This is a genomic window from Gemmatimonadota bacterium (assembly GCA_040388625.1).
Taxonomy (GTDB): domain Bacteria; phylum Gemmatimonadota; class Gemmatimonadetes; order Gemmatimonadales; family Gemmatimonadaceae; genus Fen-1247.
The window spans coordinates 115344-173014 of the sequence record JAZKBK010000003.1 but is presented as its reverse complement, the minus strand read 5'-3'; the positions used below and the strand labels follow the sequence as shown (position 1 = coordinate 173014).

General features: G+C 62.0%; 53 protein-coding genes (2 of these 53 cut by a window edge). 32 read left to right on the top strand and 21 right to left on the bottom strand.

Annotated elements, in window-relative coordinates; all coding sequences use genetic code 11:
• From V4529_06415 to V4529_06360, 12 genes are all read left to right on the top strand, one after another.
• Positions 1 to 2112 carry the 3' portion of a prolyl oligopeptidase family serine peptidase gene (locus tag V4529_06415; protein MES2357962.1) on the top strand. Its footprint begins 60 nt before the window's first position, so the window shows 2112 of its 2172 coding nt (coding positions 61-2172); its start codon lies beyond the left edge, outside the window; its stop codon occupies positions 2110 to 2112.
• Between the two features lie 205 nt (positions 2113 to 2317).
• Complete coding sequence (locus V4529_06410) at positions 2318 to 4522, top strand: hypothetical protein (protein MES2357961.1); 2205 nt, start codon at positions 2318 to 2320, stop codon at positions 4520 to 4522.
• 407 nt (positions 4523 to 4929) lie between these two features.
• Positions 4930 to 6390 (top strand): glycoside hydrolase, encoded by a 1461-nt coding sequence (locus V4529_06405; GenBank protein MES2357960.1) that lies wholly within the window; start codon positions 4930 to 4932, stop codon positions 6388 to 6390.
• Positions 6387 to 6761, top strand: coding sequence for a glyoxalase superfamily protein (locus V4529_06400; GenBank protein ID MES2357959.1), 375 nt, complete (start codon positions 6387 to 6389; stop codon positions 6759 to 6761). Before V4529_06405 ends, V4529_06400 begins: the two co-directional genes overlap by 4 nt.
• Positions 6762 to 6819: 58 nt before the next feature.
• Entirely contained in the window at positions 6820 to 6969 is a 150-nt protein-coding gene (locus V4529_06395) for a hypothetical protein (protein ID MES2357958.1), read from the top strand.
• 58 nt (positions 6970 to 7027) lie between these two features.
• Positions 7028 to 8176, top strand: a complete 1149-nt coding sequence (locus tag V4529_06390) for an acetamidase/formamidase family protein (protein ID MES2357957.1) — start codon at positions 7028 to 7030, stop codon at positions 8174 to 8176.
• 111 nt (positions 8177 to 8287) lie between these two features.
• A complete protein-coding gene (locus tag V4529_06385; protein ID MES2357956.1) occupies positions 8288 to 9076 on the top strand; it encodes a carbon-nitrogen hydrolase family protein in 789 nt (262 codons plus the stop codon).
• Between the two features lie 77 nt (positions 9077 to 9153).
• Positions 9154 to 9474 (top strand): hypothetical protein, encoded by a 321-nt coding sequence (locus V4529_06380; protein ID MES2357955.1) that lies wholly within the window; start codon positions 9154 to 9156, stop codon positions 9472 to 9474.
• Positions 9475 to 9551: 77 nt separating this feature from the next.
• Positions 9552 to 10013, top strand: a complete 462-nt coding sequence (locus tag V4529_06375) for an isoprenylcysteine carboxylmethyltransferase family protein (protein ID MES2357954.1) — start codon at positions 9552 to 9554, stop codon at positions 10011 to 10013.
• Between the two features lie 39 nt (positions 10014 to 10052).
• Entirely contained in the window at positions 10053 to 10913 is an 861-nt protein-coding gene (locus V4529_06370) for a class I SAM-dependent methyltransferase (GenBank protein ID MES2357953.1), read from the top strand.
• Positions 10914 to 10979: 66 nt separating this feature from the next.
• Positions 10980 to 12515 (top strand): serine/threonine-protein kinase, encoded by a 1536-nt coding sequence (locus V4529_06365; GenBank protein ID MES2357952.1) that lies wholly within the window; start codon positions 10980 to 10982, stop codon positions 12513 to 12515.
• Positions 12516 to 12572: 57 nt separating this feature from the next.
• Complete coding sequence (locus V4529_06360; protein ID MES2357951.1) at positions 12573 to 12995, top strand: hypothetical protein; 423 nt, start codon at positions 12573 to 12575, stop codon at positions 12993 to 12995.
• 94 nt (positions 12996 to 13089) lie between these two features.
• Here V4529_06360 and V4529_06355 read toward each other — a convergent pair whose 3' ends face one another.
• Entirely contained in the window at positions 13090 to 13566 is a 477-nt protein-coding gene (locus V4529_06355; protein ID MES2357950.1) for an SRPBCC family protein, read from the bottom strand.
• A 27-nt stretch (positions 13567 to 13593) separates the two neighbouring features.
• Positions 13594 to 14028 (bottom strand): VOC family protein, encoded by a 435-nt coding sequence (locus V4529_06350; protein MES2357949.1) that lies wholly within the window; start codon positions 14026 to 14028, stop codon positions 13594 to 13596.
• 277 nt (positions 14029 to 14305) lie between these two features.
• On the opposite strand from V4529_06350, the gene V4529_06345 reads away from it, so the two are divergent.
• The 4 genes from V4529_06345 (at position 14306) to V4529_06330 (ending at position 17054) form a co-directional block, all read left to right on the top strand.
• Positions 14306 to 14563, top strand: coding sequence for a hypothetical protein (locus tag V4529_06345; protein ID MES2357948.1), 258 nt, complete (start codon positions 14306 to 14308; stop codon positions 14561 to 14563).
• Complete coding sequence (locus V4529_06340) at positions 14563 to 15465, top strand: ABC transporter ATP-binding protein (GenBank protein MES2357947.1); 903 nt, start codon at positions 14563 to 14565, stop codon at positions 15463 to 15465. Before V4529_06345 ends, V4529_06340 begins: the two co-directional genes overlap by 1 nt.
• A gap of 2 nt (positions 15466 to 15467) precedes the next feature.
• On the top strand, positions 15468 to 16223 hold the full coding sequence (locus V4529_06335; GenBank protein MES2357946.1) for an ABC transporter permease: 756 nt from the start codon (positions 15468 to 15470) through the stop codon (positions 16221 to 16223).
• A gap of 81 nt (positions 16224 to 16304) precedes the next feature.
• Entirely contained in the window at positions 16305 to 17054 is a 750-nt protein-coding gene (locus tag V4529_06330; GenBank protein MES2357945.1) for a glutaminyl-peptide cyclotransferase, read from the top strand.
• A 15-nt stretch (positions 17055 to 17069) separates the two neighbouring features.
• On the opposite strand, the gene V4529_06325 is transcribed toward V4529_06330, so the two are convergent.
• The gene (locus tag V4529_06325; protein ID MES2357944.1) at positions 17070 to 17942 is read right to left on the bottom strand and encodes a DoxX family protein; all 873 of its coding nucleotides are present in this window, start codon (positions 17940 to 17942) and stop codon (positions 17070 to 17072) included.
• A gap of 85 nt (positions 17943 to 18027) precedes the next feature.
• Between V4529_06325 and V4529_06320 the strand changes: the two genes are divergently transcribed.
• From V4529_06320 to V4529_06305, 4 genes are all read left to right on the top strand, one after another.
• Complete coding sequence (locus V4529_06320) at positions 18028 to 20382, top strand: DPP IV N-terminal domain-containing protein (GenBank protein MES2357943.1); 2355 nt, start codon at positions 18028 to 18030, stop codon at positions 20380 to 20382.
• A gap of 132 nt (positions 20383 to 20514) precedes the next feature.
• Positions 20515 to 21177, top strand: a complete 663-nt coding sequence (locus V4529_06315; protein MES2357942.1) for a dihydrofolate reductase family protein — start codon at positions 20515 to 20517, stop codon at positions 21175 to 21177.
• Between the two features lie 71 nt (positions 21178 to 21248).
• Positions 21249 to 23201 carry an oligopeptide transporter, OPT family gene (locus tag V4529_06310; protein MES2357941.1) on the top strand — a complete coding sequence of 651 codons (1953 nt, stop codon included), beginning with the start codon at positions 21249 to 21251 and terminating at the stop codon, positions 23199 to 23201.
• A 60-nt stretch (positions 23202 to 23261) separates the two neighbouring features.
• Complete coding sequence (locus tag V4529_06305; GenBank protein ID MES2357940.1) at positions 23262 to 23666, top strand: VOC family protein; 405 nt, start codon at positions 23262 to 23264, stop codon at positions 23664 to 23666.
• 60 nt (positions 23667 to 23726) lie between these two features.
• On the opposite strand, the gene V4529_06300 is transcribed toward V4529_06305, so the two are convergent.
• The gene (locus tag V4529_06300; GenBank protein ID MES2357939.1) at positions 23727 to 26144 is read right to left on the bottom strand and encodes a DUF5916 domain-containing protein; all 2418 of its coding nucleotides are present in this window, start codon (positions 26142 to 26144) and stop codon (positions 23727 to 23729) included.
• A 198-nt stretch (positions 26145 to 26342) separates the two neighbouring features.
• Between V4529_06300 and V4529_06295 the strand changes: the two genes are divergently transcribed.
• Entirely contained in the window at positions 26343 to 27038 is a 696-nt protein-coding gene (locus V4529_06295) for a hypothetical protein (protein ID MES2357938.1), read from the top strand.
• A 16-nt stretch (positions 27039 to 27054) separates the two neighbouring features.
• Here V4529_06295 and V4529_06290 read toward each other — a convergent pair whose 3' ends face one another.
• The gene (locus tag V4529_06290) at positions 27055 to 27495 is read right to left on the bottom strand and encodes a type II toxin-antitoxin system VapC family toxin (GenBank protein MES2357937.1); all 441 of its coding nucleotides are present in this window, start codon (positions 27493 to 27495) and stop codon (positions 27055 to 27057) included.
• Entirely contained in the window at positions 27488 to 27811 is a 324-nt protein-coding gene (locus V4529_06285) for a type II toxin-antitoxin system Phd/YefM family antitoxin (protein ID MES2357936.1), read from the bottom strand. Before V4529_06285 ends, V4529_06290 begins: the two co-directional genes overlap by 8 nt.
• A gap of 55 nt (positions 27812 to 27866) precedes the next feature.
• On the opposite strand from V4529_06285, the gene V4529_06280 reads away from it, so the two are divergent.
• The 4 genes from V4529_06280 to V4529_06265 are packed head-to-tail and all read left to right on the top strand — an operon-like array spanning position 27867 to position 34266.
• The gene (locus V4529_06280) at positions 27867 to 29171 is read left to right on the top strand and encodes a hypothetical protein (protein MES2357935.1); all 1305 of its coding nucleotides are present in this window, start codon (positions 27867 to 27869) and stop codon (positions 29169 to 29171) included.
• Positions 29171 to 32359, top strand: coding sequence for an error-prone DNA polymerase (locus V4529_06275; protein ID MES2357934.1), 3189 nt, complete (start codon positions 29171 to 29173; stop codon positions 32357 to 32359). The genes V4529_06280 and V4529_06275 overlap by 1 nt, the downstream gene beginning before the upstream one ends.
• 55 nt (positions 32360 to 32414) lie before the next feature.
• Positions 32415 to 33473, top strand: coding sequence for a beta-eliminating lyase-related protein (locus V4529_06270; GenBank protein ID MES2357933.1), 1059 nt, complete (start codon positions 32415 to 32417; stop codon positions 33471 to 33473).
• A 31-nt stretch (positions 33474 to 33504) separates the two neighbouring features.
• On the top strand, positions 33505 to 34266 hold the full coding sequence (locus V4529_06265) for a creatininase family protein (GenBank protein MES2357932.1): 762 nt from the start codon (positions 33505 to 33507) through the stop codon (positions 34264 to 34266).
• A 12-nt stretch (positions 34267 to 34278) separates the two neighbouring features.
• Here the strand turns inward: V4529_06265 and V4529_06260 are convergent, their stop codons facing one another.
• Both V4529_06260 and V4529_06255 read right to left on the bottom strand, forming a co-directional pair.
• The gene (locus V4529_06260; protein MES2357931.1) at positions 34279 to 34908 is read right to left on the bottom strand and encodes a cytidylate kinase-like family protein; all 630 of its coding nucleotides are present in this window, start codon (positions 34906 to 34908) and stop codon (positions 34279 to 34281) included.
• A 56-nt stretch (positions 34909 to 34964) separates the two neighbouring features.
• On the bottom strand, positions 34965 to 36434 hold the full coding sequence (locus V4529_06255; GenBank protein MES2357930.1) for a sigma 54-interacting transcriptional regulator: 1470 nt from the start codon (positions 36432 to 36434) through the stop codon (positions 34965 to 34967).
• 242 nt (positions 36435 to 36676) lie between these two features.
• Here V4529_06255 and V4529_06250 point away from each other — a divergent pair, with 242 nt between their 5' ends.
• A complete protein-coding gene (locus tag V4529_06250) occupies positions 36677 to 36910 on the top strand; it encodes a hypothetical protein (GenBank protein ID MES2357929.1) in 234 nt (77 codons plus the stop codon).
• Between the two features lie 30 nt (positions 36911 to 36940).
• Here the strand turns inward: V4529_06250 and V4529_06245 are convergent, their stop codons facing one another.
• The 10 genes from V4529_06245 to V4529_06200 all read right to left on the bottom strand — a co-directional run bounded on the left by V4529_06245 (position 36941) and on the right by V4529_06200 (position 45647).
• Positions 36941 to 37924 carry a hypothetical protein gene (locus V4529_06245; GenBank protein ID MES2357928.1) on the bottom strand — a complete coding sequence of 328 codons (984 nt, stop codon included), beginning with the start codon at positions 37922 to 37924 and terminating at the stop codon, positions 36941 to 36943.
• A complete protein-coding gene (locus V4529_06240; GenBank protein MES2357927.1) occupies positions 37902 to 39167 on the bottom strand; it encodes a heterodisulfide reductase-related iron-sulfur binding cluster in 1266 nt (421 codons plus the stop codon). Before V4529_06240 ends, V4529_06245 begins: the two co-directional genes overlap by 23 nt.
• A complete protein-coding gene (locus tag V4529_06235; protein ID MES2357926.1) occupies positions 39164 to 39832 on the bottom strand; it encodes an FAD-binding protein in 669 nt (222 codons plus the stop codon). The genes V4529_06240 and V4529_06235 overlap by 4 nt, the downstream gene beginning before the upstream one ends.
• Positions 39822 to 41288 (bottom strand): FAD-linked oxidase C-terminal domain-containing protein, encoded by a 1467-nt coding sequence (locus tag V4529_06230; protein ID MES2357925.1) that lies wholly within the window; start codon positions 41286 to 41288, stop codon positions 39822 to 39824. Before V4529_06230 ends, V4529_06235 begins: the two co-directional genes overlap by 11 nt.
• Positions 41285 to 42169, bottom strand: a complete 885-nt coding sequence (locus V4529_06225; GenBank protein MES2357924.1) for a diacylglycerol kinase family protein — start codon at positions 42167 to 42169, stop codon at positions 41285 to 41287. The genes V4529_06230 and V4529_06225 overlap by 4 nt, the downstream gene beginning before the upstream one ends.
• A gap of 67 nt (positions 42170 to 42236) precedes the next feature.
• Positions 42237 to 43133: an RNA polymerase sigma factor RpoD/SigA gene (locus V4529_06220; protein MES2357923.1), complete on the bottom strand. Its 897-nt coding sequence runs from the start codon at positions 43131 to 43133 to the stop codon at positions 42237 to 42239.
• Between the two features lie 162 nt (positions 43134 to 43295).
• Positions 43296 to 43475 carry a hypothetical protein gene (locus tag V4529_06215; GenBank protein ID MES2357922.1) on the bottom strand — a complete coding sequence of 60 codons (180 nt, stop codon included), beginning with the start codon at positions 43473 to 43475 and terminating at the stop codon, positions 43296 to 43298.
• Positions 43475 to 43984 carry a 3D domain-containing protein gene (locus tag V4529_06210; GenBank protein MES2357921.1) on the bottom strand — a complete coding sequence of 170 codons (510 nt, stop codon included), beginning with the start codon at positions 43982 to 43984 and terminating at the stop codon, positions 43475 to 43477. Before V4529_06210 ends, V4529_06215 begins: the two co-directional genes overlap by 1 nt.
• A complete protein-coding gene (aroB, locus tag V4529_06205; protein MES2357920.1) occupies positions 43981 to 45108 on the bottom strand; it encodes a 3-dehydroquinate synthase in 1128 nt (375 codons plus the stop codon). Before aroB ends, V4529_06210 begins: the two co-directional genes overlap by 4 nt.
• Positions 45102 to 45647, bottom strand: coding sequence for a cob(I)yrinic acid a,c-diamide adenosyltransferase (locus V4529_06200; GenBank protein ID MES2357919.1), 546 nt, complete (start codon positions 45645 to 45647; stop codon positions 45102 to 45104). Before V4529_06200 ends, aroB begins: the two co-directional genes overlap by 7 nt.
• Before the next feature lie 27 nt (positions 45648 to 45674).
• Between V4529_06200 and V4529_06195 the strand changes: the two genes are divergently transcribed.
• The 3 genes from V4529_06195 to V4529_06185 all read left to right on the top strand — a co-directional run bounded on the left by V4529_06195 (position 45675) and on the right by V4529_06185 (position 47389).
• Positions 45675 to 46691: an NAD(P)/FAD-dependent oxidoreductase gene (locus tag V4529_06195; protein MES2357918.1), complete on the top strand. Its 1017-nt coding sequence runs from the start codon at positions 45675 to 45677 to the stop codon at positions 46689 to 46691.
• Positions 46692 to 46766: 75 nt separating this feature from the next.
• On the top strand, positions 46767 to 47060 hold the full coding sequence (locus tag V4529_06190) for a hypothetical protein (GenBank protein MES2357917.1): 294 nt from the start codon (positions 46767 to 46769) through the stop codon (positions 47058 to 47060).
• Positions 47057 to 47389: a type II toxin-antitoxin system PemK/MazF family toxin gene (locus tag V4529_06185; GenBank protein ID MES2357916.1), complete on the top strand. Its 333-nt coding sequence runs from the start codon at positions 47057 to 47059 to the stop codon at positions 47387 to 47389. Before V4529_06190 ends, V4529_06185 begins: the two co-directional genes overlap by 4 nt.
• A gap of 50 nt (positions 47390 to 47439) precedes the next feature.
• On the opposite strand, the gene V4529_06180 is transcribed toward V4529_06185, so the two are convergent.
• Genes V4529_06180 through V4529_06170 form a run of 3 tightly spaced genes read right to left on the bottom strand, consistent with a single transcriptional unit; the run spans position 47440 to position 50380 of the window.
• Positions 47440 to 47838 (bottom strand): RidA family protein, encoded by a 399-nt coding sequence (locus V4529_06180; protein ID MES2357915.1) that lies wholly within the window; start codon positions 47836 to 47838, stop codon positions 47440 to 47442.
• On the bottom strand, positions 47835 to 48752 hold the full coding sequence (locus tag V4529_06175; protein MES2357914.1) for an ABC transporter permease: 918 nt from the start codon (positions 48750 to 48752) through the stop codon (positions 47835 to 47837). The genes V4529_06180 and V4529_06175 overlap by 4 nt, the downstream gene beginning before the upstream one ends.
• Positions 48749 to 50380 carry an ABC transporter substrate-binding protein gene (locus tag V4529_06170; GenBank protein ID MES2357913.1) on the bottom strand — a complete coding sequence of 544 codons (1632 nt, stop codon included), beginning with the start codon at positions 50378 to 50380 and terminating at the stop codon, positions 48749 to 48751. The genes V4529_06175 and V4529_06170 overlap by 4 nt, the downstream gene beginning before the upstream one ends.
• A gap of 49 nt (positions 50381 to 50429) precedes the next feature.
• Here V4529_06170 and V4529_06165 point away from each other — a divergent pair, with 49 nt between their 5' ends.
• The 3 genes in view from V4529_06165 to V4529_06155 are tightly spaced (at most 3 nt apart) and all read left to right on the top strand, a layout consistent with a single transcriptional unit that may run on beyond the window.
• Positions 50430 to 52697, top strand: a complete 2268-nt coding sequence (locus V4529_06165; GenBank protein ID MES2357912.1) for a BamA/TamA family outer membrane protein — start codon at positions 50430 to 50432, stop codon at positions 52695 to 52697.
• Between the two features lie 3 nt (positions 52698 to 52700).
• Positions 52701 to 56897, top strand: coding sequence for a translocation/assembly module TamB domain-containing protein (locus V4529_06160; GenBank protein ID MES2357911.1), 4197 nt, complete (start codon positions 52701 to 52703; stop codon positions 56895 to 56897).
• Positions 56897 to 57671: the 5' portion of a diacylglycerol kinase family protein gene (locus tag V4529_06155; GenBank protein ID MES2357910.1), read on the top strand. It continues 155 nt past the right edge of the window; only the first 775 of its 930 coding nucleotides appear in the window; it begins with the start codon at positions 56897 to 56899; the stop codon falls past the right edge of the window. The genes V4529_06160 and V4529_06155 overlap by 1 nt, the downstream gene beginning before the upstream one ends.

Here is a 57671-nt window from a genome sequence, read left to right as displayed (position 1 = left end):
ACGCTCGCGTGCATCACGCCGTCCGTAACCCATGCGCAAGCCGGCGAGTCAGGCCAGTCCGTGCAGCCGCCCGCATGCACGGCGGCGGGGGACGCGAAGTCCGGGCTTACGGTAGACGGCGTCCTGCATCTGCATGGTCAGGGGCTGGGCCGAACGAATCCATTCGGCGCGTACGATGTGAGCCACGACGGTAAGCGTGTGGCAGTACAAATCGGCCGACGGCTGGGCGATCTGCGCGCGCATGCCACTTTTACGTTTTTCTGGCTGCACGCGGATCTTGGCGTGTACGACATCGCGACGTCGCGACAGGTGGCCTTTCTCGATGACGCCGCCCGGGGCGACAGCTGGGCGAGTCCGTTCTGGTCGCCATCGGATCGATACCTCGCCCTCACGCACGTCGGACCCAACTCGCTCGACCGGGAGCTGTACACCTGGGAAGTTGGGCGAAGCGCTCCGAAGCAGATCGTTCCGGGCGCGCTCGCAGCATCCCTTCGTTTCGCCATCGGTGATCCCAACGGACGCGCTGGTGCGTACGCATGGCTCGATTCGGTCACGCTCGTCACCGCAATGCTTCCGCCCGGCACGGGGACGCTGGATCAGGACGACGCGATTGCGGAGTGGCCGAAGCTGTGGAAGGCAGCTTCGTCGGGGCTGCGTGCTTCTGCGTCAATCACCGATGCGCACCTTCCTTCGTTCATCCAGCCGGCGCATCCCACGCTCGGCGATTCACTCACGCTCTGGCGCATCGACGTGCGCACTGGCCAGCGACGTGCGCTCCTCAGAACCGCGTCGCTGCGTGGACGCACACCTCGCGACATTCTGATTTCCCGCGATGCACAGTGGATCGCGTTCACGCCCGATGTTCGGCCGATAGACGCATCTGCTGCTTCGATACCGCCGCTCAATCGCGCGGAAACCGAGCTGATTCTCGTCAACCTGCGTGACGGACGAATCCTGCATCCACTACCGGGAAGACACGTCACGCTCACGCGCTGGTCCGACGACGATTCGACCGTGGGCGCGCGTCTGATCGGTGACACGGTCGTTCAGGTTCGGCGTGACGGATCGGTGTTCCGCCCCGATCCGCCAGTGATCGAGCCGATCACCAGGCGCGCCCCGACACCACGCTCGCTTGCAAATGCTCAGGATGTACCGCATGTCGAGACGCGAGTCGATGATGCCGGTGAGCATCTGCTGGTGCGTCGCGGCAAGACGGTGCGCACGATAATATCGCTCGACCAGGACATCGCGAAGCTCAATGTGTGTCGCCCGTGGTACGTGCGTTACACGACCGACGCCGGAGATACTGTATTCGCGCGCATAACAATGCCACCGGGATACAGCAAGGGCACGCGATATCCGCTGATCGTGCAGATGTATCCGGGCACGGTTCATACGAAGGCGGAGCAGAGCAGCGACACATCCACGTATCCGCAGCCCGGCGACAACTGGTTGCCCGCGCTGTTGGCGGCGCGCGGCTACGTGGTGCTCGAGCCGAGTATGCCACTGTCCGGCGGCGGCGCCGACCGCGCGAGCCAGTTCCCGGGTGACATCCTTCCCGCGGTGGATTCGCTCATAAAGTTCGGGATCGCCGATCCGGATCGGCTCGGAATCGACGGGATCAGTTTCGGCGGTTACGGCACGGCGATGGTGATCGAGCAGACTCACCGATTCAAGGCAGCGGTTCTGCGTAACGGACTGTACGATCTCATCAGCATGTACGGCCAGTTCAATCCGACGCGCCGGCTTGCGGACGATGCCAATGAACAACTATGGGCTCCAGGCTGGGCCGAAGGCGGGCAGGGACATCTCGGTGTTCCACCTTACGGGCACTGGGATACATATCTCGAAGCCAGTCCGCTGATGCATGTAGAGTCGATTTCCACTCCGGTGCTGATCATCGGCGGAGACATGGACTACGCAGCGCCTCTTTCCCAGAGCGAGGAGCTGTTCACTGCGCTCAACCGACTCGGCAAGCCGGTGCGCTTCATCCGGTATGCCGGAGAAGCGCACGGCAACGCGTCGCCTGCCGGCATCAAGCACATGCTGAACCAGATGACTGACTGGTTCGATGGATGGCTCAAGCGCGACGAACCGGCCACACGCCATTGAGATAAATCACGCGTCAGCGCCGCTAGGCGCAGGAGCCGGGGTCCGGCATCAAAGCCAGGACCGCACAGGGGTGGTGAACTGAGCTCGGAGCACTACAGCGCTCTCGCTGCGCAGGCGATCCGCTCGGGTCGTGTCGATGAATTGCACTAGAATTACTGCGCGCTGAATATTGTATCCAATACCGCGCCTTCATTGGACCGCCACGATGACCCGTATCCGTTACATCCAGCTTCGCCTCGCACTTGCCGCCCTCCCCTCATTGGGCGTGGCCCAGCGCGAGCCTGGTCACCCGATCGGCAAGGTAACCACCATAGGGAACCTGATACATCTCGAGCTCGATAGCGCAGCAGTCGACTCCGCGCGTCTCTTCGACCTGGACCACCGAACCCTGCGATTCACTCCGCAAGGGAAGGGATTTCGCGTCGAAAATGTCGCACTGAGATGGGATGCGGACTTCGGGCCCCAACTCAAAGGAAATTCGGCGACGCTCAAGGGGTTCACCTTTCCTTTCTCGGGAAAGCAGTGGAGCTCCTTCGATGTCGCGATCGGAGCAATCACCTTCGGCACCATGCAGCAGGCGGCCGATCGCGCAAGATTCGGTGGTCCGCCCGCTGGCAACCGTACTGGCGCCGGCGGATCGACCCGCAACGGGTTCCTGATGGATCGCTACGCGTCCCTGCAGACTGTCGGAGAGACGTTCATCAACACGATTCCCGGCATCGCAGCATTCATAAAATCCGGATTGAACGGTCCGCATTTCGTGAAGGAACTGCCGGATCGCGCAGTTGTGACATGGACACTCAGCGAGGGAGCTGGCGGAATCCAGTCGTTCACCTGGGTACCGACGGTGAACCGCATTCAGGCGACACTCTACAAGACCGGCGTGATCGAGCTCTCGTACAACGACGTGTCAGCGCGCGACGCGGTGGTCGGTGTTTTCCCGATGGTCACCGATGGCATCGAGAAGGCGCTCGCGTCGATTCAGGATGCCCCCGATCCAGCGGTCGCACCGAACCTCGACATCACGCACGTCCGGCTTTCCAGCATCGATGGTCTCTTCGTCAGAGCGACCATCGAGACTCGCGGTGCCGTGCTCCCGAACGGCGATCCGGCGATCGATGGCGTGACGTATCGCGTCGCGTTCGACACGCACAAACCAACGTCGGCCGATCTCAGGAAGGCAACGGCAGTATGGACCATCCGCGGGTTTGCAGACAAACGTGCAGGCGGTGGAGGCGGAAGCCGTCCTCCACGTTACATCGTTTCCGGTGCCGGCGCGGAACCGGAAGTTACCGTGAACGGAAATACAATTTCGATCGAGGGCGTGCTTCCGGCTCCGCTCGCCGGCGCGACTCGGGTGTCCGTGTCTGCCGATGCAGAGAGTGGCACGCCGTCGTCGATCGTCGATCGGGTGACGGCGCGCTCGGTTGCACTCGGTGGCATTCGCTCCCCGGAGATAGATCTCTCGTTGGCGAGCAGGAGGAGCGGAACGTTTCCCGTTGCGTACGAAGGCTTCCACTGGCCCGAGATTCCGCGCGCGCAGGATGTTGCCTGCTCGATCATCACGACACTCGGCGACAACTTCGATTTCATCGCGACCTATTCGGATTTCCGCGTCGACAACCCCGAAGGTGGGACGCCGAGTAACGGACCACGCGGCGGCAACGTAACTGGTATCGGGACAGTTACGAATGGATTGGAGAACTATTGCAGCAAGGGCGAGCTGCAGTGGATGTACGTCGAACCGGTCTCGACGTCGGCAGTACAGATCCAGGAGAAGTCACCCGACGGCCGCATGCCCGACTACAACTACGCGATGTCGCAGATCGGACACGAGCTCGGTCATCGCTGGGCCGCCGATGCGCGCGCGGTAGCGAATGGCGACACGATCACGCTCGGTCCCGTACACTGGGCGACCGGCGTGCATCTTCCAGCTGCGTTCCCATACTCGAATCCCATCGAGGCCGACGCGATGGGCGGCAGTACGTGGAAGGACAACGGGGACGGCACGTACACTCAGCTCGACAGAGACTACTACTCGCCCGCGAAGGGCTACTCGTGGCTCGGCCTCTACCTGATGGGCCTCGCCAGGCCGGATGAGGTGCCGCCCTTCTTCATCCTTCGCAACCTGAAGCGCACCGGCCACCAGGATGCCAACGGTCATCCCATTTACACGGGTGACAGAACCAACATCACGATTCAGGACGTGATCGCAGCGATGGGTCCGCGCGAGCCGGACTTCGCGCATTCACAGAAGAAGTTCAACACCGCGATCGTCGTGATGACGATGCACGGCAAGCAGCCGACGAAGGAGCTGATCGCAGCGGCGAACAACATCGGCGAGCACTGGATCAGGTACTGGGCGAAGACGACCGATGGAAGGTCTGTGATGACGGTGAATCCGAGATAGGGACTCACCGTGCACTTCCGATCACAGCACGCGACATATTCGTCGGCGAGCTCGCGGCGGTTTCCGCGCGTCATTCTCTCAATTAACGCGGCAACTTCACATCGGGTTGCCGGTGGCAGAAGGCCATAGGTCGCGTGATGTAAAGCAACTATATGTCAATGTCAACATTATGTCAGCGTTGACGATATGTCTTGCGGCAGTGTTCGACGCAAGCATCTTCTGCCGCATATGTGCAGTGTCACTGTGTCCGACAGTGATCAGTTGTTTGGTGCGGGAAATGTCACGCGGAGAGGAGCGGCGGTTCCCTGAACTCTGGTCGGAACCTCGAGCGCCACGCACGATCAAATGGCCCGCTTGTGAGGCTGAAATCAAGTTGCGGAGGTTTGGTGAAGACATGTTTCCTCAGCATGATCGTCCTGATTTCCGTTGCAAAATTGCCCATCGAATCGGCCGCGGCGGAAGCGCCAGGTGGGCACGCGTTCGCATCGCGAAATCAAGCACCGGCGGAACCCGTCGCCGTTGACGTCGTCGAACACGACCAATCGGGGGCAGGTGCAGTCCCCACCTCTGGTGAAAAGGCCGGAACGACACCGGCAATGCAGATTCGCATCGGTCAGTCCTCCCGCTTATTGACGGGCCCGTGGCGCTTCCGTCCTGGCGACGACCAACGCTGGGCCGCGCCGGGCCTTGACGATTCGCGTTGGGAGGCCGTGGACCTTACCCCCGCTCCCGGCGCGCACGACGGCGATGTCGGTCTTACGGATTACGTGCCCGGTTGGTGGGCACGCGGTCACAATGGCTATTCGGGATACGCGTGGTACCGCATGCGTGTCGCCGTCGACGCCACCGCCGACACCCGCATCGCCCTCCTCGCGCCGGCGTATGTCGAAGACGCCTACCAGTTGTTCTGGAACGGAACCTTGATCGGCGGGACGGGCGACTTTTCCGGCACGAAGCCGGTTATCTACAGCACCAGGCCACAGATCTTTCGTTTGCCGCCAGAGTCTGCGAACGCGCACGACGCCGTCATAGCGATAAGGGTGTGGATGCGTCCCGGACTCGGACGCGGGCAGGACGCGGGCGGCATCCACATCGCCCCCATGCTCGGCACGATTGACGCCATCAGCGCCCAGTACCAACTCGATTGGCTGGAAACGTTCAAGGGTTATGTGGTCGAAGTTGTCGAGCCTCTGGCATTCGTGCTACTGGCGCTGCTGGCCTGGTGCTTCCGCGCGCAGCTTGCGCACGGGCATTTCGTGCAGTGGTTGTGCTCGGCGCTTCTGCTGACTGCCGCATACAGGCTGAATCAGGCGGTCTACACCTGGATGCCGTATGAAGACCTCACCACGTACCTCGTCGTGCATCAGACTCTCGTACCGCTCGGGTTGGCAGCATGGATCATGACATGGCGACATTGGTATCAGCTCGAACTCTGGCAATGGCTGACATACGCCATTGCCATCATCACCGCGCTGAGCGTGGTGACCGTGCTGAGTGCTGTGCTGGGGTTGACACTGCCTCACGGCATGTATGCCATGCTGAATCAGATATGGCGCGTCCCGCTGGCCGTCGTGCTGCTGGCGACCGCCATCGTCGGACTGCGCAGACGGCAGCCGGATCGTCTGCTCACGTTCATCGTCGTGCTGTTTGTCGCCGCCAGCCAATTCAGCGGTGCACTGACGGCGTTGGGCGTGCCAGGTATCTGGTTTCCCTTCGGTACCGGCGTCTCGCTGACACAGTACCTGTACGTTGGTATCATCGTGGGCCTGGCGGCATTGTTGATCCGAAGCGTGCAGCGGGGAGAAAACCGGGGTCAGAGTACATTTCCGCTACGGAAAACGTACTCTGACCCCGGTTTTTCCCAATGACAATCATTGCGACGCTACGCTGCAGCAACATGCGACGGTCAGTCGATTTCTACACACGCATTCTCGATTTCGAACGCGTCGATGGCGACGACGCGCTGGACGATCCGTCGTTCAGCGTTCTCGCCCGCGATGGCGCCCACCTGTTCCTCTCGAGCCACAGCGGCGATGGAGTCTTCGGTGCCGTAGTCGTCGTCACGACCACTGACATCGACGCACTGTTTCGGACGTTCCGCGAACGGGGACTCGAGACGCCCGGCAACCCTGAGGCGCCGCACGAAGTGCACGAAGGTCCACTCGAGCAGACCTGGGGCACGCGCGAGTTTTACGTCAATGATCCCGACGGCAACACGTTACGCTTTACTCAGGCATAGCGTCCCGCGCGCCTGCAGCCGCGCCAGCGCGTCATACCGCAAACACACGGGAGCTCGAATGAAGATACATTTCCCCGAGATCGTCGCCTCGGATGCTGTGACGAGGCACCGTGCCTTCGTTGCGCATCCCGCGATGGAGATTCCGGGAAAGGGTACGTTCGCCATCTACATCCAGGGAGACGCCGATCACGGATTGTGGCAACTATGATTCCCGGTTCCGGCGGACGCATTACCCCTCACGATCGCAAACCCAATGGCAAGCTAGCATGAACACACGCAGACAGTTCCTCATCAGTGCACCGCTCGGCGTCCTTGGCGTAATGGCAGCGTGCAAGGACGGCACACGCGAGTCGTCGGGCGGTGATTCTGTTGCTTCGAGCGACGTAGCGCCAGCGGCCGGGACCGCGATGGCGACCGCGGCAGCGCCAACCAGTGTCGCGAATATTCCCGCCGACGCACCGACGCTCGACTGGATCCCTCAGCACGCCGATCTCGTGTACACGTTCGGCGGCGCGCCCCCGAAACAGCACATCAAGTCGGGCACGCGCATCGCTACGTGGACGGAAGACTGCTTCGACGGCGCAGTGAAGACTGCGGCGGATCTCCCGTCCCGAAAGATGGCCGCCGGCCACGACAATCCGCAGACGGGCCCGTTCTACGTGGATGGCGCCGAGCCGGGTGATACGGTCGCGATTCACATCGTGAAACTCGAGCCTGCGCGCTCATATGCGGTATCGTCTTTCAGTCCGGGGTTTGGTGCACTCGTCGGCAACGATCAGACCGCGATGCTCGGACCGGATTTCCCGGAGACGACGTGGCGATACGACGTGGACGCGAAGCGCACTGCGGCTCGAGCCACGTCGGCCGACGGCAAGTATTCGTGGTCGGTACCGCTGGCGCCGTTCCTTGGCTGCATCGGCGTCGCGCCGGCGGGTGGCGAAGTTCGTACCACGATCGTGCCCGGCAACTTCGGCGGCAATATGGACTGTCCCGAGGTGCGTGCAGGAAATACGGTTTATCTGGGCGTTAACGTACCCGGCGCTCTCTTGTCCTTCGGCGATGGCCACTACGCGATGGGCGAAGGCGAGATCATGGGTGCTGCGATCGAAGGTGCACTGAACGTCGAGGTGTACGTCGAGCTGATCAGGAAGAGTGCGACGCCAATCCCGCGAATCGAGAACGCCGACGAGATAATCTTTGTCGGTTCGGGTCGTCCGCTCGAGGACGCCGCGCGCGTCGCATTCAAGGCGATGATCGGATGGGTGCGCGCGCAGTCCGGGATGTCGGTCATGGACGCATATCAATTCGTCGCGCAGAACGCGAAGGCGCCGATCATCCAGCTGGTTGATCCGGAGTATACCGTGATGGTGAAGATCGAGAAGAGTACAGTGCCGGGTGCGCGGCATACATCGTAGGATTCACATCTGAATCCGCATGCTGTCACCAAACAGGACGTTGGTGCTGCGTTTTGCCGTGACAGCCACGAGTCCATAGTGTACTAATTGATCATTCGACCCAGCCCCGAAATGAGTACAGTCAGAATTGCACTCGCCAACTTACGGTACGCGGCCACGCCCGATGAGTCGGTCGCGCTGGCCCATGCTGCTATCCAGCAGGCGTCGGTCGAGGGGGCGCTCATCGTGTGCTTTCCGGAGTGCTACGTCCCGGGCTATCGTGCGACGGGCAGGATGGTGCCACCGATCGATGCCGCCTTCCTCGAGCGCGCGTGGTCATCGATTGCCAAAGTAGCGGCAGATACTGGCGTCGCGGTGGTGCTTGGAACCGAGCGCGTGGTCGACGGCGCGCCGCGGCTGACTGCGCTGGTCATCGATCGAGACGGAACGATCGCCGGTTTCCAGGACAAGGTGCAGCTGGACCCGTCAGAGGAGAGTTTCTACTCGCCGGGTACGCAGCGCGAGTGCTTCCAGGTTGGTCCGCTGAAGTTCGGCGTGGCTATCTGCCACGAGGGGTGGCGCTACCCGGAGACGGTGCGTTGGCCCGCGCAGCGCGGTGCGCACATAGTGTTCCATCCGCATTTCGCCGAGGCCGAACCGGGCGGCTATCAGCCCACCAGCTTCGCTGATCCCCTGAACACGTTTCACGAGAAGGCGATGCTGTGCCGCGCCGCGGAGAACAGCTGTTATTTCGCGAGCGTCAACTACGCGAGCGGCGGATCGCCGACGACATCGGCAGTAGTGCATCCTGACGGGACAGTGCTTGGGTGGCAGCCGTACGGCAAGGAAGGCTTGCTGATCGCCGATCTGGACACGGCCGTGGCGACCGGTTGGCTCGCTATGCGGTGCAGGACTGTGTAGACGCGACGCACCCACGCATTGCGCGATCGGTATCTTGCGGAGATTCGCCGATCCGATCCCTCACGAAAGGAGATGTGATGTCCAATCCGTCCCAGGCTCCGGCTGCCAGCGGCATGAAGGGTCCGATGAGCCCGTTGTGGCGCGGCCTCGTTGTCGCACTTTTCGCAGTTGGCTTGCTCGGTCATTTGCTCGCCGCGAGCGCCATCGGCGGAAGCCGCATGGCATACACGCACCACGTGTTCGGTTTCTTCCTCATTCTCATCGTCACGGGCGTCATCATCGTAGCGCTCGGACGATGGCTCTGGCGCGATCGTCCCGCTGTCACGTGGCTCGTTGTGAGTGCCGTGCAGGCGATCTTTGGCCTCATCATCTACCTCGATCGGTTTCACATAGCGTAACAGGTCGGCGCTCGCCCGATGAGACGAGCGGTCCAATCTGGCGCTTGAACCGATCCTACCCCATCGCGAGCGCGTCCATGAAATCACTCGAAGTAAAGGTGCCACCGCCGGTGGTTGCAGCAGTCATCGCAGTCGCGATGTGGGGCACATCCCGGTTCGCGCCGTTGCTCCATCTGCCCGACACGCTGCGCTTCACTGCGGCTGCAGTAATGGCGTTGATTGGCATCGGCTTCAGCATTGCCGGCGTCAGGGCGTTTCGTCGAGCGCGAACGACGGTAAATCCCACGACACCGGAGCGGGCATCTTCTCTGGTCAGCTCGGGCGTATTTCGAATCACACGCAACCCCATGTACGTCGGCCTTGCGTGGATTCTGGGTGCATGGGCGGTATTCCTGTCTTCGGCATGGGCGCTGCTCGGGCTGGTTGCCTTTGTATTCTACATGGACCGCTTCCAGATCGCACCCGAGGAGCGCGCGCTCGCAAAGCTCTTCGGCAACGAATACACAAGCTATCAGGCACGCGTACGTCGGTGGCTGTGACGCTCGATCGCCACGTCACGCGATTAGCTTCCTTTCACTATGCAGGAAAAACCGACCGCGGTTCCGGACAGCTCGGCGGTGCGCGTCGCGTTGTGGCGCGCTCTGCACGTCGAGGTCGATGCATCTCCACACGTCATCAGAGACACCATCGGTCTCGAGCTTGTCGCGCCTGACGACAATTGGCGCAGCCGGCCCGACATGGATCGTCAAGGCACGCGCGGGTTCCGGGCAGGCATCGTTGCCCGCGCTCGCTTCGTCGATGACCTTGTCACCGAACAGGCCGCACTCGGCGTCACACAGTACCTCATACTCGGCGCCGGACTCGATACCTTCGCGCAGCGCAGGCCGGGGATCACCTCGCGCATACGGATATTCGAGATCGACCAGCCGGAGACGCAGGCATGGAAGCGGCAGCGCCTGATCGACCTTGGCTTCGGCATTCCAGACTGGCTGCGATTGGTGCCGGTCGACTTCGAGGCAGGCGATGACTGGTGGGACCGGCTCGCGGATGATGCGGATTTCGATGCGACCCTGCCGACGGTGGTCGCATGCACCGGCGTCACGATGTACCTGACGAGAGACGCGGTCGCGGCCACACTGCGCCGACTCGCGGCGCTCGCCGCTGGCTCGACGCTGGCGATGACGTTTCTTCTGCCCGCGGAGCTCACGGAAGGCGAGGAGCGGCAGCAGCACAAGGAAGTCCAGAAAAACGCCCGGGCTTCGGGGACGCCGTTCCTCAGCTTCTTCACTCCGCGGGAGATGCTGGCGATGGCCCGGGACGCAGGCTTCGCGTCGGTCGCTCATGTATCCGCGGCCGATCTTGCCCAACGCTACTTCGCCGGCCGCACCGACGGACTGCGGCCGTCGAGCGGAGAGTCGTTTCTGATTGCGACTACCTGAGGGATAGGTCCTGTAGCGGCGGGTGACTCCTCGCCGGAAACCGGGTTCGGGTGCATCATTATGGCGATGCCGACCCCCAAGCTCGCCGCCCGCTTCCGACGCGCCGGCACTCACCGCGACGACTTCAGCAACAGTGAGGAGCTGCGCGCCACGCTTCAGCGGCGACTTCGTGCAGTTGCCTGGGTATGCGCAGCTTACAACGCCGGTGGCGCAATCTTTGGCACACTCTCGCCGATCATGCGCGCGCGCACTGCAACGGCACCACTCTCGGCGGGGTCATCATACCTCTATGTAATTGTAGCTGCCCTGTTCGTGATCGCAGCGCAGCTGCTTCGGCCCGGCTCGCCCCGGCCACTCGGCAGGCTACGTCTCTACGAAGCGATCATCTTCACCTTCGGCGCAGGACTTTTTCTTGCGCTCAACATCTTTGACTACTCGACGCTGCAGGACGTGTATTCGAAGGCGCCGATCGACATCGCGCTTGGGACGGCGAGCTTTGCGGTATTCCTGATGGTCGCGTATGGCGTTCTCATTCCGAACCCAGCGCGGCGAACGGCGATTGCGGTGGCGCTGTTCGCGATGACGGGGCTCGCGCCGGATGTGTGGGCGCTCGTCACAGGCATGCTTCCAATATCGATCGCGCCAATCGTGTTCGGATTCAAGGTCACTGTGCTGACGCTCACAGGGCTCATCATCTGGTTTGGGTCTTATCGATACGAGATCGTGGTGCGTCGCGAGGCGGCAGCGCGCGAACTTGGACAATACACGCTCGGCGAGCAGCTTGGTTCGGGTGGCATGGGCGATGTTTTTCGCGGCGAGCATCGGATGTTGCGCCGCCCGGTCGCGATCAAGCTGATCAGCGCCGAGCAGGCGGGCAGTCCCGATGCGCTCGCTCGCTTCGAGCGCGAAGCTCAGGCGACGGCGCAGCTCACACATCCCAACACTGTGCAACTCTTCGACTATGGCCGCTCCGAGGACGGTACGTTCTACTGTGTCATGGAATTGCTCGACGGCGAGACGCTCGAGAAGATCGTCGAGCGCGACGGTCCAATGCACGTATCGCGCGCCGTTCACGTTCTGATGCAGCTCTGCGGCGCGCTCGCCGAAGCGCACGATCGCGGACTCGTGCATCGCGACATCAAGCCGAGCAACGTGATACTGGGCAATCGCGGCGGAATGCCGGACGTCGCGAAGCTGCTCGACTTTGGTCTGGTCACTGCGCGCGGCACTGGGAGCGCCGGTGCGATGGGCGCGACTCTGACGCAGGCCGGAATGATCGTCGGAACACCGGAATTCATGAGCCCCGAGCAGTGCGGTGATCCGAACGAGATCAGCGCATCGTCGGATATCTACAGCCTCGGCGCACTCGGATACTTTCTCGTCACCGGTCGCTCACCGTTCGCCGGACGGAATTCGATGCAGATGCTTGCGGCGCATCTGTACGAGACGCCGCCCGCGCCATCGACCCACGTTGCGGACATTCCGCCGGAGCTCGACGCCATACTCATGCGAGCGCTCACCAAGGACCCCGCCGGTCGCTTCGAGAATGCGCGAGCGATGGCGAGAGCGCTGGAATGGAACGTCGCTCAGGTGCCCGCGTAGCTCCTTACGGTTGGACCGCAGGAAGTCATCGACGCACTCACACCCAGGGGGATCGATATGACTGCAACACCGAAGTGGCTCAAGCCCGTTGGTATTGTTGCACTGATCTGGAACTTGATCGGTGTCGCCGCGTTTGTCATGGATCTCCGCCTCACTCCAGCAGATGTCGCGAAGCTGAGCGCCGCGCAGCAGGCTATGTATGCAGCCCGTCCTGCATGGTCGATCGCTGCGACGGGTATTGCTGTGTGCGCTGGTGCGCTTGGATGCATCGGTTTGATCGTCGGCAAGCGGTGGGCGTATCCACTGCTGGTTCTGTCACTGCTCGGCGTGATCCTTCAGGACGTATCGCTGTTCGGCATGAGCGGCGCGATGTCGCAGGCTGGATCGACGGCGGTCGTTCTGCAATGTGTCGTGCTGGTGGTAGCGTTGGTGCTGGCACTGCTCGCGAGCAAGGCGACGAGGAGCGGCTGGCTTGCGTAAGGTACACCCGCTGTTGCTGGAGCCACAGTCGTAGTGAACAATGTGTGACTCGTTCGGATCGCGCGGTGAAAAATCCGAACGTGTCGCACTAGCATCATACGACTGACGGACCGGAATTCTCCGCGAGATACTTCGCGATCCGCCGCATCTGCGCCTCCCAGCCCTTGCTGTTGCTGGTGAACGCAGGCGTCCGCCGCGACTCTGGCAACGCGTCGAAACCTGATTCTACTACGACGAGCAGAGTACCTTCGGGCACTTCATCGATCGTGAATACGACGAGCGTGGTCGGTTCGGTAGAATAGTCGGCCGACATGTCGATTGCGTTCGGATGCCAGCGAAAGGAGAATGCGTGCTGCGGCTCGATTGCTTCGACCCAGATCGTCATCGTGACATGCTCGTAACCCACATTCGTAACGTGTCCGTTGATGACAGCGCCGGGTTCAAAAGCCGCGGTGAGCTCGACGCCGAACCATTGCGTGAACTCGCGGACGTCAGTGAGCGCGCGCCAGACGCGTGCGCGCGGGGCGGAAAGGACGACGGACTCTTCGATGCGGTCGGTAGAGGATGGCATTTGCTTGTCCCTGATGAAGCGTACCAGCTACGCCGGTTCCGACGATATCACCAGCTTGAATCCATCCGGATCGACCAACCGAAACACGCGCACGCCCCTCATATCCACCGGCTCCGTCTCCAGTATGCCGCCACGCTCCCGCACTCGCGTCGCCAGCTCGTCGATGTTCTGGGACGTCGTCAGCCGCAACGACATTCCGGCGCCCTTGACCCGGTCCGATCCCCTGGCGCCGTTGTCCTGCGTCAGCAGGATGGCCACCGGCCCCGCTCTGAGCGACACGGCGAACATCTTTCCGTCACGCTCGTGTGTCTGTGCAACCGTGAAGCCGAGCACGTCGCGATACCACGCGAGGCTGGTCTCAATGACATTGACGGTCAACGACGCCGAGAGTGTGTTGGCGACGAACGTCGCCGGTTCGTCGCTGGATGCACCGGCAGCCGTGACTGCTGGAATTGAGCTCATGAGATATCTGATACGGGACAGAGAATGATTCCGTACACAAGCGCATGCGAAATCCGTGCAAGCAATCCTGGGGATGACAACGTAGTGCCCCGCGCCGCGCTCCAGCAACGCCTCCGCCGGCGTCGCCTGCGAGCCCGTCTCAGTCGAGTCATGCCTGGTGCCGACCCCTCGCCCGCACTCGCGCGGCCTTCACTGTGGACGCCGCGCAACCCCGATGCTTGATTATATGGGCTCGGTGTCACGGGCAGAGAGGCCTCACTGGAGGATCTGAATCACCATGCCGGACCGCCACTACGATGAAGACGAGGTCGCGGCGATCTTCCGTGCGGCCGCGGAAGGCTCCGACTCGCGCACACTGCCAGGCGGTCGCGCTGACGGACTGACGCTCGATGACCTCCAGGACATTGCTCGCGAAGTCGGCATCTCGCCCACCGCCCTCGGCGCGCTACGACTCCCGCGCTGGGCCAGGCTACGCAGGCGACAGATGGATGACGTAGCAGCGCGACTGACACGGACGATGCAAGATCCAACGTGATTCCCGTCATTTCCGTCTCGAGACTGGGTAAGCGTTACGGCCGCACTATCGCAGTGAGAGACGTCTCGCTGGAAGTGTTCGAAGGCGAGATCTTCGGGCTCATTGGTCCGAACGGCGCCGGCAAGACGACCACGATGGAGTGCGTGGAGGGCAATCGCGTTCCCGACGCCGGGACCATTTCGGTACTCGGCCTCGATCCACAGCGCGACGCCAACACTCTCCGGCAGCGGATCGGCGTGCAGCACCAGGAAGCGCAGCTCCAGAAGCGGATCAAGGTGTGGGAGGCGGTGGACCTCTGGGCGTCGCTGTATCCCCGTGTGGTGGATACCGACGCACTCCTCGACCGCCTTGGTCTCGCAGCAAAGCGCGACTCATGGTTCATGACTCTCTCCGGTGGACAGAAGCAGCGGCTCTTCATCGCGCTGGCGCTCATTCATGAACCCGAGGTCGTGTTCCTCGATGAGCTCACCACCGGACTCGATCCACAGGCGCGTCGTGCGATATGGGCCCTGGTAACCGGGATCAGAGACCGTGGCACGACGGTGTTCCTCACGACTCACCTGATGGAAGAGGCCGAGCGACTCTGCGATCGCGTCGCGATCATCGAGCACGGATGCATCATCGAGTTGGGCACGCCCGCCGAGCTGGTACAGAAGCACTGCCCGGAACGGACTGCCGTCTTCACGAGCGATGATGCAGATGTCATCGAACGCATGCAGGGCCTTGGCGCGATCGAGCGCAATGGAGTGACGTACACGCTTCGCGGCGCCGGTGACGACTTCGTGACCGGAGTGATCAACGTCATCGCGCGCGAAGGTATTCGCGTGCGTGGTTTCCGCACCGAGATCCCGACGCTCGAGGATGTGTTCCTCAAGCTGACCGGTCACGGGATCAGGGACTGACGATGCCACGCGGACCGCTGCGGGGATTCTGGAAGCTCACCTGGCTCGAGACCAAGATCTTCATGCGCGAACCAATGGGGTTCGTCGGCGCGCTATTGGTGCCGCTGCTGGTTTTCGTGGTATTGGGACGCGCCTTAGGCATCGGCAAACCGATGGCCACACCGGGGGTCGATATCCCATTCAACGTGGCGATCCTCGCGGCGATATTGATCGCGATCAGCGCGGTGCAGTCGCTCGTTGCGATCATATCCATATACAGGGAAGGTGGTATCCTCAAACGCCTTCGCTCCACGCCACTGTCGCCGGTGACGATCATGGGTGCGCAGGTAACTGTGAAGCTTGTGTTCACGGTGGTCAGTCTCGCGTTGCTCATGCTCGCCGGCCGGCGACTTTTCCCGGGCGTGATGCGCGTAAACGTATTCAGCTTCACCGCAGCCGTCGTGCTTGGCACGTTCAGCATCCTCTCTCTTGGATTCGTCCTCGCCAGCCTGGTGCCTACGGCGCGGTTCGCGCAGCCGATCAGCGCGGCGGTACTCTATCCCATGCTCGCGTTGTCGGGGCTCTTCTATCCACTGGATAGATTCCCGCGCGCACTCCGCGGGTTGGCGTATCTGTTCCCGACGACGCACGCGGTGGCACTGCTGCAGGGCGTGTGGGATGGATCCGGTTGGGGCGCACACTGGGTGAACGTCGCGGCGCTGCTCGTTCTGTTCGCCGCGTACACCGCCATTTCAACACGCGTTTTCCGCTGGGAGTGATTCGGGATGTTGCAGCGAGGCAACGGAGTATTTTCTCCTATGCGCACAAACCGTACGTGCCCTACGTCGCTGATCGTAGCCGTGACGATACTAATGGGTGCAGGATGCCGCGGCACTGAGAGTCACCAGCCAGCGCGTTACGAAGTGACGGCGCGCTTCCCGCACGATTCTTTCGCCTACACGCAGGGGCTTCTCTACGCCGACGGCGTGCTCTTCGAGAGCACCGGACTCAACGGCCGCTCCGACGTGCGACGAGTCGATCTCAAATCGGGCAGAGTGCTGGCGTCGAGGCCGCTTGCAGCAAATCGGTTTGGCGAAGGGCTCGCGCTGCTCAAGGGTCGCCTGTATCAGCTCACATGGAAGGCCGGTGTGGCGTACACGTACGATGCCGCCACACTCGCTCCACGCGATTCGTTCAACTATCCCGGTGAAGGGTGGGGACTCGCAGCCGACGGAACGTCGCTGATCATGAGCGATGGCTCCGATTCGCTGCGTGTGCTGTCACCGGAAACGTTTCAGGTGCAACGAGTCGTGCATGTACGCGACAATGGTGCGCCGCTGTATCAGATCAACGAGTTGGAGTACGTCAACGGCGAGCTGTTCGCCAACGTGTACCAGTCCAACTGGGTGCTCCGAATCGATCCGGCAACCGGCGACGTGCGGGAGACGATCGACTTTGCGGATCTGTATCCGGACCGTCCGGCGTACGCTGAAGTCATGAACGGAATCGCGCTTGCGCCGGATGGAAAGCAGCTTCTTCTCACCGGAAAATATTGGCCGGTGATGTTTCAGGTTCGGCTGCGCCCGTCTCCATCGCAAAAACATCTATAGGTTCATGGCAACGCGCTAAGCTGCTGGCCGGCGAACTATCGGTTCCGGCGACTGCTGGGACGTCGCCGGATTCTTGTTCGCGATGCTCGCCGCAACCACCCACGCGCCCGCGCTGATCGCCCAGGAGATGGTGAACTCTGACCACACGTTCTGCGTCCTTGGCGTGGCGATGATCGCCGGAATCCAGACCAGACCGGTGAATGCGCTCAGCATCGCTGCCTCCATTGCCGCCGCGAGCCGCGGATAAATCCCGAGAAGCACGCCAAGTCCGGCTGCGATATGCGCAGCTCCGGTGAGGTAGGCCCAGCCGGTGTGGAAGGGAAGCCAGGCGGGAACGAGGGGCGCGGTCAGGTCGACGTAGACGAAGTGCGAAAGGCCGATCGGAATCAGGGCGGCCCCGAATACGAGCTGGGCGATGCGAAGCGCGCGCGTATCCGCAGCGGTCAGCACCCATGCGCCTGTGAAGACGACGGTGATCATCGCCGTGTTCAACCAGGTCATTTCAACGAGCGGAGCTCTGATGACCAGCGGAATCTCGAGCAACAGTACTACGAGCGCCCAGTATGGCACAAGCACGCGTGCCGCCAACACTTCGGTGCGCTTCGAGAGCAAACCGATGCCGCACACCAGCATGAGCGTCGCCGACGCGTACGCGAGTATCTCGCGACCTGGCAATGAGGCTGGCGCGTCGTGCCATACTGTCGCGAAATCGCCGTAGACGAGACCGACGATTCCGAGGCCGATCATGCCAATGGCGAACGCCTGTTGGGTAGCCTGTTTGTATCGCATGAGTGGAGGGCGAGTAACGAATATTATCCGCGACTCGTTGAGCCCCGACGTAATTATCCTGTCTATGATGTAATGATCTGGTGATCTTGCGGTCGTCAAGATTGGATATTATATCCCCTCCCGACCAGTAACCCATAATCGCTCGCGTCGATGTGGCGCCGCGCCGTCAACAACGAGGGGAACCATGAAGTCCGTAAGAGAGCCGGCGCCGATGGCCGCACGGGCAGCTCGTGTGCAGCGCGCCATGACGGTCGTTCTTCTATCGTGCAGTGTCGCTGCGACGATCCCCGTAACTGTCGCCGCGCAGGGAACAGCGGCCGATTATGCACGCGCCGAGGGATTGGCGCGACGGCTCGACGGACTCGTTGTGGACGACGCCGATCCGCCGGTATGGCTCCAGAATGGGGACAGCTTCACCTACAATAAATCGGTGCGCGGCGGCCACACCTTCGTGCTCGTCGACGCAGCCACCCTCGCGCGACGTTCTCCGTTCGATCAGACCCGGCTCGCGGCCACTCTCAGCAGCGATCTCAAGCGGCCGATAACCGCGCTCACGCTTCCGTTTACGACATTCTCGTTCGCCGATGGCGAGAGCGCGATCGAATTCGTACCGCGTGATCGCTTCGGACCGCCCACCGATGCGGTACGCTGGCGCTGCACACTGGCGAATTATGTTTGCGCCGTTGCGCCGCCCAGGGAACGCACGCAGCGGGAGCGGCGGAGCTATGGCGGCGGATTGTTCGGCGGACTGCCGCGCCCGGATACGCTCCCGCACATTTCGCCAGACGGAAAGCAGGAAGCTCTCATACGCAACTTCAACGTGTATGTGCGCCCCGTGGGCTCCGAGCGCGGGGTCATGCTCAGCACCGATGGATCAGAGGGCGATGCGTACGATCAGTCGTCAATCGTCTGGTCGCCGGACTCCAGACGGATCGCAGCCTACCGCGTGCGGCCCGGATACCGGCGGATGGTGCATTACGTGCTGTCCTCGCCAACCGATCAGCTCCAGCCGAAGGACTCGACGCTCTACTACAACAAGCCGGGCGACGTGCTCGACGTCGATCAGCCGGTACTCTTCGATCTCGCTTCGCACAGGCAGTTCGTCATCGACAACTCGCTCTTTCCCAACGCATACGACGTCACGGCGCTCGCCTGGCGACGCAACAGTCAGGCGGTGACGTTCGAGTACAATCAGCGTGGCCATCAGGCGTATCGCGTGATCGAGATCGATGCCAACACTGGCACGACACGCGCAGTCATGGACGAAGAGTCGCCCACCTTCTTCGAGTACTCCGCAAAGAAGTACCGACATGACATCGATGACGGAAAGGAAATCATCTGGATGTCCGAGCGCGATGGATGGAATCACCTTTACCTCTACGACGGCGTTACGGGCCGAGTGAAGAACCAGATCACTAAGGGACCATGGGTGGTCCGCGGCGTCGATTGGATCGATGACGCGAAGCGGCAGATATGGTTCGCCGCGAGCGGCATGTATCCCGGCAAGGATCCGTACTTCATCCATCACTACCGCATCAACTTCGACGGATCCGGACTCACGGCGATCACGGACGCCGACGCGATGCACACTGTAAGTTTTTCTCCCGATCACAACTACTACGTCGATCTGTGGTCGCGCGTGGATCTACCGCCCGTTCTACAGCTTCGCCGAACCAGCGATCTCCAAGTGATAATGAATGTGGAGCACGCCGACGCCAGCGCGCTGCTCGCCACCGGTTGGCGTCCGCCGGAAGTGTTCACTGCCAAGGGTCGTGACGGCAAGACAGACATCTGGGGCGTCATCATCCGTCCCACCAACTTCGATCCGAAAAAGAAGTATCCCGTCATCGAGAACATCTACGCCGGACCGCAGGACTCCTTCGTTCCAAAGACGTTCAGTACTCAGGCCAGCATGCAAGCCCAGGCTGAGCTCGGCTTCATCGTTGTGCAGATCGATGGCATGGGTACGTCGAATCGATCCAAGGCGTTCCACGATGTCGCGTGGAAAGATCTTGCCGATGCTGGCTTCCCTGATCGCATTCTCTGGCACAAGGCAGTCGCCGCGAAGTATCCCTACTACGACATCAGTCGTGTCGGCATTTACGGAACCTCAGCCGGCGGTCAGAGCGCACTCGGCGCATTGCTCTTTCATCCGGAGTTCTACAAGGCCGCCGTTTCTGCTGCGGGCGCGCACGACAACCGGATGGACAAGATTTGGTGGAACGAGCAATGGATGGGATGGCCGATCGGTCCGCAGTACGCGGCGTCGTCCAACGTGGACAACGCGTACAGATTGCAGGGTAAGCTGCTGCTCGTCGTTGGTGAGATGGATCCCAACGTGGATCCTTCGACGACGATGCAGGTCGTCAATGCGTTGATAAAGGCGAAGAAGTACTTCGACTTGCTGGTCATACCGGGCGCTGGTCATGGATCGGGCGGCACTTACGGTGAGCTCAAGCGCTTCGACTTCTTCGTTCACAATCTGCTGGGCGTAGAAGCACCGGAAAGGAATCACGGCGCGGCGTCGCCGGTATCATGATGTCATTCCGGGCTCGTGTGAAATGGAGTGGGAATCCGCGCCGTGCGTGTTTCGCAAGGACACAGTGAACGGGGTTGGTTGTCGCGTTCGCATCAGCTAGTTTGTCAGCCTGGCCAATCAATGAGGATCACAATGTCCAAGCTCCGTGTCCTGAGTTTCGCAATTTCCACTGACGGTTACGGCGCCGGTCCCGATCAGGATCTCCAGAACCCGCTCGGCGTCAGAGGTCCCGAGTTGATGGAGTGGTTCTTTTCCACGCGCGCGTGGCGGAAGATGCACGGTCAGGGCGATGGTGAAACGGGAATCGATAACGGGATCGCCGAGCGAAGTTTTGAGGGAATCGGTGCCTGGATTCTTGGACGCAACATGTTCGGTCCCGTGCGCGGACCGTGGCCTGATTACAGCTGGAAAGGATGGTGGGGCGACGAGCCGCCGTACCACACTCCCGTCTTCGTGCTGACGCATCATCCGCGGCCGCCACTCGAAATGGCCGGCGGCACGGTGTTTCACTTTGTCACCGGCGGTATCCACGCAGCGCTGGAACAGGCGACTGCCGCAGCTGGTGGCCTCGACATCCGTCTCGGCGGGGGTGTATCGACGGTGCGGCAATTTCTGACTGCCGGACTGGTCGATGACATGCACCTCGCTGTCAGGCCGGTGCTGCTCGGATCGGGTGAGAATCTCTGGAACGGAATCGACGCGCGCGCTCTGGGTTATGAGTGTACGGAAAGCATCGCTGGCGAGCGCGCGACCCACGTCTTTATCAAGAAGCGTCCCGGAGCCGATACGCGTTAGCACCCGGTGGCCCGCCCGCTGGCCCGCCTGCGGCTCTCCCCACCCGCCCGTTTCGGCGTAAGTTTTAGCCGGTGAAACCAAAAGAGCTGACGATACGCGGGCTGATTCTCGGCGCCCTCATCACGACCATCTTCACGACGGCCAATGTGTACCTCGGCCTCAAGGTGGGTCTCACCTTCGCCTCGTCGATACCGGCGGCGGTGATCTCCATGGCGCTGCTGAGCGCGGTGAAGGACTCGACGATCCTCGAGAACAACATCGTTCAGACTGTCGCATCGGCGGCCGGTACGCTCTCGGCGATCATCTTCGTCCTGCCAGCACTGGTGATCGTCGGGTGGTGGACTCGGTTCCCGTTCTGGGAATCTTTCTTCATCTGCCTGAGTGGTGGCGTGCTCGGTGTGGTATTCACCATCCCGCTACGTCGCGCGCTGGTGACGAACTCCGACCTGCCGTACCCCGAAGGCGTCGCTGCCGCCGAAGTCCTGAAGGTTGGATCGGGCACGCGCGGTGACACGAAGGACGATACCGGTGAGGCAAGGGAAGGGCTCACCGCTGTCATGCTCGGCTCGGTCGCGTCGGCCGGTCTTGCCATTGTAAGCGGAACGCGTATCATCGCTGGCGAATTCGCCGGCGTCATTCGACTCGGAGCGACCGCGTCGACGGGCTACGACATCGCATGGTCGCTCGCGTTGCTCGGTGCCGGTCAGCTGGTTGGACTGTCCGTCGGAATGGCGATGCTCGTCGGTCAGATAATCTCGTGGGTCATCGCGGTGCCGATTCTCACGTCGATGCAGCCGGCGACGGTCGGCCAGACACTGGCTGCGCACACCACGGCGATCTGGAGCACGCAGGTGCGATTCATCGGAGCCGGCACCATTGGTGTCGCCGCGATCTATACGCTTCTCATGCTCGCCAAGCCGGTGGTTGGTGGACTGGTCAGCACACTGGCCGCGGCCCGCGCCGCCACCACGGCAGACGACCGCGACCGCGATCTCGCGCCCAAATGGATCTTCATACTGACCGCCGTCTGCCTCGCGATCACGGCCTGGCTCTCGTTCGCCTTTGCGAAATCGACAGTACTCGCACCCAGTGCGTTGGCACTGACACTGGTCGCCGTGCCATTCGTGCTGATCGTCGGCTTCATAATCGCAGGAGTCTGCGGCTACATGGCTGGACTCATCGGCGCATCGAACAGTCCGATCTCCGGCATTGGCATCCTGTCGATCGTGATCTGTGCGTCGCTGGTCACGCTCGTCGTATCACCGACGGCGGATACGCGTCACGCGCTGGTTGCATTTGCGCTGTTCGTCACGGCGATCGTATTTGCGTGCGCGACAATTTCAAATGACAACCTGCAGGATCTCAAAACCGGCCAGCTCGTCGGTGCATCACCGATGCGCCAGCAGATCGCGCTGGTAGTCGGAGTCGCAGCGGGCGCCTCCGTGATTCCGTTCGTGTTGAACCTGCTGGCCAAGGCATATGGATTTGCGGGTGCCCCGAACGCCCACGTGATTGCGGCAAATCCGTTGCCCGCGCCACAGGCAACCCTGATTGCAGCACTCGCTCAGGGTGTGATCGGCGGAAGTCTGGAATGGACGATGCTCGGTATCGGCGCACTCGTCGGCGTCGGCCTGATTCTGCTCGACACCACACTCGGCGCGATGAAGAAGTTGCGCATCCCACCTCTCGCCGTTGGAATCGGAATATATCTCCCGATGTCGGCAACATTTGCCGTGATCGTAGGCGCCGTTCTCTCCCGCTGGTACGAAGGGCGCACGCGCTCGCTGTCGAATCCCGAGCGCGCTCAGCGGCTTGCTACGCTCGTTGCATCCGGACTGATCGTCGGTGAGAGTGTGTGGGGAGTGGTCAATGCCGGACTCATCGTAGGGCTCACGAAGGAAGCCCCGATCGCGCTCGTATCGGAGAGCTTTGCACCAGCGCGGTTGCTTGGGCTGGTCGTGTTCGTTGCAACGGTCGCGTGGCTGTACCGATGGATGCTGCGGAAGTCGGAGGCGGTTCAGTAGAGCCGCGCCCGACTTCCTGATCCCGCCTCCAGCGAAACCTTATTTTCCGAAAGAATATTCATGAAGCTGCATACGCAACTGAACTTCCCCGGGAATTGCGAAGAGGCATTTCGTTTCTACGAGCAGCATCTTGGCGGGAAGATTACGATGATGATGAATCAGAGCCAGGCACCAGGCGCGCCTGCTGGAGCCGGCAATGCGATCATTCATGCACGGATGGACATCGGTGGCACAGTACTGATTGGAAACGATGTTCCGTCCGCCATCTTCGAGAAGATTCATAGCGTGTACATGTACCTCTCCGTCGATTCGTCTGAAGAGGCGGAACGGATACACAAGGTTCTTGCCGATGGCGGCGAGGTTTACATGCCGATGGCGGAGACATTCTACGCCACTCGCTTCAGTCAGCTTCGAGATCGGTTTGGTGTGTCCTGGTCCATCATTCACGAACGTCCCATGGTGTGAATGGGACGGCGGGTTGAGCGGGCGGGCGCCTTCAGCTGAGGGGCACCCGCGACACTCTTCTCATCGCGCCCTGAACAACCAGCTCAACTTCACAAAGAACCCGTCATTCAGTCGGTTGTAATCGTTGAACCGCAACCCACGCGGCTCGTTCAGCAACGCTCCGTATCCCAGGAAGAACACCGTGCCGGGTATCGGTTGATACGAGAACAATCCCTGCAGGTGCATCCGGTTCGTAGTACTCGCCGACGCCGGCGAATACGTCCCGCTCGATGGATCGTACAGTAGAATCGGCGCGCCGCCATTGCGATCGTCGCGCAGTGCATCCTGCTTCTGCGTATCGTACTCCGTCACGAGCCGCACGAACACGGCGGGCGTGATCTGATATTCTGCCTTCACATACGGAATCTGTCGCTCGGCTACCGTCGATCCGTTCGTGCGCCTGTTGTACTTCTGCAGCGCATAAGTGCCGTCGACGCGCAGCTGAGTCGTGGGACGCCACGATATCGAAGCATTGACGAAATAGATCTCGGCCTGCTGCCACTCGTAAAAATTCTCGTCCTGCCCGAAGATGAACGAGATGTTGCCCGACAGATGCGCGCCCTGCGGTGTGCCAACACTTACCACGTAATCCTGATTCGGAATCCGCTTCCGTCCCACGAACTGCACGGTGTCCAATCCGGTAGCACCCGGAAGCACTACGCGATAATTCGTGTAGATCGATGGGTCGTAGCCGAACACCTCACTGTACACACTTGCGCCAAGCTGCCATCCGCCGCGCAACGTGGCCGAGAAGTCGAAGTGAAGCTTCCTGTTCTGGAAGTCGTCTCCGCCGAGCAGTCGGCGGTACTGCCACTCTCCGATCACTCCCAGCACGCCGGAGAAATTCTCCACCAGTGCGCCCGGCTTTCCAAGGAGCGACACACGATGCGACAGGTTGATGTTGGCGATGTTGTTGTGACTGATGAATCCGCTCTGCGTCTCGAAATCCGGATCGATCGCTCTGATCGAGTAGTTGAGGCCGAATGTGCGGCCGTTGCGATCGAACGCGAGATTCCATAACGGACCAGCGAAACTCCTGCCAGCCAGCTGAGTCTCGCTCCCCGCCAACTGCGCGCTCACCGTGTATATCTTGCCGAACACCAGCCTCGTGTCCGCGCCGGCGACACGATTGTAATTCTGACCGTCCTCGCGATCCGTATAGAGCAGGCCGATGCGCGAGTCGCTGCCGAGATCTCGCTGCGCTCGTGCGATGGCGAATGCAGGATGGTTGCTTCCAGTGACAGAAGTGCTCGGATCGTCGAATGCGCTCAGGAACGCAACGTTCATCCCGGCAAGCTTGCCAGTGAGCTTGCCAGCCGCGGTCGGCTGCACGATCTGTCTGGTGTATATCAGATTGCTCGGCACGGTGAATTGCTCGATGCCGTCCAGGAAGAACGGACGCCGCTCGGGATAGAACAACGCCTGTCGCGGATCGTACGACAACTGATTGGCATCTGCCTCCACCTGCGAGAAGTCGGGCTTGGCCGTCGCGTTCAACGTGAGATTGTTGGTCACACCCCAGCGCAGATTCGCGCCGATGTTCGTGTGATCGAGTGTGTAGCCATATCCCGCAACGCGCTGCGTCCCGCTCACGGTCTGCGTGATCTCCGGATTGAATTCCAGCACGGTGCCGCGATGCAGATCGGTGAGTCCGGTGAGCGTTCCCGACTGTCCCAGAAACGATGCAGCCGATCGGCTCGCGGGCGCCCATGAATCGTCGTATCCGGAATGCTTCACGTGACGCGTTACGTTGAAGCCCCAGTCCTGCGTCGCGGTTGCCTGATAACGAATGCTCTTGAATGGAATGCGCACTTCCACTTCGTAACCGTACGGCGTCACACGACCCTGCGATTGCCAGATGAAATTCGCGCTGAGATCCGGCAGCGCGCGGCCAGTGGATGTGTTGTTGGTAGTGCCGAGGCCGGCGGTGTTGTTGGAAGCGCCACTTTCGACCAGCGTTCCGTCGGCCTGGCTGCCGAGCGGATTCACCTGGAAGACGAAGGCCTGACGGCCGTCGTTGAACGTGCTCAGCAGAAACTCGATGCGATCTTCTGCGTCTATGTGATCGCGATCCGAGAGATTCGGATGCACGGTCTCGTGCGATTCATACGCGCGCACGCCGAAGTAGATCGCGGTCGGCGAATACCACACCAGGATTTCCGTCGAATCAGCCGCGGGCACACCATCCGATGGCGCGAATTGCGAGAAGCCGGTGAGTCGCGCCGCCTGTTGCCACTGCGGCTCGTCCAGCTTGCCGTCCATCGTGACGTCTCCATCCAGCCTCGGCGGCGCAACGCGAAGCTGACGCGCGCGACCGTTATAGGTGATGGCCGGCGCCGCTGCAGTCCTGGGCGGCGTGACTGGAGCTGGTACGACTGGAGTTGGTGTGGCAGTGACGGGCGCGACGAACAACGCCGCGATTGCTGTAACGAGAATCATTCGTGTGTTGGTCGCCAGGTCCGACGCCGTTGCGTACGGCCAGCCATCAACTTAGCGCCCGGTCACCCCTCCGGCAGGCGCGTCGGGGCCCGTTTCTTCGGCCTTCCGGCGCCACCGGACTCGGTCTTGCATTCGGTGTTTGTTCGGTATATTCTAGCCTCCCAGACATCGTTTTGATAAACATCTGTAGTTGAGGATATGGCCACCGCATCCGCATTACGCGATCTACGTGAGTTGCTCGATCTCAAATTTCCGGACGCCGCACCGCTCGAGCGTCACCGGACCGAGGTTGTGGCAACCGGGATCGGCGAGCTGGATCGGATCTTTCCGAGCGGAGGATTCCCGCGCGGACGGCTGTCCGTCTGGACTCCAGGTGGTGGCGCAACAGCCGTCCTGCGCTCGGCGTGCCGCTCCGCCGTCGCTGGCGGCGAGCGAGCCGTATGGATCGATGGTAGTGGCACCATGGCGGGTGCCTTCTGGGATGCGGGACCCGTGCTGCTACGCCCAGGGAGCCGGCTTCACGCCCTGCGTGCGGCGGAGGCTCTGTTGCGATCGGGCGGATTCGCGGTGGTCGTGCTGGCAGGCGCCGATCCGGAAGGAACCGAGAACGTGCGACTTTCACGCGCAGCGCACGAGAGCGGCAGCGCGTGCATCGCGCTCACGTCGAGCGCAACTACATCGGCACTGCGCGCGTCATCGACAATTCGCCCGCATGGTTACGTGTGGCGCCGGGATCCGCACGGCGATGCGGCGGTGGTGGATGCAGCGACACTGGATGTACGGATATCGTCGCTCGGATGGAATCGCAGAGCACGTGTGGTGCTGGCAGTACGGAGGGATGAGCTGCGGCTGGCGCTGTCGGTGGATCTACCTGACCGGCGCGGGAAGCGGTGATGACGGGTTCCCGTCGTTACTCACTGGCGTCCAGCACTGCGAGTGCGCGCGTGGATTCGGCGTATTGCAGAATGCGTCTGTCACGTGTCACGAGCCGTGCCCCAGCGTCACGGGCTGTCGCCATCAGAATGCGATCGGCTGGATCAGCGTGCGGATTACCAGGCAGATGCGCGCTCCCGACAGCGATGCGTGGTGTCAGCTCGATGACTCGCACGCCGGGAACGCTTGCGGCCGTTTCGATCCATTGCAGCGAATCGACGGACAGAACGATCCGGCCACGCTCGGCGAGCATCGCGATCTCCCAGATGGAGATGGCTGATATGAGCACGAGGCCACGCTGGCTCGCAGAGTCGATGAGCCTGAGCATTCGTGCTGATAGTTCGTCCTCTCGCTGTTCCGCTGCCCATATCCACACATGGGTATCCAGCAACAGCGGTAGATCGGTCGCCTTACTCATCGACATCCCACTTCACGTCGATGGGCGAAATGAGGTCGCCGTACGACAGCACGGTGCCGCGCATGGAGCCGACCAGCCCGACGCGCTTTTCCTCGAACGGAACGAGCTTCGCGACAGGTACCCCGTGCTTGGTGATGACGATTTGGTCGTGTCTGTCATTCACGGTATCCATGAGCTCCAGGCATCGCGCCTTGAATTCACTGGCCGAGATCCACGTCTCGTCCCGCGTTCCATATGGATGCACTGCTGTTCCTGCAACACGTTTCGCTCTCGCCTTTGCTGGCTTGGCAGTCGTTCTGGTCTTCCTGGCGGGCATGGTCACCTCGATATGTCCATGGTCATAAGATTATGACCGTATAGCGATCCTGTCAATGTCATTCCTCTGCCTGCACAACCTCGCGTGGCTCGCATCGCAGCCCGCCACGCTGCACGCGCCGCTCCTCACGATCGTGCCACGCGTGCTGTCCGATGGCGATCTCGTGTGGGCCGATCTGCGCGGATTGCCGGTGCGCGAGACGACGGAGCGCGTGCGCAACGCATTCACCGCGCACAATGCGATAGACAGCAGCGTGAAGTGCGGGGTCGCGTCGACCGCGGTCGCCGCTGAAGTCGCGGCTCGCCACTCGCCGCAATCGGTCACGTACGTGCGTGATGGGTACGATCGCGATTTCCTTGCGCCGTTCCCCATCTCGGTTCTCAATCCCGATCGCAAGCTCGCCAATCTGCTCGACGGAACCGGCATCGAGCTGTGCCGCGATCTTGCGCGTCTCTCCCAGGAAGAGGTCGAAGTGCGACTCGGCGCCGAGGGAGTGCGGCTCTGGCGGCTCGCACGTGCCGATGACGCGCGCCGCATCTTCGGATCGATGCCGCGTGCGTTGCCCGAAGCCTCGCTCGAATGGACCGATTACGCGATACGCCGCGCGGAGCGTCTGGTGTTCGTCATCAACGCGCTGTTCGGCAACGTGTGCGAGGCGCTCAAGTCGCGCGGCGAGGGGGCCGTCGCTGTGACCATCAGCTTCGCGCTCGCGAACCGTACGACGATAGATCATCCGATACGCGCCGCACGTGCAACCGCGAGCCAGACTGCGTGGATGCGTCTCGTGCGCCTGGAGATCGAGCGCGTCGTGTTCCCCGATGCAGTGACCGGCATCACGCTGCGCGTGGACTCGACGTCGGGAACTGGAGGACGGCAGGGCGACATATTCGATCGTGGCTTCGGTAGCGAGTCGGCCGCCGAGGAAGCGCTGGGACAGTTGATGGACGATCAGGGCGCTGTTGCTGTCGAGCCGGAGAACAGCGTGCATCCGTTGCTGGATCGCCGTACCGCGTGGACGTCGGTATCGGCCACGCGCGTGATGGAGCGAGCACACGTTTACGCGGCGTCCCTGTCACGCAGCGGCGAGTCGGCCCTCACGCTGCAGCTCCTGCCCGAGCCGCGGCGCATCTCGGTTACGACATTCAGGCGACGCGGCGATGAGATTCCGCGTACGTATCGTGATGAAGGAAAGACGTACGACATAGTCGAGGCGGCCGGTCCGGATCGGGTCTCGGGTGGCCGCTGGGACGATGCTTACGCGCGCGACTACTTCCGCTGTGTCGTGGAGGAGAGTGGCCTGGTCTGGTTGTATTGCGACAGACGCAATGGCGCGTGGTACCTGCACGGCTGGTGGGATTGATGTCTTACGTGGAGCTGCGTGCGCATACCGCGTTCTCGTTCGGCGACGGAGCGGTCACGCCGGAGGCACTGGTATCGCGTGCGGCCAGGCTCGGATACGAGGCAATAGGCATCACGGACACGGCGGACCTTGGAGGCGTCGTGCGAGCGAAAGTAGCGGCCGACGAGCGTGGTATCAAGCTCATCGCCGGCACCGAGCTGCGCGTCGATGGAAAGCCGATGGCGTTTCTTGCTCGCGACATCGACGGCTGTCGCAACCTCGCATCGCTCATTACTCATGCGCGAGTCGGAGCGATCGCTAGCTGGTCGCCAACCAACCGGCAGCGCATGCGCGGAATGCCGAGTGTGCCGTGGTCGTACGTGGCGGAGCATGCGGGAGGATTGCATCTGTTGACGGGCCCTGCGTCCGGCGCGCTTGCGCATCTCGTGGGCGAGGGTCGGAGGGATGAAGCCGAACGGACTCTTCATGAATGGCGGGAAGTTTTCAACGGCAGAATCGCGGTGGAGGTGCAACGTCATCGCGGATGTGGTGACGAGAGTGCTCTCGCCGGTGCGTTAGTTGATCTTGCAACGACGGCGGCTACTCCATGGGTAGTCTGCAACGACCCGCGCTATCTGGGTGACAACAGCAGGCTCATTCATGACATGCTCACCGCGTTGCGTGCGGGTCTCGATCTCGATCGCGCCGCGGAGCGCGGCTTGCTGCATCCGAATGGTGAATGGCATCTCAAATCGCCCGACACGATGCTCGAGATGTGGACCGGACTGGAAGGCGGAATCGAGGAGAGCGAGCGCATCGCATCGGAGTGTGATTTCTCGGTGCGCTGGCTCAGACCACCATTGCCGGCGTTTCCAATTCCCGATGACGCAGATGCAGACGAGTATCTGCGAGTGAAGGTGTACGAAGGCGCAACGATACGTTGGGGCGCGGCACTGAGCGACAAACAGCGCGCGCAGTTGGACCACGAGCTGGGGGTGATCCGCAGGCTTGGCTTCGCTGGATTCTTCCTCGTGATGTGGGATGCCGTACGATTTGCGCGCAGCAGGAATATCCTCTGCCAAGGTCGCGGAAGTGCGGCAAGCTCAGCGGTCGCGTACTGTCTCGGCGTGACTGCGGTCGATCCGATTCTGAACGGTCTGCTGTTCGAGCGATTCCTCTCCGAGGCACGGGTGCCGGGGCCCAGTGGCGAGTACACCGAAGCGCCAGACATAGATCTCGACATCGAGCACGACCGTCGTGAAGAAGTGCTCAACTATGTGTATGGCAAGTATCATCGCGAGCACTCCGCGATCACCTGCACGGTTCAGACATATCGTGCACCGAATGCAATACTCGATGCAATGCGCGCGCTGGGATACCCGGTCGAGCTTGGGCTCGAGCTGTCGAAGCGGCTGCATCGCTTCGATCCTGAAGCAGGAGCGACCAGGGTCCAGGAAGCACTTGCCGCGCAATTCGGTGTCGATCTGACCTGTCCGCGAGGACTCGCGATCCTGACAGCGATGTCGGCGTTCGAAGGACTGCCGCGCATGCGCTCGACGCACGTGGGCGGTTTCGTGCTTTCCAGGGATCTGCTCGGCGATTACCTGCCGATCGAGCATACGAGCATGGGACGCACGATCATTCAATTCGACAAGGATGATCTGGATTACATCGGCAGTCCGAAGTTCGACTTCCTCGGCCTGGGCGCGCTCGCTCTGGTGCGACGCGCATTCGATTCGATCGAGACGCGGAGCGGCAGGCGGCTCGAGTTGTACGAGCTGCCGCAGAACGACGCGCCGACGTTCGACATGATCTCGAGTGGTGAGACCGTTGGCACTTTCCAGATCGAGAGCAGAGCACAGATCGCCTCGATTCTCAATACGCGTCCGCAGACCATGTACGACATTGTCGTACAGATATCGTTGATTCGTCCCGGCCCGATCCAAGGTGAATTCGTGCATCCATACACACGCCGGCGGAGGGGACTCGAAATGCCTGGCTACGCGCATCCGGCTCTGGAGCCAATCCTTCGGAGGACGTACGGGATCCCGATCTTTCAGGAGCAGGCGATGGCGATTTCGTCGGTGCTCGGAGGGTTCACTCCGCCCGAAGCCGATCGTCTGCGCCGGACGATGGGAAACATTCGCAAGAAGACGCGACTCGAGAACGTGCTCGCCGAGCTGACGGAGCGCATGGTGAACAATCCAGCTCCGGATCCGCCGGTAACGCGCGAAGTGGCGGAACAGATCAGCCGCGACCTGTCGACCTTCGCGAATTATGGATTTCCGGAATCACACGCGTGGAGCTTTGCGCTCATTGCTTATGCCACCGCGTATCTCAAATGTCACTACGCAACCGACTTCTACCTGGGTCTTCTGAACGCGCAGCCGATGGGATTCTATCCCAATGCGACGATCATTCACGAAGCGCGCAGGCACGGCGTGGAAGTGAGACCACCCTGCCTGCGTGACGGCAGGCGGATATGCACTACGGAGGTTGCGCCGATGTCGGAGCAACCGGCATTGCGCATTGGCTGGCGGCACATCCGAGGTGTAGGTGATCGCACACTCGACAGATTGGAAGCGGCTCAGGTTCTGTCACCATTTACTTCCATCGCCGACGTCGTCGAGCGTGTCGCGCTCACACGCGCCGAGTCGCTGCAGCTTGCGCGCGCTGCTGCCTTTGGTGCGTGGGAGTCGGATCGCAGGCGTGCGGCATGGGAGGCGTTGCGCGCGGTTGGCGACAACCTCCCGCTGGCACCCGCGCATCGCTTTCGCTACGATCCCCGGGAGCTCGACGAGCGGGAGCTGATATTCCTGGATTATCAGGCTACGGGGATATGCGTGACAGGTCATCCCATGGAGCACGTGCGCGAGCGTCTCTGCAAGGCTGGTGTCGTTGCAAGTCGTGACATGCAGGATTTGCGCGATGGACAGCGCGTCGTGATCGCCGGTCTCGTAACCGTGCGTCAGAGACCTGGCAGTGCAAAGGGCACCATCTTCATCCTGCTCGAAGACGAGTGGGGTTTCGTCAACGTGATCGTCTCACCAAAGCTCGTCGATCGCTACAACGATATCGTGAAATACGCGCGCTTCATCGTGGTCGAGGGGTGGTTCGAGCGGGACGGTGGAGTCACGAACGTAGTGGGGCGCAGATTCCGGGAGCTGAAGGTCGAACAGCTGGTGTACGGATCTCACGATTTCCATTGAGACGTGGGACGTGCTGGAGCTTGACGGTGGTGCTCTACCTGTCCACACTTCAGCCATGCAAGAAACGAAAACACTTCCCAACTTCGCCAGCGACAACTGGGCGCCCGCGCATCCAGACGTCATGGACGCCGTGGTTCGCGCCAACAACGGCCCCGTGCCGGCGTACGGTGGGGATCCATATACGCAGGAAGCCGAGGCACTGATCAGGCGGGAGTTCGGCGCGACGGCGCAACCTTTTTTCGTGTTCACCGGAACGGGCGCGAACGTTCTCTCCATCGAGAGCTGCATACGTCCGTATGAAGCGATACTGTGCAGTGATACTGCGCACATTCATACCAGCGAGTGGGGAGCGGTGGAGCGCATGACGGGCTCCAGAATTCTCCCGATTCATGCGCCCGATGGAAAGATCACCGCGGATGGTGTCGCTGCAGCGATACCGCATCAGGACGGACATGCCGGAGCGAGGCCGGGCGTCGTGTCATTGACTCAGGCCACTGAGTACGGAACGATCTACAGGCCGGACGAGGTGAGCGCGATTGCTCACATCGCTCACGAGAACGGAATGTACGTGCACATGGACGGCGCGCGCATCGCGAACGCCGCGGCGGCGCTCGATCTCTCGCTGCGCGAAGTATCCACGGGGTGCGGAGTCGACGTGCTCTCATTCGGCGGAACGAAGAACGGTGCGTTCTGCGCCGAGGCGATCGTGTTCATGAACGAGCATCTTGCACGTGATTTCACGCTGCGTCGCAAGCAGGCAATGCAGATGGCATCCAAGCTGCGCTACATGTCGGTCCAGTTCACCGCACTTCTCACGAACGACCTGTGGCTTCGCAATGCACGCCATGCGAATGCGATGGCTCGACGCCTGAGCGACGGGCTGGCGTCGATCCCGAGCATCAAAGTCACGCAGAAAGTCGAGGCGAACGAAGTATTTGTCATCGTCCCCGAGCGCGTGATTGCGCCGTTGAGCCAAGCCGCTTCTTTGCACGTCTGGAACGAAGCGATGTCGGAGCTGAGACTGGTGTGTTCGTTCCAGACCAGCGAGGACGATGTCGACGGTTTTGTTGCGCGCGCGACCAGTCTCGCTCGCGACGCTGGTCACTCCTGCTAGAGCATCCTCCGCGCCGCATATAACTTCCAGAATGCCTCGTCCATACATTCTCGCCGAGACCAACTGGAAGGCCGTCTCGTCCACCGAGTACGATGTTGCCGTGCTTCCGTGGGGCGCGACCGAAGCCCACAACTACCATCTGCCATACGCTACCGACGTGATGGAGTGTGATGCAGTCGCCGCCGAGTCGGCTCGGCGCGCGTGGGAAGCGGGCGCGAAGGTCATCGTGTTGCCGACCGTCCCGTTCGGTGTCAACACCGGGCAGCTCGACATCGAGCTCTGCCTCAACATGAATCCGAGCACCCAGGCCGCATTGCTGGGCGATCTCGTGAGCGCGCTCGAAGGGCAGGGGATACACAAGCTCGTCGTCCTCAACGGACATGGCGGCAACGACTTCAAGCAGATGATCCGCGAGTTGCAGCCCACAACCGAAGTCTTCCTCTGCTCGCTCAACTGGTACACATGCGTCGATCCGGCGCCGTACTTCGACGAGCCCGGCGATCACGCCGGCGAGCTCGAGACGAGCGTGATGCAGCACATCGCGCCGGATCTGGTGTTACCGCTCTCCGAGGCTGGCGATGGGAGTCAGAGGAAACCCTCGATTGCGGGACTGCGCGAGCGCTGGGTCTGGGCGCCGCGCCCCTGGACTCGCGTGTCCAGGGACACCGGAACCGGGAATCCCGCTCATGCGACTCCGGAGCGGGGAGAGCACTTCTTCGAGGCCGTGGTCGCCCGGATATCGGGTTTTCTCATCGAGCTGGCAGCGGCGGACATGGACACGTTGTACGAATAGGGCGCGGACTCGTCATCCCCGCTCGAAGTACACGCGCGCCGCTCGCACGATCGCATCCGCCGCCCCATCCACGCCCAGCGCATCGGTGTTGACGCAGAGATGGTAGTTGTCCACCCAGCTCCAGTCGCGCCCCCAGTTCGATTTGACCCACGCTGCGCGTTCCTGATTGACCTGTAGCACGCGTTTCTCCGCGTGGGCATGGTCCAGGCCGTCCCGCTGCATGCACCTGCGTGTAAGCGCCTCCAGGGGGCCGTAGCAGAATACTCCGAAGACGTCACCGCGCGAGCCGAGCATCATCTGCGCGCCGCGACCGACGATGACCACCGAGTCGCGGCTCGCTGCCTCCTCGATCACCGTGCGAGTCACATCCAGCAGCCGCTGCTCCGTCGGCGGCAGTTGCGCCGAGGCGATCGGCGACATCATCTCCTGAGTACTCATCGCCATCGCCGTGGCGACCCGCTCCGCCAACGACGGACGGCGCTCCTCACGTGCGGCGACCTCCGACACGCTCAGTCCCGTGCGGGCCGCTACTTCGTCGATCACAGCGTTGTCCAGCAGCGACCATCCCATCGCGTCCGCCACGCGCGCCGCGACGTTCGAGCCACCCGAGCAGTACATGCGCGAGACAGTGATGATCGGCATACGGAAACCTCGCTGGGCTGAAGGCTATGCTGGATGGCTACGCTGAACGCTAAACGCTACGCTGAAAGCCCGCCGAAATAATCCTCGCCCGGACGCCGGCGCTTCTCGTTCACCGCGCGGCCATAACGTCCCTCGTCGGACCGCGAGATCTTGCGCCTGGCCACCAGCGCCTCGAGCACCAGCTCGCACGCGGCGGCGACGAGTGGAATGTCCGACCGGCTGGCCAGCCCTGCTTCCTCCACCGTGTCGATCAGCGTCGGCACGCTCTCGAAACCCTTCACCACCGACGTCGCGGATACGTCGTCGGATACCTGAAGTGCCCCGCCGGCATCGAACCACATCACGATCTCGTCAGTGTCGACGAGACCGGCGCGCTCCCGGAACGTCGCATCGGCAGCACGCCGGATCAGCTCCCGGGCAATCGTCGGACCACCCACGATCTCGCCCTCATATTCCAGCTCGATCTTGCCGGTAATGGCCGGCAGCGCCGAATACACATCCGCAATCCTCGGCACCGCCTCCGATTCTCCAGTCTCCACCGACCGTCGCTCGGCGTTCGATATCACGTTTTCGAGAACCGTGATCGGCATGCGCTGAGACACGCCGGAGCGACGGTCTATGCGCTTGTCCGTGCGCGCCTCGAATGCGATGCGCTCGATCACTTCCTCCATGAAATCCGGAACCCGCACCCGCATTACGCCGCGGTCCGCCCACGCCTCCTGACGCGTGATCGCCATTCCGATCTCGACCGTTTCAGGATAGTGCGTCACGATCTCGCTCCCGATTCTGTCCTTGAGCGGCGTGATGATCTTGCCGCGCGCCGTGTAATCCTCGGGGTTGGCGGAGAACACCAGCAACACATCGAGCGGCAGCCGCACCGGATAGCCTTTGATCTGAACGTCGCCCTCCTGCATGATGTTGAACAGCCCGACCTGCACCTTGCCCGAGAGATCCGGCAGCTCGTTGAGAGCGAAGATCCCGCGATTGGCGCGTGGCAGCATGCCGTAGTGGATCGTCAGCTCATCCGAGAGGAGATGACCTCCACGAGCTGCCTTGATGGGGTCCACATCTCCGATTATGTCGGCGATGGTGACGTCGGGCGTGGCAAGCTTCTCCACATAACGGCTGTCGCGGTCCGCCCAGGCGATCGGCGTGTCGTCGCCTGCCTCCGCGATCAGTTGACGGGCGTACTTGGAGATCGGATGGAACGGATCGTCATTGACCTCGCTGCCCGCGACGATCGGCACCACCTCGTCCAGCAGCGTCGTCAGCGCCCGGAGAATCCGCGATTTGGCCTGCCCGCGAAGCCCGAGAAGTATGAAGTTGTGTCGGCTCAGCACCGCGTTGGCGATCTGCGGCATTACCGTGTCCTCGTATCCGAGGACGCCATGAAACAGCTGGCCACCCTTGGCGAGCCGGTCCAGCAGATTGCTGCGCAGCTCGTCCTTTACCGTCCTGTTGACCATGCCCGGCGCGGCATAGGCCGATCGCTTCAGGGCACCAAATGTTTGCGGAAATTGAGGCACACTACTCTCGATTCGGTTCGGCGGGTTGTCGGCGGCGTAGCGCGATTATTGCTAGTCTGGCATCCGGATAAATGTCAACCAGTCGCGAAACCCTCATGTACGACGTAATTTAGCTCGGGGGTCGTGGTACTTGACACCGATTCTGGTAGACATAGATTCGACCCCGCGCCACATCCGGGCAACGCGACTGCGTGCACGGACCCGGGCGATCACCCTCTGAACCTCTCTAAGGAGATTCTCGTATGAAGCGCCTGGCCCTCGTCGCCGTCGCCCTACTCGCAGTAGCAGCTTGTGCAAAGAAGGAAGAGGCAGCTACCGACACAACCATGCCGGCAGCAGCAGCACCAGCAACAGCCACTGACACTGCAATGAAGATGATGGATAGCTCCAAAGCGATGACTGATACCGCAAAGAAGATGCTGGATTCCGGCAAGGCACTCGCCGATTCAGCAAAAAGCGCAATGAAGAAGCCGTAATCTTCATAGCTCACAAAGCAAAAGGCGCGATCACTCGATCGCGCCTTTTGCTTTTCCTGCTACAACCGCAGTCGTAGCACCGCCTTCCCAGTGCACGTCGATCGCCTGTCCGTCATCGATCTCCCGTCGCACCATGCCGATTCCAATCGCACCGTCACGGTCGCTCCTGGCAGTGCTGCGAACGTCGCCGATGCCACGATGCTCCGCATCCTGCAGCACGGCTCCGCGCGGTGGTATCACGCCATTCGAAAATCTGAGCCTGCGAAGACTCCGATTCACATGTCCGCGAAAGTGAATGCGCGCCACGGTCTCCTGGCCTATGTAACATCCCTTCGTGTATGACACCGCATGCATGTCGTCGAGATTCGCCTCCTGCGGAAGCGTGTTCTCGTCCATGTCCACTCCCCATTCCGGGAAGCCGCTCTCCACGCGCAACGTGTCCATCACTTCAACACTCGCTTCGACGGCACCCGCATCGTGGAACGCGGCCCGTACACGCTCGAGCGCATCGCGCGGGACGATCGCGGAATAGACGCGCTCACTGTCGGCGCCGATCGGCGGAAGATGAACGATGATCACGGGCGCACCACCGATCGTTGCAGGGATGAAGGAGAAGTGCGGCAATGCCGACAGCTCCTCCGCGTTCACACTTCCGTTCGAAGCCCGCACGATCGACTCGGCGCTGTGATCGCCAACGAGCGTGATGTCGCCGGTTATGTCGGTGACATCGATGAGCGTGGCGAACCGCGGATTCACGAACTTGGCGAACATCGCACGTAATCCCGGAGCGGATGCGGGGGACGCATGCACCTGAATCCTGTCGTCCAGCATGAGCAGTATCATGTCCGCGACGATCTTGCCCTTCGCGGTGAGCGCCGCCGCGTATTGCCCGTGACCGGCTTTCAGCGCAGCAACGTCGTTCGTGACGAGACCGTTGAGAGTTGCAACCGCGTGAGCTCCGGAGATCTCGATTCGAGCGCGGTCGGACCTGTCAATCAGCAGCGTAGGAGGCATCCAGTAAATCTATAGGATGCACCGCGCGCGCCCGCATGTCGGACCGAAGCAATCCCGCTCCGATCTGCATAAGACAACCGGGATTGCCGGTGGCAACGAGCGCAGCATGAGATGCGCCGATGCGATCCAGTTTCCGTTCCAGCACGGCGTCCGACGTCTCCGGCTCGATCAGGTTGTAGATTCCAGCACTGCCGCAACATTGATCCGACTCGTCCAGCGGTACCAGCTGCACCCCCGGAATCGCCTGGAGTACGGCGATCGGGGCGGTCGTCACGCGCTGCGCATGCTGCAGATGACACGGTGCATCGTACGCAACGGTGAAGGGAATTACTCCGCCCGGGCGCGGACAGGCCGCGGCCAGCAGCTCGCTCACATCTCGCACACGGGACGATATTTCGCGCGCGCGATCGGCCCACTCGGGATCCCCGCTCAACAGATGCGCGTATTCCTTCATCATCGCGCCACAACCTGCTGCGTTCGCGACCACGTATTGTGCACCGGAACGCTCGAACGCGACGATGTTGCGTCGTGCAAGTCTGCGCGCCGCATCCAGATCACCGGCATGCGCGTGCAGCGCCCCGCAACAGCCCTGTCCCGGTGCAGCGGTCATGCGATAATCATTCCGCGTCAGCACTCTCTCGGTGGCACGATTCGTCGCGGTGAACAGTCCCTCCATCACGCAGCCCAGCAGCAGCGCGGCGCTGCCGTTCGTCCCATCACCCTCCGCGCGATACTTGCCCCGCTCGAGTGGAAATTCGGTGGACGCGAGCATCGCCATCGCGAAGCCCATTCTTCCGGGCAGCTTCATCAACAGCGTCGGAATCGGTGTCGCCGCCAGGAGCCGCGCAAACGCCATCGCGGCGCGCATCAACGGCCGGTGCGCAAATACACGGAGAAGGGCGCGCGAAGCGGCCGTCGGCGCCTGCCCACCGCGTAGCGTCGCACGCGTAGCTTCCAGCAGATGTCCGTACGGCACTCCGGACGGGCACGCTGTCTCGCACGCGCGACAGCCGAGACACCGATCGATGTGCTCCCGCAGATCGGGATCACTCGGCGCCAGCTTCCCGTCAACCAGCGCACGCATCAGGACGATCCGGCCGCGCGGCGAGTCGTTCTCGTCCTCCAGGGCCAGATATGTCGGACACGCCTGCAGACAGAACCCGCAGTGCACACACGCGTCGAGCCCGGCCTGTTCCTGCGCGAGCGGCGTGTCAGCGCATGGCGGCCTGGTCGCCTCCGTCATGACTTCGCTTCCATGATTCCAGGATTCAGCACGTGGTGCGGATCGAAGCGCTGCATGAGCGCAGCGGAAAGCCGGTCGTGAACAATCTCCGGCCTGCGGTAACCGTGCGACTGCGGAAGCTGGCGGCGCATGTGCGAGACCGAATCAATTCGCATCGACCGCGACCGCACACGCAGCGTAACTTCCGTGATGACGCCCAGCGTTCCCCACGCACCGATCATGAGTCGCGTGAGATCGAAGCCGGCGACGTTCTTCACCACTCGCCCGCCTGCGCGTATCACATCTCCCGTCCCGAGCACGACCGTCATGCCCAGCACCTGATCTCGCGGCGTCCCAAAGAACGCCGCCGCAGGTCCGTACGAGCATGTCGCAACCGTCGCGCCAATCGTGACGTCGGTGCCTCCTTCCGGATCCAGCGCGATCCACTGATCGTGTGCGCCCAGTGTCTCGTCCAGCTCGCGTAGCGTGGTTCCCGCTCGTACGGTTATCGTTAGATCGTCCGGCACGTACGCAACGATTCCGTGATCGTCTGAAAGAACGAGCTGCGTATGCGCCGCGACGGGTGATCCAGCGTCGAGCCACGTTCCGCGGCCGACGATGCGAAGCCCGCCGCGATCGGCTATCGCATCGCGCACCGCCGCCGAGATCTCTGCGTCACCGCGCATCAGACGCCACCTCGGATGCGATCTCACCAGCGCGTACTGCCGGCGCTCCATGCCACTCGCGACATGAATGCACCGGAACCACCTTGCCGGGATTCGAGCGTCGCGCCGGGTCGAATGCAGTGCGCAGATCGCACATCGCCGCGAGCGTCGGCTCGTCGAACAGCAACGGCATGTAACGCAGCTTGTCCAGCCCCACACCGTGCTCGCCGGTGATGCTCCCGCCAGCCGCGATGCATGCCTGCATCATCGCCGCCATCGACTCGTGCACGCGCCGTACCTGATCCGGATCGCCAGCGTCGTAGGAGATGTTCGGATGCAGGTTGCCGTCACCAGCGTGAAATACGTTGCACACCGTCACTCCGTGCGAGTCGGCGATCGCGTGGATCTGCGCCAGTACCTCCGCCAGACGCGTGCGCGGAATCACCGCGTCCTGGACCGCCAGATTCGGCGCGAGACGTCCCATCGCTCCGAACGCTTTCTTCCGGCCCTGCCACAACCGCGCCCGCTCGGTCTCGTTCGTGGCGACACGCACGGAGCGCGCGCCACATTCCATGCACAGCTTGCGCACGAGATCCATGTCCGCATCCGTGCTCTCGACGGTTCCGTCCACCTCGATCAGTAGAATCGCAGCTGCGTCGATGGGATAGCCGGCGGCGAATATCGACTGCTCGACCACGCGGATTACGCCGCTGTCCATGAATTCGAGAGCCGCCGGCACCACGCCCGATGCAATGATCGCCGACGTCGCGTGCGATGCATCCGCAACGTCCATGAAATCCGCCAGCGCCGTTCGTACGGCCGCCGGCTTCCGCGTAAGCCGCACGGTGATGTCCAGTGCAACGCCGAAGCATCCCTCCGATCCCACGAATGCGCCAAGTAGATCGTAGCCTGCCATCCCGCCGTCGCGATCGCCCAGCTCGACGATCTCCCCATCGGGAAGCAGAACGGTAGCAGCGAGAACGTGATTCAGCGTCACACCATACTTGAGGCAGTGCGGACCACCGGAGTTCTCGGCGATGTTTCCACCAATCGTGCACGCTGCCTCGCTGGATGGATCGGGCGCGTAGAACACACCGTGAGGCGCGAGCCGCTTGTTCAGCGTCGCATTCACGACACCTGGCTCGACCGTCGCGCGCATCCGCGCGATGTCCATGTCGAGCACAGCCTTGAGCCGGTGCAGACCCAGAAGCACCACGTCGTCAGCCAGTGCACCGCCGGAGAGCCCCGTTCCCGCACCACGCGGTACGAACTGTACCTCGGACTCGGCAAGCAACCGTACCACTTCCACAACCTCGTCGCGCGACCCGGGAAGCACCGCGACGTTGGGGCGCTTGTGATAACCCGGCAGTCCGTCCGATTCGTATGCCAGCAACTCTGCATCGCGTATTAGGACGAATCGATCACCCACGATGGCGCGCAACTTGTCGACGAGCCCGGCCACAAGTTGAGTTGTCATGCAACGCTCGCGCTGTGTTCCGATGGAATGACGATCCTGAGCGCATCTTTCGACAGGCGGTACTGCAACGGCATGCCGAGCGCGACTATCTCACCATCGACCGCTACGTGATGCCGCCTCCCACCCATCTTGATCGTGCACGAATCCACCATGAAGCTGTCCAGCTCCGGCGTGCGGGCCACCCTGTCCAGTCCGCGCGTGGCCGCATCGAGCGCCACCGCGAGCAATCGCGCCGCCCGACGTTCGCGCACGACGATCACATGCAGGCACTGCCGCCCGCCGGCAATCCGATTACCCAGCGTCGGCGAGCGCGTTTCACGCTCACCCACGCCTATGAAGACAATCGGCGTGCTGTAAGTGCGCCGCTCGCCGTTCACGTCCAGCTCCAGAGAGACCGGACGCATCGAGATGAATATGCGCACTGCTGCAAGCAGGCTGGCGATACGATACCCGACATATTTCGCCGCGCGATTGCGAAAGCGAACGTAAGCGACGTAGGCACCCACCGAGCTGGTGTTGAGGAAGAGACGGTCGTCCGCGTACGCAACGTCGGCGCGCCCGACCTCACCGTTGATAGCAATCGTGGCTGCCTCTTGCTCATCGACCGGAATTCCGTGATCCCGCGCGAAATGGTTCAGCGTCCCGCCAGGCAGTACCGCGAGTGCAGTCTCCGTTCCGCATGACACACGGGCTGCTGTTCCCACGCTCCCGTCACCGCCGGCGACGACGATTCGCGCCGGCCTGGACGCGATCGCGCTGCGAATGCTGCTCTCCAATTCGTCCGGCCGAACAGCGTGAATCTCGAAACCGCCGGTCTCCTCCAGCGCACGCTTCGCCGCAGAAGCGGTGCCGGCAGCATCGTTGACGAACGCGGGGATCACAATGGGTAAAATAAAGCGAGGGCCCCATCCACGGGCCCTCGTTGCACTTTCACACCTGTCCGGATTGCTATGCCGCGCCCCAGAATCCCGACAGCGCTCCACCATCCGGAGACTGGCGCAGCTTCTCGAATGCCCGCTCGCGAATCTGACGAATCCGCTCCCGCGTGACTCCAAGCAGCGATCCGATCTTCTCGAGCGTCATCGCTTCCGAATCCTGGCCAAGCCCGTAATACAGGTAGAGAATCTTCCGCTCGCGTGGCGTGAGATACTTCTTGAAGGCCCTGTCGATCGACTCGCGCATGAGCTTGAAGTCGGTCACCTCTTCGATCTCGCCGCCGTCAACTCCCGCAAAGCGCTCGCCCAGCGTCGATGCCTCGCGATCGCTGCGGTCGATTGGTGCGTCCAGCGAGATTTCCGTCGCCGACATCTGGCGCGACGCACGAACGGTGTCCGGCGTCTCCTCCAGCAGCCTGCCAAGCTCGTTGTCTGTCGGATCGCGCTTCAGAACCTGAGCGAGCACCGTCTCGGCGCGCGACAGCTTGATGAGCTGTGAATTCTGATTGAGTGGGATTCTCACCGATCGCGTCTGCTCGGCCAATGCCTTGAGCACCGCTTGCCGGACCCACCATACGGCGTAGGAGATGAACTTGACGCCCTGGTCCGGATCGAACTTCCTGACTGCCTTCAGCAATCCTTCGTTTCCGATTGCTACGAGCTCGCTGAGATCGAGTCCGTGTCCCTGATACTTCTTGACGTAGGAGATGACGAAGCGAAGGTTCGCTGTCACCAGTCGTTCTGCCGCCCGCTCATCGCCACCCTGCGCTCGTCGGGCCAGTCTTCGTTCTTCCTCGACGTCCGTGATCAGGGGAAGTTTTTGGATGTCGTGCAGGTACTGGTCGAAGGCTGTGGAGGGAGACGAACGCGCAAATCCCTTTGGCCTGCTCTCGACGACCGCTGCCGGCATAGACGCTCCAATGATGGGCTGAAGCAGTCAGACTAATGGGCGCTTGCAGTTTGGTCAACAGCCATATTTCGTGCCAAAGGAATGTGATCTGTCACCCAGGTGGCGCGACGCTGGCGCTGACCGGTATTAATCGCGCGCCGAACTGCGAAGCGTACCCGCCGCTCAGCTCGTCGGCGGGTCCTTCTGGCGTGCGCGGCTTGTGGCTTTGAGGATGCCCAACCCGACCAGCACGATCACGCCGACAGCGATCCACGTCGTAGGCACGTTCAACAGGTACGCCCCGATGGCGAGACCTACGATGACCACGAAAAAGCCGATCAGGTACGTGGTGAAGGCTGACATCAATTCTCCGGTTTCATTACGAGTGTGGCGGTCCCGCGTTGGCGACCGAACCTCCTCGCTTCAGAGCAAGACGGGTTCCAGATGTCCAGCGTTCTGCCCTTGACCTTCCCACCTGTGTCATCCACGAGAAAGCGGCCGAGGTAGTGCTTGCCTAGGAAAAGCTCGACGTAGTGCGCGAGCGGAAAGATGCGCGGATCCGCCGCAACGATCCCCTCTCTGACCCAGTGGTCGCGGCGAGTCGTCCCCTGCAGGCAGTACTGCGTCAACGAAACCTCGAGCGGCTTGCCGACTGGCGCGCGAGCGAAAATGCTCTTGAGCTTCGGAATCTTGGGCATGATCCGCTCTGCCCGGACGATCAGCGGCGGCAGCATCCGGGGAGCATACACCAGCACCGGCGGGTGACGGAACGGTTCTGGATTGGCATTGGGAAGGCGAGCGATTCCGGTCTTGACGAAGACCGCCGCGGCGAGAACGGCAACTATCGCCTGGCCCACCTCCCAGCGCTTCACGCGAGGACCTCGGCGACAACGGCGTCCGACAGACGGACGGTGTAGCCTGCCCCCGCGCCCGCCATCACTCCTATCCGAGTCGGCACCGCATACTCGATCTCGCCTGATCGGCTTTTCTTGTCGCCACGCATCGATTCCAGGATGCTGGACACCGACGGTCCGGCTGGACGAACGATGGGAAGTCCCGCACTCTCGAGCGCCGCACGGATGCGCGAGGCGGTGCCGGCGTCGGTGACACCTGCACGTTCTGCCGCGTCGGCTTCCAGCACCATCCCGACTCCGACGGCCTCGCCGTGTCGCATGCTGAATCCGCTGAGCAGCTCGATCGCGTGTCCTATAGTGTGGCCAAAGTTCAAGGCTTTGCGAGCTCCATTTTCCCGTTCATCAGCGGCGACCACCCCAACCTTGAGCCGGACGCTCTTCTCGATGACGTGATTGAGCGCAGGAACGTCACGCTTGCCCGGGTCCTCCGCAAGTAGGAGAGGCGCCGAGCTGGCGATGAAATCGAAGTAGGCCGCGTCGGCGATCGCGCCGTGCTTGAGCGCTTCCGCCAGTCCCGCCCTCAAATCGCTAACTGGAAGTGTATCAAGCACTTCCGGATCTATTATCACAGCGCTGGGCTGATGAAAGGCGCCGACCAGATTCTTCCCATGCGGCGTATCGACGCCGGTTTTGCCTCCGATCGATGCATCGATCATCGACAGCAGGGTCGTCGGTATGTGGACCACCGGCACCCCGCGCATGAACGTGGCGGCGACGAAGCCAGCCAGGTCGCAAACGACTCCGCCACCCAGGGCGATGATCGCCGAATCGCGGCCAAGCCCCGCGGCCAGCAGTTGATCGGTTATCGCCGCCCAGCTTTCGCGGTTCTTGTGCGCCTCGCCGGCAGGAACCGTGCATAACGGAACCGATTCGCCCGACTGTCCGAGTTGCTCGACCAGCCGGGAGGCGTACAAGGGTGCGACGTTGCTGTCGGAGACCACCGCGTACCGATGCGCTGGCGCCGCCGCGGCCGCGATTTCTCCAGCGCGGCCCAGCAACCCGGCGGCCACGCTTATCTCGTAGCCGCCAGCATCTATGAATGAGACAGGATCTCGCGTTGGCCGCGTAGCCTTATCTACCACGTAACCTCGCCGGCGCCGGCGCGCTTGTTAGCGACGCGGGCAAGCGAAAAGAGCAGATCGGACAGACGGTTGAGATAGACCACCGTCAGCTTCGGAAGCTCCACCGAGTGTTGCAGATGTACAACCTTGCGCTCTGCGCGCCGGCACACGGTCCTCGCCACGTGGAGTGCAGCTGCTTTTGGAGTCCCGCCCGGAATGATGAATGCCTTGAGCGGCTCCAGCTCGTTGTCGCACGCGTCGATTGCGTGCTCGAGCTCCTCGATGCGAGCATCGTCGATGCGCGCCTTCGTGAGGTGCGCGTGCATCTTCTCGATGTCCGGCGTTGCCAGAAGAGCGCCGATCGCGAAGAGATCGCGCTGCACCGCAACCAGCACTTCGTCGACCCGTGGCATCGGGCCAGTCGCGCGCGCGGCGCCGAGTACGGCATTCAGTTCATCGACATCGCCATAGGCGTCGACGCGCGAATCGTCTTTCGGCACGCGGCCGCCGCCAAAGAGTCCGGTCGTGCCAGCGTCGCCGGTTTTCGTATAGATCTTCATAGTCATATCCGGGTAAATTTCGCCACTATGGAGCACGAGATCAAAGACGTAACGATATTAGGCGCCGGACCAACCGGACTTTTTGGCCTGTTCTACTGTGGAATGCGCGGCGCGAGCGCGCAGGTCGTGGACGCATTATCGCAGGCCGGCGGCCAGCTGACGGCCCTTTATCCTGAGAAATACATCTTCGACGTCGCCGGCTTTCCCAAGGTGCTGGCAAAGGATCTGGTGCGCTCGCTCGAAAGCCAGGCGGCCCAGTTCGGCGAGCCGGTCCATCTCAATCAACATGTGACCGGACTCGAGGAGCACGACGGGCACTTCGTCCTGGTCACCAGCACCGATCGTTTTCCGACCCGATCGCTGGTTCTCGCAGCCGGAATCGGAGCGTTTTCGCCGCGCCGGCTGCCACAGGCGGTCGCAGAGCCGTGGTACGGAAAGGGCATTCAGGATCGCGTTCTCGATCTCGAACAGTTCCGGGGCAAGCGTGTCATCATCATCGGCGGCGGCGACTCGGCGTTCGACTGGGCGCAGCAGCTGCGCGGTACGGCGGAAGCAATCTCGCTGGTTCACCGCAGCGACCGCTTTCGCGCCCATGCTGCGACCGTCGCCGACGTGCTCGCGTCGGTGCACACGAGTCACACCAAGGTCTTCACATTCCACGAGCTGCACGACATCCACTCGGCCGGCGAATACTTCGACTCGGTCACGCTTCGCAATGTGAAGTCCAAGGAGCTGGAGCGTGTGGAATGCGACGTGATCCTCCCGATGCTCGGCTTCGTGAGCGATCTCGGCGCGCTGAACGACTGGGGACTCGAGCTCGTCAACGACGAGATAGTAGTGAACAGCCAGATGGAAACGGGCCACGCCGGCATCTACGCGGCGGGTGACATCTGCACCTATCCCGGAAAGCTGAAGCTGATCGCGACAGGATTCGCCGAAGCCGCGACGGCGGTGAACCAGGCAGTGCACTGGGTCCATCCCGACAAGAAAGTCGCGCCCGGACATAGCTCGAACATGGCGGTGTTCGGGCAGAAGGACGACTGAACTGTCCGTGGGCTAAAGATGGCCCGGGTGTATGGTAGCTTGAAAGGTAGCAACATATATACTACCATTAGTAGTATGAATTCAATCCTCCCTGCAAAGACCGCCGCTACAGTGCAGCGTTTGCTCGGCGAGCATGAAAAAAAGGCCAAAGCCTCGGTGAGCCTTTCGGGTGAGCTTATACGTGCCGCAGACGCAGTTGCGGGGAAGGCTCAACGCTCCGCTCTGGTGGAACGCGCGGTGCGTGCCTATCTCCGCTCGATGCTGCGACGGGCGCGTCGAGCGCATGACCTGCAGGCTATCAACGCGAGTGCGGAGATCACTAACCGCGAATCGGACGACCTCCTGAGTCTCCAATCCTGGCCCGAGTGAGTCTGACCAGAGGCGAGATTTACCGTGTTTCACCTGCGCCCGGAAACGATCCGAAGCGTGCGCGGTGCGTCGTAGTTGTGAGTCGGCAAACGCTCTGCGACTCGAAGGCAGACAAGGTAGTTTGCGCTGCGATCAACACGAACGATGATGGGCGGTCCACTGAAGTTGCGGTCGGGATTAGCGAAGGTTTGAAACACGACTCGGTCGTCAACTGCGACCAACTTCTCCTCGTGCCGAAATCCGCTCTGACTCACTACGTGGGCTCGCTCGCACGGCCCAAGGTGGTTGAGCTGAACGCCGCCCTGCTCGTGGCGTTTGATCTCGACTGACGCTCCACGACTTGAGTGGGTCTCGTTTGATCGCGGCAGGACTTGGTGCGCTACGAACCCGCGATCACTGCGTCGGCCTCGATCTCCACGAGCATCGCCGGATCTATCAGGCGGGTCACTTCCACCATCGTTGCCGCAGGTCTGATGTCGCGGAAGAACTCTCCGTGCGCGCGTCCGATCGCTTCCCAATTCGAGATGTCGGTTACGAACATGCGCGTGCGCACGACGTCGGACAGCTTTGCGCCTGCCTGTTTCAGCGCCGCTTCGATCGTGCGTAGTGCTTGCACCGTCTGTGCGTATGCGTCGCGGTCGCCGACGATCTTTCCGTCAGTGCCGACCGCGGTCGTACCGGCAACGAATACGTGATTGCCGGTGCGCACCGCGCGGGAGTAGCCAACCACATCCTCCCACGGTCCGCCGCTGGAGATGTTCTGTCGAAGTTCGGTCATAGGTTCACACGCTTGTCGGCCTTGGCGTACGCGAGGTCGGTGAGGAGGTTTACGAGTACGAAGATCACACTCAGGAACAGCACGCTCCCCTGAATCGCGGGAAGGTCGCGCCGGGAAATAGCGTTGACGACGTAGCGCCCGAGTCCCGGCCAGCTGAAGATCGTCTCTGTGAGTATGCTGCCTGTGAGATAGTACCCGAAGTCGAGGCCGAGTACGGTGATCACCGGAATGAGTGCGTTCCGCAGTCCGTGCTTGAGAACTACCGCCCGCTCGCTCAGGCCCTTCGCTCGTGCGGTGCGCACGAAGTCGCTGTTGAGAACGTCGAGCATCGCCGACCGGGTTACGCGCGCGAGAAATGCGACGGAGCGTGTCCCGAGTGCGAGCGCCGGAAGAATCAGATGCCGAATTCCGCCGTATCCCGACGGCGGAAGCCAGTGCAGTGTCACCGCGAACAGCAGTATCAGGAGCAGTCCAACCCAGTACACGGGGAACGAAATCCCGAGATAGGCTCCGCCAAGTGATATCCGGTCGAACCAGCCACCCGGGTGTTGCGCGCTCAACACACCTATGAGGATTCCGGTTATCGAAGCGAACAGCATCGCGGTGCCGGCGAGCAGCAGCGTCTTCGGGAAGCGCTCGAGTACGTCGCTCAGAATCGGCCTGCGTGTGATGTAGGAAGTGCCGAGGTCGCCGCGGAGAACACCGCCGGCGTAGTGCGTGAACTGCGAGAGAACCGGCTCGTCCAGTCGCAGCTCCTTGCGCAGCCTCGCTATCGTCGCGGAATCGGCGCGCTCGCCCACCATCTCCTGCACCGGGTCGCCCGGGGCGATGTACAGCAGCAGAAAGGTGACGACCAGCACACCGAACAGAGTCGGTATCGCGAGTAGCAGCCGGCGAATGATGTATGACGTCACTTCGGTGCCGTCTTTGGCGGTCGCTCGATGTGCGCCGTGGTCCATCGCTCGCCGGTGAAGATCGACGGCACGGTGAATCCATTGAGCCATGGCTGTACGGCGTACAATTCCGTATAGAAGAACATGAACAGCATCGGTGCCTGTTCGTGCGCCAGCGAATCCGCCTCGCGATACAACGCGAACCTTTTCTGATCGTCCGGTTCTCTGCGCGCTCTGGAAACTACGCTGTCGAACGTAGCGTTGCTGAAGAACGATACGTTGCCGCCAACGCCGCGGTTGTTGCTGTGCAACAGGGGATAGAGAAAATTCTCGGCGTCCGGATAATCGGCGTACCAGTCCTTGAGGGCGATGTCGGTCTTGCCGTTCCGCGCCGCCTCGCGCATCGACGAGGCGTCGCGCTGAACGATCGTTACGCGGATGCCGACCTGCGCGAGGTATGCCTGGATCGTCTGCGCGATGCGCGGGAATTGCTCGCTCTGCGACGTCCACAGCTCTATGTCGATTCCGTTGGGATAACCGGCGTCCTTTAGTAGCGCACGCGCACGCGCAGTGTCGTACGGATACGCAGCGAGTGATGGATTGAAACCATCGAGCGATGGCGGAATCACGCCGGCTGCAAGTGTGCCGCGTCCGCCCATCAGCCGTCTCAGAATCATGCCTCGATCGACCGCGAGATTGATCGCCTGACGCACCCTCACGTCGCGTAACGGCCCGCGGGTCGTATTTATGGCACCGTAGATCAAACGCAGCGACGGGGCCGACTGCAGCAGCGGACGTGTTTCTTCGTTGGATTCCCACGACGGTGATTCCTGCGCCGGAACCTGCAGCACGTCGACGTTGCCGGCCTGGAACTCCGCCTCGGCAGTACTCAATTCCGGAATGATGCGAGCCTCGAGTGAATCCGCGAGCGGGGCACCATCGTGATACTGCATGTTGCGCGCGAAGAGCAGGTAGTCATCGTGGTGCCATGCAACGAACTTCCAGGGCCCGGTGCCGATCGGGTGCTCGCCGAAGTCGGGCGGAGTCACTTTCGGGACAATCGCCGTTGCGGGCATCGCGAGCATCTTGGGAAAGATTGCGAACGGCTCGGTGAGCGTGATCTGTATGGTGCTGTCATCCACCACTTTCAGCCCCGAGATGCTCGGCGCCTTTCCAGCGGCAAACTCCTGCGCGCCGCGGATCGGATACAGTGGCCATCCGCGGCCGCCCTTGGTAGCAGGATCGAGCACCCGTTGCCACGAGTGCCTCACGTCGGAGGCGGAGAAGCTCGTGCCATCGTGAAATCGAACGCCGTTTCGCAGATGGAACGTGTAGGTTATCCCATCGGAAGCCAGCTCCCACGACGTTGCCAGATCCGGGACGACCGCAGCCTTCGGCGTGAAGCGCGTGAGCCCGTCGAACACATAGGACACGGCGCGCCCCGTCGGGACGTCCGTCGAGAGGGCCGGATCGAGAGACCTTGGATCGTAGTTGTCACGGGAGTCGATCAGCGTGCGGCGGTCTGGCACTCCGGGCGCGCTGCACGCTACGGGACCGGACAGGCCGGCCACGCCGGACAGGGCTACAAGGCCGGCGAGGATGGCACGGCGCGACGGGCGAAACCCTCGCGAATGGGCAACTGTTGACATTATAGGGTGCGAGGCGAGAACTTACCGGGCTATCATTAGAGCGTCAATTGTGACCGCGGACATCATCAAGAGGATAATCACCGCGGCCACCGTTCTGGCCGCCTGCTTGGCTCTGCCAACTATCGCCAGGGGACAGGACCTTGGTTGCCACTCGGGCGACACCGAGGTGCGTGGGCTGGACTTCATCGGAAATCACGGTTTCACCGACGCGGAGCTGGCAAACGCCATCGTAACTACGCCCTCCGCGTGGGCTCGGCGCTACCTCGATCTTCCGTTCTCCGCGCGCAGATGTCTGGACGAACAGGAATTCGCAAACGATCGCCTGCGCTTGATCCTCTTCTACCGCCGGCGCGGCTTCCCAGCCGTGACGGTCGATACGGGGCGGATCGCCGCCGGACGCTCCGGCATCCGTGTCGAGTTCAACATCCATGAAGGGCGCGCAACCGTGCTGCGCAGTCTCGTCATCAAGGGCCTCGATTCGTTGCCGAACGCGAGCAGCGTGAAGGCCGGTATCCCCATCGCGCCAGGCCAGCGCTTCGACCGAACGAAAATCGACGCCGCGATCGACCTCATGACGCGACGCCTCCGCAACGCCGGTTATCCCGCCGTCACTGCACACAACAGCTTCGGTACCGCCGACAGTGGGCTCGTCGCATTCGACACCCTTACCATCACCCCGGGAAAGCTCACACGCTTTGGTGGGGTGGCCATAGCGGTCACACCCGCACGCAACAAGAAGCAGCACATCTCCAATCGTACGGTGCGACGCGTGATCGGCATCGACTCCGGCGCGCTCTACCGCGAACAGGCACTGATCGACGCGCAGCGCGCTCTCTATCAGACCGATGCCTACACGCACGTCGCGATTGCTCTGGACAGCGCCGGAGGCTCGCGAGCTGGCCCCGATTCCATTGCACCCCTGAACGTGTCGCTCGCCGAGAACACGATGCACGCCGCGCGGCTCGGCGGCGGCTACGGTACGCTGGACTGCTTCCGCGCCACGGGTGAGCTCGACGACTACAATTTCCTGAACGGTGCGCGCCATCTCACGATTCAGGGGCGCGTCTCCAAGATCGGCATCGGCAGCCCGCTCAACGGCGCGCCAGACCTCTGCCCGCAAGCGAAAGCGGACCCGTACAGCGAGCGCCTCAACTACTATCTCGGTGCCACACTGCGCCAGCCGGTGTTCTTCGGACTTCGCACAGTGCCGACGCTCACTGCTTACACGTCCCGCGTCAGCGAGTACAAGGTGTACGTGCGAACGACATTGATAGGAGGCGTCGCATCGCTGCAATATCAGCGCTGGGCACGCACTCCGGTGACGTTCGGCTACACCATGGATTTCGGCCGAACGGAATCGCAACCCGCGCTGTTCTGTGCCGTGTTCAACCTGTGTACCGCGGAAGAACGTGACCGCGTTCAACGGAACCAGCGGCTCGGAGTGGTGAACGCAGTGGTGGTGCACGACGCGACAAACGATCCAATCGCGCCCAGCTCGGGAACTCTTTCGCGCTTCGAGGTACGACACGCGTCGCCCCTCGTGCTCTCGGACTCCGGATTGCAGTTCAACACATTGCTCGCCGAGACGTCGCGATACATCGCGATCGGCGGCGGCAACGTGCTGGCCATGCACATTCGAGGCGGCCTCGTCTTCGGTCGCAATTTCCAGACGAACGCCGGCTTCATTCCGCCGCAGGAGCGGTTGTATGCCGGTGGTCCAAGCTCCGTGCGCGGATTCGCGCAGAACGAGCTCGGCGCCGTCACCTACATCGCGCCGTCGTACGACACCGTGACTGTGCCTGATATCGGCGGACAGACCAACACCTACTTCCGCTATCTTGGCACAGCCAAGCCCAAACGAGTGGTCCCCGTGGGTGGCAATAGTCTGGTCGTCGCGAATCTCGAGCTGCGCCTTCGCAGCCCCGTGCTGCCCGATGTGCTCCAGTTCGGCGTCTTCGTCGACGCGGGCGATGTGTGGAACCGCGGTGCTGGCTCCACGTTCGGTGGTTATCAGATCAAGGTCACGCCTGGAGTTCAGGTTGCTGCATTGACTCCTGTTGGCCCCGTTCGTGTCGTTGTCGGCTACGATCCGTATCCGCAGCCTGTCGGCCCCCTGTATTACGAGAGCAATGCAGACGCTGGCGCGCTTCCATGTGTGGCTCCGGGCAACACGCTCAGAGTGACGACGGATTACGCTGATCCCGCGCATCCGGTGCCGGTGCAGGCGCCCGGAGTATGTGCGGGCTACAAGCCGCCCACGAACAGGTCCTTTGGACAGCGTCTCACGTTCGGCCTCGCAATTGGCCAGGCGTTCTAGGGCGTGACACTTCGCGGCCGGATCGTTCTTGGCAGCGCGGCTGCGCTGCTCACGCTGTTTTCGCTCGCCGTGCTTGCCGTGCTCGGCATAACGCAGACGGATCGTGGCCGCGAACAGATTCGCCGGCTCGTCGTCTCAGCGCTCAAGCAAAGGATCCACGGATCTCTGTACGTGGGCCATATCAGCGACGGGTTCTTCACGGGAGTCACCATCGACTCCATCGCCATTCGTGATACACAGGACTCGCTTTTCATTGCGACGGGACGCGTGTCGGTGGGTTACGACCTTCGCGACCTGTTGGACCGACGTGTGCTACTCCACAACCTCCGCGTCGAGCATCCGGTTGTGTACATACGCCAGCATGAGAATGGCGACTGGAATTTCCGGCAGGTATTTCGCGAATCGAAACCGGCCAAATTTCAGCCCAAGCAGCCCAGTCCGTTCATAGTCATGGACTCGGCGCAGGTTCGCAACGCGACCTTCATACTCACGCTTCCGTGGCACCCCGCTCCGTGGTTGAAACACGCTGCACTCGATAGTGCCATTCACTTCGAACTGACACGCAAGGACCACGAGATTCGTCGCACCGGCGACGGATACGCTCGAACCTGGCGTTGGACTGCTGGTGATGTCGACCTTCCTGCAGCGCGCATCAGCAATCCGGATACCGCCGGAATGCTGTTCCGCTTTACCGGACTGAAGGTAGCCGAGGCTGATCCGCCGTTTCTGTTCTCCAACACAGCCGGAGTAGTCAGGCAGCTCGGCGATTCCGTATGGCTCGACCTTCCACGCGTCAACCTTCCGGCTTCGACCGGAAGGGCGAAGGGAAAGATCGTATGGGGAAGCGACCTTCCTATCCGATACGACGTTCACGTTCACGCCGATTCGATGTCGCTGAACGACATCGCATGGGTCTATCCCACGCTCCCGCGGACCGGCTCCGGCAGTACGGACCTGGACATTCGTACGCAGCCGAAGCAGCTCCACCTCACCGATTTTGCGCTCAGCAACATGGATGTACGCTCGACGCGCTCCCGGCTGCGTGGGCGAATGACGTTTACGACGGGCGAGGACACGCTGATCGTGAGTGACGTCCAGCTCACGGCATCCCCGGTCAATTTCGACCTGCTCCGAACATTGAACGGCAAGCCGTTCCCGTATGACTGGCAGGGCGACATCACTGGAACGGTGCGTGCGTCGGGTGGAAACCTCGCCCGGTTTCATGTCGAGGATTCCCAGCTCAGGTTCGCGGATGCTCACGTACCCGGCGCAGTCACCGTGGCTAGCGGCAAGGGCGAGCTCAACATCTTCTCGCCGGCGTTCACCGAATTTCACGACTTCGCGGTGAACGTCACGACGCTCGACCTGCGAACCCTGCAGTATCTCAACAAGAACTTTCCCCGTCTGAACGGCACCGTCTCGGGGACTGCCGTGCTCGACTCGAGCTGGCTCGACGTTCGTTTCAGCAACGCGCAGCTCACCCATCAGGACGGAGACGGTCCGCAATCGCACGTGTCAGGCAACGGACGCGTGACCTGGGGTGATCTGTACCTCACATACGATCTCGATCTGCAGGCCCAGCCACTCGCGTTCGAGACGTTGCGCAAGTCCTATGTCAATCTCCCTCTGCGCGAGTCGTTGAGTGGTCCGATTCGCGTGCAGGGTCAAAGTCCGGATCTTCGCTTCACTACCTCTCTCTCCGGCGACGGCGGAACTCTCGCCTTCGACGGCCGCGTGGATGCCGATCCGCCGAACTATGGCGCGCACGGTACCGGAAGCGTGTCGAATGCGAATCTGCGGACTCTGCTTGGGAACGAGTCTCTCCCACACACGTCGTTGAACGGAACGTACGCGATCGACATCACCGGTGATTCGCTGCCTGACTTTACAGGGTCCGCATCCGCGTCGCTGCTCGACTCGCGTGTAGCGAATACCGCACTGCTGCCGTCATCGGCGAAGGTGCGGTTTGGCGACGGGCTCATCACTGTCGATACGCTGATGCTTGCCACCGGCGGCACGGTTGCGAACGCGCGCGGAACCATCGCATCCGCGGCAAATCGCACGGGCTCGCTCAATTTTCAGGTCGACCTTGCATCGCTGAATGACGTTCGGCGGCTGCTGGGCGATGGATCGCTGCCCGCGGCAGGTGATCACAGCAGTGTGTCGTCAGGCGCGGTCACGGTGAAGGGCACGCTGAGCGGTGCGCCATCGGCATTGCAGGCACAGGGTACCGCGGCCGCGCGCGACGTCATCGCTGGTCCCGCTCGCGTGCGCAGCCTCCACGCCAGCTATGCGATGCGCGACCTCGGCGCCAAGCCGAGCGGGGTGGTGGCACTGACGGCTGATACTCTTTCCGCCGGCCCGGTCCCGGTGAGTCAGGCCACCGTCGGCCTGCGAATCAGCAACGGTTCCGACGCGGCGTTCCGCGCCGATTTCGTTGGAACGGGCTCGGCGCGCGCCTCGGCATCGGGCAACGTCTCGCGCGGCGATTCCGGTGCCGTGAACTTCCGCGTCGATTCCGCCCGAGTGGACGTCGACTCCGTCAACTCGTACTCGCTCGGCTCGCCGGTGCATCTGGAGTCCGGCGCGCGCGGCGTGACGGTCGATTCCGTGATTCTGTCACGCACGCAGGGCGGATCGGTCGCGATCCGCAACATCGCCTTCCTTGGTGATTCGATTCACGGATCGTTGCGCACGGACGGTCTCAGTCTCGCGTTGCTCGAGCTCTTCGGTAGCGGTGTCAGCAACATTCGCGGCGCTCTCACTGCGCGCGTCGACGTCAGTGGCACCACCGCTCATCCGCATCTAAACGGCAGCATCGTAGTCGATAGTGGCGCCGCAACGATTGCGCCGATGGGCGTTCGCCTCGATCGCCTCGACGCGAACATCGCGCTGAGCGGCGACACCGTCTTCCTGAAGAAGCTCTCCGCAACCACAGCCCGCGAGCGTCGTGGAACGCTCGATGTCACTGGAAACGTCGCATTGTCGCAGTACGACAATCCCGTCTTCGCGCTCAAGGCGACGGCGCAGAACTTCCGCGCAGTTGATAGGCGCGGGCTCGCCTCGCTCGATGTCAGCACGACCTCGCCAATCTCTCTCACCGGTCCGTACTCCGGTGCCAGGGTAACCGGTGCCGTGCGCGTCGATCGTGGCACCGTGTACATCCCCGAGCTGATCACCAAACGCCTCGTGGATCTCAACGATCCGGAACTGCTTGATGTTGTAGATACCACCGTCGCGAGCAATCGCGCGATTCTACCCACCGCGCCGAGCGAGTTCACGAAGAATCTGCGTCTGGACAACGTGTCCGTCAGCATCGGCGATGACGTCTGGCTGAGATCGGCCGAAGCGAACATCAAGCTGGGCGGCTCGCTCAACGTCACGCTCGGCAGGAGTCCGGTGACCGGCGAACGCTCACAACTTGCGCTGGACGGCCAGCTCAACACCGTGCGCGGCACCTATCGGCTCGACGTCGTCCCATTCGTCCAGCCCACGTTCGACGTGGAGCAGGGGACCTTGCGATTCTTCGGGACGCCGGATCTCGATCCGGCACTCGACATCACCGCGATCAATACTGTGCGCAAGCCGGCGCAGAGCCTCAATGGCCAGGACATTCGGATCCGCGCGACCATCGGAGGAACCCTCTCAGCTCCGTCGCTCGCGCTTTCCAGCGCCGATAACCTGCCGCTCTCACAGTCCGATCTTCTCAGCTACCTCATTACCGGCGAGCCAGCGTTCGCGCTCGATTACACTTCCGCGCAGTACGTCAATCAGCTCGCGAACGTGGCCGTACGCTCCGCAGGCAACATCATCAGCAGCGCGATTCCAAGATCTGTGTTCGACGTCGTCGAGCTTCAGACGCCGGCGCTTCTTGCACCACAGGCCCCTGGCACCGCCGACAACGCGACTTTCTACAGCAATCTGCTCAACACTCGTGCGCTCGTTGGCAAGCAGCTGAACAACAACCTCTTTCTCAACTTCAGCACCGGATTCTGCGCTGAAAACCTGCGTAGCGCTGCGAGCTTCCAGCGCAATCTGGGACTTCGCCTCGAGTACCGGCTGAGTCAGAGCTATACAGCGCAGCTAGGCGTCGAGCCCGGCACGACGGATCTGCTGTGTTCCCGTCCGGGAGCGCTGCAGACATTTCAGCAAACGCCGCCGCAGCTCGGCATCGACTTCCTTCGTTCCTGGCGTTTCTGATGCGATCCGCGCGGAGCAGCGTGGATCGCGCGCGGATTCGCAGCGCACTGTTGATTGCGAACCCCGCTTCACGTAGCGGTGCACGCTCGATCACCTCCGCGATTCGTACGTTCGCAAAGTTGGAGATCGCGTGCGATGTAATCGTGACCGAACGTCGCGGCCATGCAGCCGAGCTCCTGGCAGTGCGGGGCGGCGACTACGACGCGATATTCACGCTTGGCGGCGACGGAACCGCCGTCGAGGTGATCGGCGCGCTATCGCCTGGCGGACCGCCTGTGGGCGTCTTGCCGGGGGGCACCGGAAACCTGCTCGCCCGCGCGCTCGGAATCCCCTTGAGTGTACGGCGCGCGATCAAAGCACTCGTTCGGGGCGACGAGGCCCTGGTGGATCTTGGACGCCTGGGCGACGGCACTCGGTTCGTCATCGGCGCTGGCGTGGGAATAGATGCCTCCATGATCGCCGGAACATCGCCGGCCTGGAAGCGCCGCGCCGGCGTCATGGCCTATGTCGTTGCCGGATCCGCCCACGTACTTCGTCGCCGAAGATTCACTGCCAGGGTAACCGTCGACGGCAGCACCGTGACCCGAGAGGCCGCCGTGGTGCTCGTGGCGAATTTCGGCGTGCTCCTCAACGGCCTCGTAACGTTGGGCGAGGGCATTCGCCGGGATGACGGTAAGCTGGATGTGTGTATCTTCGATCCAGTTACCGTGGTAGATATTGCGAGGATCACCTATAAACTGTTGTTTCGTGACTTCAGGGCCGATCCAGCGATGA

What these genes read in the sequence shown, in the direction of transcription:
- V4529_06170 (MES2357913.1), bottom strand. Translation starts at nt 50,380, where the DNA reads ATGTCAACAGTTGCCCATTCGCGAGGGTTTCGCCCGTCGCGCCGTGCC.
- V4529_06265 (MES2357932.1), top strand. Translation starts at nt 33,505, where the DNA reads ATGCCTCGTCCATACATTCTCGCCGAGACCAACTGGAAGGCCGTCTCG.
- V4529_06345 (MES2357948.1), top strand. Translation starts at nt 14,306, where the DNA reads ATGCCGGACCGCCACTACGATGAAGACGAGGTCGCGGCGATCTTCCGT.
- V4529_06270 (MES2357933.1), top strand. Translation starts at nt 32,415, where the DNA reads ATGCAAGAAACGAAAACACTTCCCAACTTCGCCAGCGACAACTGGGCG.
- V4529_06260 (MES2357931.1), bottom strand. Translation starts at nt 34,908, where the DNA reads ATGCCGATCATCACTGTCTCGCGCATGTACTGCTCGGGTGGCTCGAAC.
- V4529_06385 (MES2357956.1), top strand. Translation starts at nt 8,288, where the DNA reads ATGAGTACAGTCAGAATTGCACTCGCCAACTTACGGTACGCGGCCACG.
- V4529_06320 (MES2357943.1), top strand. Translation starts at nt 18,028, where the DNA reads ATGAAGTCCGTAAGAGAGCCGGCGCCGATGGCCGCACGGGCAGCTCGT.
- V4529_06350 (MES2357949.1), bottom strand. Translation starts at nt 14,028, where the DNA reads ATGAGCTCAATTCCAGCAGTCACGGCTGCCGGTGCATCCAGCGACGAA.
- V4529_06370 (MES2357953.1), top strand. Translation starts at nt 10,053, where the DNA reads ATGCAGGAAAAACCGACCGCGGTTCCGGACAGCTCGGCGGTGCGCGTC.
- V4529_06195 (MES2357918.1), top strand. Translation starts at nt 45,675, where the DNA reads ATGGAGCACGAGATCAAAGACGTAACGATATTAGGCGCCGGACCAACC.
- V4529_06410 (MES2357961.1), top strand. Translation starts at nt 2,318, where the DNA reads ATGACCCGTATCCGTTACATCCAGCTTCGCCTCGCACTTGCCGCCCTC.
- V4529_06395 (MES2357958.1), top strand. Translation starts at nt 6,820, where the DNA reads ATGAAGATACATTTCCCCGAGATCGTCGCCTCGGATGCTGTGACGAGG.
- V4529_06355 (MES2357950.1), bottom strand. Translation starts at nt 13,566, where the DNA reads ATGCCATCCTCTACCGACCGCATCGAAGAGTCCGTCGTCCTTTCCGCC.
- V4529_06360 (MES2357951.1), top strand. Translation starts at nt 12,573, where the DNA reads ATGACTGCAACACCGAAGTGGCTCAAGCCCGTTGGTATTGTTGCACTG.
- V4529_06250 (MES2357929.1), top strand. Translation starts at nt 36,677, where the DNA reads ATGAAGCGCCTGGCCCTCGTCGCCGTCGCCCTACTCGCAGTAGCAGCT.
- V4529_06220 (MES2357923.1), bottom strand. Translation starts at nt 43,133, where the DNA reads ATGCCGGCAGCGGTCGTCGAGAGCAGGCCAAAGGGATTTGCGCGTTCG.
- V4529_06290 (MES2357937.1), bottom strand. Translation starts at nt 27,495, where the DNA reads ATGAGTAAGGCGACCGATCTACCGCTGTTGCTGGATACCCATGTGTGG.
- V4529_06215 (MES2357922.1), bottom strand. Translation starts at nt 43,475, where the DNA reads ATGTCAGCCTTCACCACGTACCTGATCGGCTTTTTCGTGGTCATCGTA.
- V4529_06405 (MES2357960.1), top strand. Translation starts at nt 4,930, where the DNA reads ATGATCGTCCTGATTTCCGTTGCAAAATTGCCCATCGAATCGGCCGCG.
- V4529_06335 (MES2357946.1), top strand. Translation starts at nt 15,468, where the DNA reads ATGCCACGCGGACCGCTGCGGGGATTCTGGAAGCTCACCTGGCTCGAG.
- V4529_06240 (MES2357927.1), bottom strand. Translation starts at nt 39,167, where the DNA reads ATGACGGAGGCGACCAGGCCGCCATGCGCTGACACGCCGCTCGCGCAG.
- V4529_06285 (MES2357936.1), bottom strand. Translation starts at nt 27,811, where the DNA reads ATGCCCGCCAGGAAGACCAGAACGACTGCCAAGCCAGCAAAGGCGAGA.
- V4529_06200 (MES2357919.1), bottom strand. Translation starts at nt 45,647, where the DNA reads ATGAAGATCTATACGAAAACCGGCGACGCTGGCACGACCGGACTCTTT.
- V4529_06380 (MES2357955.1), top strand. Translation starts at nt 9,154, where the DNA reads ATGTCCAATCCGTCCCAGGCTCCGGCTGCCAGCGGCATGAAGGGTCCG.
- V4529_06280 (MES2357935.1), top strand. Translation starts at nt 27,867, where the DNA reads ATGTCATTCCTCTGCCTGCACAACCTCGCGTGGCTCGCATCGCAGCCC.
- V4529_06305 (MES2357940.1), top strand. Translation starts at nt 23,262, where the DNA reads ATGAAGCTGCATACGCAACTGAACTTCCCCGGGAATTGCGAAGAGGCA.
- V4529_06245 (MES2357928.1), bottom strand. Translation starts at nt 37,924, where the DNA reads ATGCCTCCTACGCTGCTGATTGACAGGTCCGACCGCGCTCGAATCGAG.
- V4529_06365 (MES2357952.1), top strand. Translation starts at nt 10,980, where the DNA reads ATGCCGACCCCCAAGCTCGCCGCCCGCTTCCGACGCGCCGGCACTCAC.
- V4529_06300 (MES2357939.1), bottom strand. Translation starts at nt 26,144, where the DNA reads ATGATTCTCGTTACAGCAATCGCGGCGTTGTTCGTCGCGCCCGTCACT.
- V4529_06315 (MES2357942.1), top strand. Translation starts at nt 20,515, where the DNA reads ATGTCCAAGCTCCGTGTCCTGAGTTTCGCAATTTCCACTGACGGTTAC.
- V4529_06235 (MES2357926.1), bottom strand. Translation starts at nt 39,832, where the DNA reads ATGCGCGGTGACGCAGAGATCTCGGCGGCGGTGCGCGATGCGATAGCC.
- V4529_06275 (MES2357934.1), top strand. Translation starts at nt 29,171, where the DNA reads ATGTCTTACGTGGAGCTGCGTGCGCATACCGCGTTCTCGTTCGGCGAC.
- V4529_06230 (MES2357925.1), bottom strand. Translation starts at nt 41,288, where the DNA reads ATGACAACTCAACTTGTGGCCGGGCTCGTCGACAAGTTGCGCGCCATC.
- V4529_06390 (MES2357957.1), top strand. Translation starts at nt 7,028, where the DNA reads ATGAACACACGCAGACAGTTCCTCATCAGTGCACCGCTCGGCGTCCTT.
- V4529_06375 (MES2357954.1), top strand. Translation starts at nt 9,552, where the DNA reads ATGAAATCACTCGAAGTAAAGGTGCCACCGCCGGTGGTTGCAGCAGTC.
- V4529_06180 (MES2357915.1), bottom strand. Translation starts at nt 47,838, where the DNA reads ATGACCGAACTTCGACAGAACATCTCCAGCGGCGGACCGTGGGAGGAT.
- V4529_06190 (MES2357917.1), top strand. Translation starts at nt 46,767, where the DNA reads ATGAATTCAATCCTCCCTGCAAAGACCGCCGCTACAGTGCAGCGTTTG.
- V4529_06400 (MES2357959.1), top strand. Translation starts at nt 6,387, where the DNA reads ATGACAATCATTGCGACGCTACGCTGCAGCAACATGCGACGGTCAGTC.
- V4529_06295 (MES2357938.1), top strand. Translation starts at nt 26,343, where the DNA reads ATGGCCACCGCATCCGCATTACGCGATCTACGTGAGTTGCTCGATCTC.